Below are 56,386 nucleotides of genomic sequence, written 5' to 3'. Positions count from 1 at the left end.
GATGGTGTGCGCGATTATCGGTTCAGTCCTGCTGGTGGTCTTTGCGCTCTATTCGGTGCAGATCACCCGGGCAACACGCGATGATGTCAAAGACACCGCGCTCGGCATTGCCCGCACCCTCGCCGACAGCCCCGAGATACAGCGCGGCCTGATGCAGGCACCGCAGGAGAATATTATTCAACCCATCGCCCAGGCGGTGACGAAACGAAACGATCTGCTGTTCACCGTGGTCACCGATATGCGCGGGATCCGCTATTCACACCCGAACGAGGCGCTGCTGGGGCTGCATTTTATCGGCGATGATTTGAACCCGGCCCTGGAAGGCAAAGAGAACGTCTCCGTTAACCGTGGCGCCCTCGCCGAAGCGCTGCGCGTTTTTACGCCCGTCTATGATAGCCAGCACGAACAGATCGGTGTGGTCGTGGTCGGTATCTCCCTCAAAAAAGTGGAAGACCAGATTTCCCGTGGCCGACTCAACGCCGTCTGGACCATTTTGTTCAGTATTTTTATGAGTTCTATGGCGATTTGGGGCCTGGTGCGGGTCCTCAAACGCATCCTGTTCGGACTCGAACCTTACGAAATATCCGCCCTGTTTGAACAGCGCCAGGCGATGCTGCAGTCGCTGCGGGAAGGGGTGCTGGCGGTCGATATTCACGGGCGCGTGACGATGATCAACCACACCGCCAGAGAGATACTCCTCCTGCCCTCCGGCAAGCAGAGCGAAAACGCCAGCGCTCCCCTGCTGGCCAGCCTGCGGGACGTGTCAAAAACGGGCGTTGCGCGTCAGGATCAGGAGATCAGCTGCAACGGGCGGCTGCTGCTGTGCAACATGGTGCCGGTGAAAAGCCAGGATCGGGTGATAGGCGCCATCACCACCTTCCGCGATAAAACCGAGATCAGCCAGTTGATGCAGCGTATCGACGGCATGGTCAATTACGTCGACGCCCTGCGCGCCCATACGCACGAGTTTATGAACAAGCTGCATGTGATCCTGGGTCTGCTGAACATTAAGCGCTACGACAAGCTGGAAGAGTACATCCTGCAGACGGCGCATAATTATCAGACCGACATTGGCACCATTCAGAGCAAGGTGAAATCCCCGGTGATCGCCGGGTTCCTGCTGGGTAAAATCAACCGGGCGAAAGAGGCCGGGATCACCCTCACCCTCGCAGATGAATGCCAGATACCGGATACCGCCAGCGAAGAGCAGGTCGCGGTGCTGGTCACCGTGCTCGGCAACTTAATTGAAAACGCACTGGACGCGATGGAAGGCCAGCCGGAAGGTGAGATCACCCTGCTGCTGCACTATCAGAACGGCTGGCTCAGCTGCGAAGTCAGCGATGACGGTCCGGGTATTGATCCCGACCAGCTGGAGACTATTTTTACTAAAGGCTTCTCAACAAAAGGTGAAAACCGCGGCGTTGGGCTGTTCCTTGCCCGCCAGCAAATTCAGAACCTCGGCGGAGACATTACCGTCGAATCTGAACCTGGCGTATTTACCCAATTTTTTGTTCACATCCCCTGGGATAGCGAGAGGAATATCGCGTGATAAATGTATTAATTGTCGATGATGACGCCATGGTAGCCGACCTCAACCGTCTGTACGTCAACCGTGTTGAAGGCTTTAGCTGCTGCGGCGTCGCCTCCACGCTGAACCAGGCCGAGGCCGTGATTAACGACCCGAATCAGCCGGTGGATCTGGTGCTGCTGGATGTCTATATGCAGCAGGACAACGGGCTGGATCTGCTGCCGGTTATCCGCGCATCCGGCCGTCCGATTGATGTCATCATGATCTCCTCGGCTGCCGATGCCGCGACCATTCAGACCTCTATCCACTACGGCGTGGTGGATTATCTGATTAAACCGTTCCAGTTCCCGCGCTTTGAAGAGGCGCTGAACAGCTGGAAGGCAAAGCACAGCCTGATGGGCTCGCACCAGTATTATGAGCAGGCGGACGTTGACCGGCTGATCCACGGCGGGGCTCCGGAACTGGCGGATAACAAAAAGTTGCCGAAAGGGTTAACGCCGCAGACGCTGCGGACGATCTGCCAGTGGATTGACGCCCATCCGGAAACCGAATTTTCCACCGATGACCTGGCAAGCGCCGTGAATATCTCCCGCGTCTCCTGCCGTAAATACCTGATCTGGCTGGCGCAGATCAATATCCTGTTCACCAGCATTCACTACGGCGCCACCGGGCGTCCGGTGTATCGTTATCGTCTCCAGCCGGAGCAGACGGGCCTGCTCAAGCAGTACTGTCAGTAACGCGGTAGTCGTTATCCAGCAGGGTAAAACGGAAGTGGTGCGCTGAAGAGAGCACCACTTCTTTTGTTTTGGTGACAAAAATAGCTTCAATATCGGGGCGCGAGCGCAGGGCCGCACAGCCCTTCTCCACGCCCATGCCATACATCAGCGTGGTCCAGATATCGCCATCAATGGAATCTGTCGAAATGATGGTCACACTGTCCAGTTCGTTATCCAGCGGGTATCCGCTGCGCGGATCGAGGATATGGTGATAGCGTTTGCCGTTTTGTTCAAAGTAGCGTTCATAAGTACCGGACGTCACCACGGAGCGGTTCTCTACCGTCATGGCGCCGATCAGTTCATCACCGGCAAACGGTTTTTTAAGCCCTACGCTCCAGCCCCCTTCCGGCGAGCCTAACGTCTGGATATTCCCCCCGAGGTTGATCAGCCCAAGTTCAGCGCCCTCTTTGCGCAGGTAATCCCGCACCCTGTCGGCGATATAGCCTTTGGCGATGGCCCCGAGATCAATCTCCATGCCTGCCCGGGTCAGGAACACGCTGCTGCTGGCGTCATCCAGTACCACATCCTCAGGACGGGTAATCGCAAGCAGGGTCGCAATCTCATCGGCTGGCGGTACGCTGTCGCCGCGAAAACCGATTTTCCAGCGCTTCACCAGCGGGCCGATGGCCAGGTTAAACGCACTGTCTTTAAGGAGGCTTGCCGCTTTCGCGCAGCGAATCAGCTCAAACACCGGACGGCTGACGCTGACCGGATGCAGCCCCGCAGCATGGTTGATATCCATTACCTGCGAGTGGGCTCGGTTGACGGTGAGCAGATCTTCGTACTGTTTGATCAGGCGAAACACGCGGGACGCGAGGGCTTCGTCATGGGAGAAGAGTTTCAGGAGGATGGGCGAGCCCATCAGGACGGCGGAGTAACTGTAGACGCGGGTGTCATCAGGCATGGCATGTCTCCTCAGATATCGCCCCGGCCAGCACCGCGCCGCCGGGGAGAGTGCCGGATGCACGCATCCGGCTTACAGAACAGGAGCCTTACATTCTTTTCGAACGCATCGCCGCCTGATGTCCGGCAAGGGTACCAAAAATAATGATATCTGCCACCGCGTTACCGCCGATACGGTTACCGCCGTGGATCCCGCCAACCACTTCACCGGCGGCAAACGCCCCTGGCAGCACGTTGTGGTTGCTGTCCAGCACACAGGTATCGGTGTTGATGGTCACGCCACCCATGGTGTGGTGCACGCCCGGCGCAATCTGAATGGCGTAGAACGGCCCTTCGTTGATCGGCGCACGCAGCGCGGTGGTACGGCCAAAGTCGTCATCGTGCTGTTTTTCCACAAAGCCGTTGTAACGCTCCAGAGTGGCCAGGAACGCGTGGTAATCCATTCCCAGCGCCTCTGCCAGGGCTTTTGGCGAGCTGGCGCTGGTCACGAAACCTTTGGCAATGTACTCATCCGCGGCTTTATTTTTGGCACGAACATGCTCGTCAAAGACGATGTACGCGTATTTCTCCGGCAGCGCGATGATCTGCGCCGAGACTTTATCGCGGGTTTCCATCTCATTGAAGAAACGGTTCCCCTGCTGGTTCACCAGAATCGCCCCGCCCCCGCGGATGGATTCGGAAATCAGATACGAGGTTTTCTGCTCAACGGTCGGGTGGATCTGGATCTCGCCCATATCCACCGTGCCGGCACCGATACGCTCCAGCAGCGCGATACCGCCACCGGTCGCCCCTTTGTGGTTGGTGGTCACGAAACCTTCGAGGTCCGGACGGTATTTCACCACCATCTGGCTGTTGGCGCTGAAGCCGCCGGTGGCGACAATCACGCTTTTGGTGGCCACGGTGATCGTTTCGTTCTCTTCGGTGGTCAGACGCACGCCGGTCACTTCACCGTTCTCGAAGATGATGTCGCTGACGGAGGTATCGAGCATCACCTCAATGTTGCGTTTGTTGACGTTACGCACCAGACCGCTGATCAGATAGCCGCCGACCGCAGAACCGTCTTTTGGACGGTGGGTACGGTCAATGCTCATCCCGCCGGTGGTGGTGATGTCGTTCAGCATAATGCCGCGGGTAGCCAGCCACTCAATCGCCTGTGGCGCATTCTCCACGAAGCGGCGCAGCAGTTCAGGGTTGTTCTTGTTACCGCCCCCTTTCAGGCTCTCCTGGTAGAACAGCTCTTTGCTGTCCTGAATGCCTTTCACCCGCTGGAAGCGCGTCTCTGCGGCGTTCATCCCGGCAGAGGCTTTAATGGTATTCCCGCCGATGGTAGGCATTTTCTCGACGATCAGCACGCTCGCCCCTTCGTCATGCGCCTGAATCGCCGCGGCCAGACCGGCACCGCCGCTGCCGACCACTACCACATCCACGCTGCGGGTCTCATTCGGGTCGACACCCTCTTCTGCGGCCCGCGCTTTGCTGGATTTCAGCATCGCTTTAGAGACCGCTTTTTTCACCGCCTCGCTCTGGCTGGTGGCACCAGTGATGGCGTCCACGTGCGGGGTATTGGCATCCAGAATGCGGGAACGGATCTCTTCAAAGCTGGTGACAAACTCAACGTCGTCACCCGGGCCAGAGGCCAGCTCAATATCGGCGATGCGATCGGTTTCCAGGCTGACGTTTATCACCAGCTCGTTCGCCTCGTCCTGCACCTTCTCGGTGAACGTGCCCGGTTTGAATTTCGATTCGCCCATGCTCATGTCGCGGATCATTGCTTCCACCAGCGAGAAACGCCACAGCGGTTCAGGAATGCTCAGCGCCTCGCGTTTGGTGCTGTCCATAAACAGCTCCAGGGTTTCCCCGGCCGCGATGCGGTCAGTCCAGTCCGGGTATGCAATGGTGGCGCGGCCGACGGCGATCAGATCGTAACCGTGGTCCAGCGCCTCACAGGCATCGGCAGCATTCACCACGCCGCCCACGCCCATGACCGGGATCTGCGCCAGGGTTTCAGAACGCATGGCGCAGTATTTTTCGATAAGCGGCGTCGGGTCCTGGGTATCTACGATGGAAGGACGCAGGGTGGCGCCCACGGAGAAGTGCAGGTAGTCCACACCGCGCGCCGCCAGTTTTTCCAGCAGGTACATGGTGTCTTCAAAGCGGATCCCTGGGACTTCCAGCTCTTCAGGGGAGAAACGGTAACCAATAATGAACGCGTCGTCCGCGTACTGGCGCACCATTTTGTGGGTAATGTCCAGTACCGCCAGCGGGAATCTGGCGCGGTTGTCGCGGCTGCCGCCCCACTCATCGTCGCGCTGGTTAGAGTTTGGCGAGTAGAACTGCTGAATCAGATAAGTGTTTGCCCCATGAATTTCCACGCCGTCGAAACCGGCCTGGATGGCGCGGCGCACTGCTTCACCAAACTTGCCGATCATGCCTTCCACTTCTTCAGTGGTCAGCGCAACCGGTGTGGCCGCACCGTCACGCGGCGCAGCGACGGCGCTTGGGCCCACCGGCGTGCGGCCGCCGATCAGTTTCGGGTCAACCATACGGCCGCCGTGGTAGATCTGCAGCAGGGCTTTCGAACCTTTGGATTTAATCGCTTCGGCGATTTTCGCCAGCCCGGCGATTTTCTCGTCGTTATCGATGCCAATCGCGCCCGGGAAAGCGAGACCGAGATCGTCAACGAAGCAGCACTCCACAATGATGGTCCCAATGCTGCCGGAACGGGCCCGGTAGTACTCCACCAGCTCGCTGGTGACCGTGCCGTCGTAATAGCCGGTACAGGTGGTCATTGGTGCCATTAACAAACGGTTTTTCAGTTCAGTACCATTCGGTAATGTGAAGGGAGTCAGAATGCGTTCGTTAGTGCTCATAATAGAAACTCCAAACTTTTAAAAATTAAGAATTCGTTATCGGATTGGTTTTTTATTTCGTCGTTATTTGCCGATGTCATGATATTAATATAATGATTTTTTTAGTTTCTAAAGCTATTACGTTAGTTAATAAACTATTTAATCCCTTCGATAACATTAATAACACATTGGTGTTAGCGATTGTGATTCAGGTATTCACATTAATTTAAAATCCGTTAAATTTTTAAAGGTAAGACCCTTTCACCAGTAACAACAAAAATTCATATTTTTCAATTAAATACTAAATTACCCGCTACGCAATTGTTACAAGCTTGATAAAATCACTTAAGAAATTACCTAATACCCACATACGCCTGAGTGGTTATTAATAAAAGCACAAAAATAACGCTGCAATTCTCTTTTTTTGATCGCGATCAATAGTTATGGCATCCAAAAGCGCAATATAAAAACATCATCAATTTTTAATTTAGCGCAATCAAAAATGCGTTAAATCGCTATTACTGAAAATACAAAACCGCACCTTTAATAACTAAAAAAAGCAAAGAAACTTAAGAAAGCGAATTTGTCTTTTCACTGCGACCGAATTCTTGACAACTTAAGACGTGAAACTATGAATACAAAAACTGCTGTAACGCCCCCTGTGGCGAACCAGGCATCAAATGGAAAAGCAAAACGACTGCTGATGATGGCACTGCCCGTCATTGTCGCCGTACTGCTGCTGTTTGTTCCGGTACCGGAAGGTCTGCCGCCTTACGCGTGGCACTACTTCGCTATCTTTGTTGGCGTGATCGTCGGCCTGATCTTCGAACCCCTGCCGGGCGCGGTGATCGGCCTGACCGGCGTCGTGGCGATTGCGCTCTGCAGCCAGTGGGTGCTGTTCAGCCCCGATCAGCTGGCCGACCCGAAATTCAAGCTGGCTGGCGCCTCCTTTAAATGGGCGGTGAACGGGTTTGGTAACTCGACCGTCTGGCTGATTTTCGGTGCCTTTATGTTTGCCGCAGGCTACGACAAAACCCGCTTCGGTCGCCGTCTGGCGCTGATTCTGGTGAAGTATCTCGGCCGTCGCAGCCTTACGCTCGGTTACGCCATTACCTTCGCGGACCTGCTGCTGGCACCGTTTACCCCGTCCAACACCGCGCGCAGCGGCGGGACCATCTACCCGATCATCGCTAACCTGCCGCCGCTGTACGGTTCAAAACCGAACGACCCAAGCGCGCGTAAAATTGGTTCGTACCTGATGTGGGTGGCGATCACCGCGGCCTGTATCACCAGTTCAATGTTCCTCTCCGCCCTTGCGCCGAACCTGCTGGCGCTGGCGCTGGTGAAAAGCACAGTGGGGATTGATATCTCCTGGGGGACCTGGTTCCTGGCCTTCCTGCCGCTGGGCATCCTGCTGATTCTGACCATGCCGCTGCTGGCCTACTGGTTCTACCCACCTGAAGTCAAAGTGAATAACGAAGTGCCGCTGTGGGCGACCCGCGAGCTGGAAAAACTGGGCAAACTGTCCCGCAATGAAATTCTGCTGCTGGTGTTCGTGTGCTGTGCCCTGCTGATGTGGATCTTCGCTGCCGCGTGGATTGAACCGGCGATGGCCGCCCTGCTCATCGTGGGTCTGATGCTGTGGACCGGCGTGCTGGAGTGGAACGATATCACCGGTAATAAAGCCGCGTGGAACACCTTCGTCTGGTTCGCCACCCTGGTGGCGCTGGCGGACGGCCTCTCCTCTACCGGCTTTATCAGCTGGCTGGGTAAAGAAGGCGGTCTGCTGATGAGCGGTATCTCGCCGGGCGTTGCCACCATCGTGCTGCTGCTGGCGTTCTACCTGCTGCACTACCTGTTTGCCAGCACCACCGCGCACACCACGGCGCTGCTGCCAGCGATGCTGACCATCGCTTCCACCATTCCGGGGATGAATATGGAAGTCTTCGTTCTGCTGATGGTGACCTCGCTGGGTGTAATGGGGATCATCACCCCGTACGGTACTGGCCCAAGCCCGATTTACTACGGTAGCGGCTACCTGCCAACCAAAGACTACTGGCGCCTCGGCACGATCTTCGGTGCCATCTTCCTGGCGGCCCTGCTGCTGATTGGTTATCCGTGGATGTCCATGATGTTCTGATTCCTGACCGCCGGACGTTTTCTCCGGCGGTTTTATTTTTGTGGAGCAATACTATGTCGAATAAACCGTTTTTTTATCAGAACCCCTTCCCGCTTTCCCATGACGACACCGAATACTATCTGTTGACCAAAGAGCATGTCTCCGTTGCCGAATTCAACGGTCAGGAGGTCCTGAAGGTCGAGCCTGAAGCGCTGACCCTGCTGGCACAGCAGGCATTCCACGATGCGGCCTTTATGCTGCGCCCGTCGCACCAGAAACAGGTTGCCGCTATTCTCAACGACCCGGAAGCCAGCCAGAACGACAAATACGTTGCGCTGCAATTCCTGCGCAACTCTGAAATCGCGGCCAAAGGCGTGCTACCAACCTGTCAGGATACCGGCACGGCAATCATCATGGGTAAAAAAGGCCAGCGCGTCTGGACCGGCGGCGGGGATGAAGCCGCGCTGAGCCAGGGCGTGTACAACACCTACATCGAAGATAACCTGCGCTACTCCCAGAACGCCGCGCTGGATATGTATAAAGAGGTGAACACCGGCACCAACCTGCCGGCACAGATCGATCTCTACAGCGTCGACGGCGACGAATACAAATTCCTCTGCATGGCAAAAGGCGGCGGCTCGGCCAACAAAACCTACCTCTACCAGGAAACCAAAGCGCTGATCACCCCGGCGAAGCTGAAAAATTATCTGGTGGAAAAAATGCGTACCCTCGGTACCGCAGCCTGCCCGCCGTACCATATCGCGTTTGTAATCGGTGGTACCTCGGCGGAAGCGACGCTGAAAACCGTCAAGCTGGCCTCCACCCGCTATTACGACGCACTGCCCACCGAAGGGAACGAACACGGACAAGCATTCCGCGACGTTCAGCTTGAACAGGAACTGCTGCAGGAAGCGCAGAATCTCGGCCTCGGCGCGCAGTTTGGCGGTAAGTACTTCGCCCACGATATCCGCGTGATCCGCCTGCCGCGCCACGGTGCCTCCTGTCCTGTCGGCATGGGCGTCTCCTGCTCCGCAGACCGCAACATCAAAGCCAAAATCAACCGCGACGGGATCTGGATTGAAAAACTGGAACACAACCCGGGCCAGTATATTCCTGAATCGCTGCGCCAGCAGGGCGAAGGCGACGTGGTCAGCATCAACCTGAACAAGCCGATGAACGAGATCCTGGCGCAGCTTTCCGCGCACCCGGTCTCTACCCGCCTGTCGCTGAACGGCACCATCATCGTGGCGCGCGACATTGCACACGCGAAGCTGAAAGAGCTGCTCGACAACGGCGAAGAACTGCCGCAGTACGTCAAGGATCATCCGATTTACTACGCGGGCCCGGCCAAAACGCCGGAAGGTTATGCCTCCGGCTCACTCGGCCCGACCACTGCAGGGCGTATGGACTCGTATGTCGATTTGCTGCAGTCCCACGGAGCGAGCATGATCATGCTGGCGAAAGGTAACCGCAGCCAGCAGGTGACCGATGCCTGTCATCAACACGGCGGCTTCTACCTGGGCAGCATCGGTGGCCCGGCGGCGGTGCTGGCGCAAAACAGCATCAAGAGTCTGGAATGCGTCGCGTATCCGGAGCTGGGCATGGAAGCCATCTGGAAAATCGAAGTAGAAAACTTCCCGGCGTTTATCCTGGTGGATGACAAAGGCAACGATTTCTTCCAGCAGATCCAGAATAAACAGTGCCAGGGGTGTTCACAGCGCTGAGTGTTTCCAGAGTGCCGGCAGCCGCGACAACATGTGATTGATCCGCTCACGCTTGTCGCTGCCCGGCTTCCAGATAGTGACCATCGTCTGACTTATCCCCTGGCTGCCCACTTCGGTGGGCAGCCTTTTTACGTTTTTCCACTGCGTCGCATGAAGATGGGTCGGCAAAAAGCCCCAGCCACAGCCCTGCTCCAGCAGGCCGCGCAGCATCTCAATTTCATTAGTAAAAAGGGTATGCCCGGCAATTTGCAGACGACGGGCAACCGGTTCATCTGACGCGGCATGCATAACCACCTGCGGAACCAGAGAGAGATCGAGCAGCGAAACCGGCGTGGCAACCTTCGCAAAAAGCGCGTCTGCGGCGTAAAAATCCATGTCGATGGCACCCAAAGCCCGCCACTCCATCTCATTACCCACGCTGCGGTTACGCGCCTGGCAGATACCTAAATCCGCCTCTCCGCTCGCCAGCAGGGCTTCCGCCTCATCACGCGACGCGCTGGTCAGGCTCAGGCGTATTTTTTGTGCCGCCATATCTGCAATCAGCGCCTGCAGAAAAACCCGGGGAGTGAACGGATCATAAACAAGGGCAATGTCCTGCGTCGCGCTTTCCGGCACCGCTCTGGCAAAGGCCTCAAAGGCTTTCACCTGGCGCATCAGCAGGTGCGCCTGTCGCTGGAGCTGTTCCCCTTCAGGCGTTAAGCGCACGCTGCGTCCCTCGCGCAGGAACAGGGCATACCCCAGCCCGTCCTCAAGAAAATCGATCAGATCGCGCAGGGTCGTACGGTCTTTACCGAGCTTAATGGCCGCCTTCATCAGGCTGCCGTGCTCTGCCACTGCGGTAAACGCCTCCAGCTGGGCAAATGAATAGACTATCGCCACCTCTCCCTCCCGTCCCATTTTCGGGGGATTTTCCCCCATAACTCGTTTTTTATTATAGGTCGCGGCTTCTTAAACTGAAGCCCTTCCTGAACCAAACGAGATAAACATGAAAAACAAAACGTTAAACCGCACCCTGCTCGCCGCACTGGTGGTCAGCAGCCTCTTATCCCCTGCCGTTATGGCTGCCTGTCACGGCACCGATCTCAACCCCTGCCCTGCGCCGTTTGACGCACCCCTTCCCGACACGCACAGCATGCTGACCTGGAGTCAGGCGGATCGCGTGGTGGGTTTCGTAACGACTATCGCAACTACGCGGGCGATGTTTTCCGCCACGGTAACGCCACGCCGCTGCTGGCTGCCGGGAAACCGCTTACCGACGCCCGCTATCAGGTCAATGGCAAGACGTATAACCTGCAGGATTACCTGAAACGCCAGAACGTCAGCGGCATGCTGGTGCTGAAAGACGGCAAAATTGCGTGGAAGTATCTGGGTGAAGGCAATACCGACTCCACGCTCTGGACATCCCGTTCGGTGGGGAAATCCGTGGTCTCTGCGCTGGTCGGGGTCGCCCTTAAAGAGGGCAAAATCCACTCCCTCGACGACCTAATCACCCGTTACGAACCCGATTTAAAAGGCACGGCGTGGGATGGCGTGACGCTGAGACAGCTGATCACTCACACCTCTGGCGTGGCGTGGAACGAAGACTACACCAACCCACAGTCTGATTTCGCGCAGCTTACCGAATGCGAAGCGAAGCCGGGCACCTACGACTGCGTGCGTAAGCTGGTGAAGGGATTACACCGGGAACACCCGGCCGGAGAGAACTGGTCTTATTCATCGGGCGGGGCGTGGCTACTGGGTGACGTGCTGGAGCGCGCCACCGGTATGACGCTGGCGGCGTACCTGGAGAAAAGCATCTGGCAACCGTACGGGATGGCGAGCGATGGCGTATGGCATGCCTACCGTAAAGGCCAGCACGATGTCGGGGCGCACGGCTTTAACGCCACGCTGGAAGACTGGGGCCGCTTCGGCGAGTTTATCCTGCATAACGGTACGCTCCCTTCGGGCAAACAGATCCTGCCTGACGGCTGGGTGAAGGCGTCATCAGAGTGGACGCAGGCGAAAGGATCCGTGTCTGACGCGCATCCGAAAGGGTTGTACGGCTATCAGTGGTGGAATAACGAGGTGCCCGCCACGGCCACAGACGTCAAGCCCGCGCCAGAGGATTCCCTGACAGATTCACTCTGGGCGCTGGGGATTTTTGGCCAGATGATTATGGTGAATCAAAAGGAAAACCTGGTGATTGTCCAGTGGTCCACCTGGCCGCAGGCGGAGCCGTCATTCAGCGCCCAGCCGCTGGAAGCGTCGCTGATGTTTAGCGCGATTGCGCAGGCGCTGCGCTGAATACAGTACTCTGCCAGTTTCGCCCGGCGGCGCTACGCTTGCACAGGCCTACAAAATTCGTAGGTCGGGTAAGCGAAGCGCCACCCGACAAGAGCAGCAGCTATTCTGCCCTTCTGCGCGATATCACAAAATAGCGATATCAGCCACTTAGCAAATTATGGTGAATGAAATATCAATGAATTGTTAAGTTATTGTTGGATAGGTAAATCCTGGTCAACGTCCTGTCATTGATGCGCAGCACGCATCAGTTCATGCGTGATTTGCGCTTATTAATTTCCGTTTAATGCGCCAGTTTTCAAAAACAGACGGACAACACGTCAATAATAAACTGGAGACGACCATGATTTCCTCAACCCCACCTGCAACCGTTCGCGCAAGAGCGGGCGCGATACTTCGCGTCACCTCGGGCAATTTCCTTGAGCAATTCGACTTCTTCCTGTTCGGGTTCTATGCCACCTACATCGCGCATACCTTCTTCCCGGCGAGCAGTGAATTTGCGTCGCTGATGATGACCTTCGCCGTCTTTGGCGCAGGTTTCCTGATGCGCCCCATCGGCGCGATTGTCCTCGGGGCTTACATCGACAAGGTCGGTCGTCGTAAAGGGTTGATCACCACCCTGTCGATTATGGCGGCCGGCACCTTCCTGATTGTGCTGATCCCCTCTTATGAGAGCATCGGCCTGTGGGCACCGCTGCTGGTGCTGGCGGGACGCTTGCTGCAGGGCTTTTCCGCTGGGGCGGAGCTTGGCGGCGTGTCGGTCTATCTGGCTGAAATTGCCACGCCGGGCCGCAAAGGCTTCTTTACCAGCTGGCAATCCGGCAGTCAGCAGGTGGCGATTATGGTGGCCGCCGCAATGGGCTTTGCGCTGAACGCGATGCTGGAAGAGAGCGCCATTCGTGAATGGGGCTGGCGGATCCCGTTCCTGTTCGGCTGCCTGATTGTGCCGTTTATCTTCTTCCTGCGCCGCAAGCTGGAAGAGACCGAGGAGTTCCGCACCCGCCGTCACACGCTGGCGATGCGTCAGGTCTTTACCACCCTGCTGGCGAACTGGCCGGTTGTGGTCGCGGGCATGCTGATGGTGGCCATGACCACCACCGCGTTCTACCTGATCACCGTCTACGCGCCTACCTTCGGTAAAAAAGTGTTAATGCTCAGCGCCTCCGACAGTCTGCTGGTGACGCTGCTGGTGGCTATCTCTAACTTTATCTGGCTGCCGGTGGGCGGTGCCCTGTCGGACCGCTTTGGCCGTAAACCGGTGCTGATTGCCATGACGCTGCTGGCGCTGGCGACCAGCTATCCGGCCCTGACGCTGCTGGCACAGGCGCCGAGCTTCTCCATGATGCTGAGCGTATTGCTGTGGCTCTCCTTCCTCTATGGCCTTTATAACGGTGCGATGATCCCGGCCCTGACAGAAATCATGCCGGTTGAGGTGCGTGTCGCCGGTTTCTCACTGGCATATAGCCTTGCCACCGCGATCTTCGGCGGGTTTACGCCGGTCATTTCAACGGCCCTGATTGAGTACACCGGCGATAAAGCCTCGCCGGGTTACTGGATGAGCTTCGCGGCGGTCTGCGCATTGCTGGCAACGCTTTATCTCTATCGTCGCAGCGCGATGAATCTGCAGGTACAGAGAGGATAATATGCACACATTTGTACGTTCAGGACTGACCGGGCTGGTAATACTGGCGACCAGCGCAGGCGCGCTGGCCCAGGAGGTGACGGTCATGATTTCAGGCGGTTTCAAGGCCGCGCTGGAAAAACTCGCCCCCGAGTATGAAGCCCGGACGGGTGACCATATCGTGCTGATCCCGGGGCCGTCGATGGGACAGACGCCGCAGGCGATCCCCAACCGGCTGGCACGCGGTGAAAAAGCGGACGTGGTGATTATGGTGGGTGATGCGCTGACGCACCTGGCGAAGGACCGGATGGTCAAAGAAGGTTCGCGCGTTGAGCTGGCGGATTCCCCCATCGGCGTGGTGGTGAAAGCCGGCTCGCCGGTGCCGGATATCGCCACGGATAGCGCGCTAAAACAGACCCTGCTTAAGGCGAGCGCCATCGCCTACTCCGACAGCGCCAGCGGCCGGTATGTGCAAACGGAGCTCTTCAAAAAGCTGGGGATTGAAGCGCAGGTAGAGGGGAAAGCGCACAAGGTGGAGCGGATCCCGGTCGCCTCTGAGGTGGCGAAAGGGAAATACGCCGTGGGTTTCCAGCAGGTCAGCGAGCTGTTACCCGTGCCCGGCGTGACGTTTGTCGGCAAACTGCCGGATAACCTGCAGTACATCACCCGTTTTGCCGGCGCGGTCACCGCTCATGCGGAGCACCCTGCCGAGGGGAAAGCCCTGCTGGATTACCTCGCATCAGCAAACGCGCAGGAGACCATCACCGCCACCGGGATGATCCCCGTCACTCCGCGGCGCGATAACGCGCAGTAATGAGGGTTTCCAGCTCAGCGGCAATCCACGACTGAATACGCCCGCTGCGCCGGATCAGCCCGACAGTGCGTTTGACCTCGGGCTCGGTCAGCGGAATATGCGTCAGGAAGGAGTGCTCAGAGTGCGGCATTGACATGGCGGGGACGGCGGCAATGCCAATCCCCGCCTCGACCATTCCCAGCATCGTGGTGACGTGGCGCGTCTCGCAGATCCCCGGACGCTCCGGCTTAATGTGGCCGAGCATCTGATCGAGCAGATTCCGGTTCCCCGACGTAATGTCCAGGCTGATGTAATCCTGCTGATAAAAGGTCTGCCAGGTCAGACTTTTGCGTCCCGCCAGCGGATGATCGCGACGACACGCGGCGACATACACATCCTCCACCAGCGGAATAAAGGTGAGATCTGGCTGAAGGCTTCTGGCAAAACAGATGCCAAAATCCGCCTGCCCGCTAGCTACCGCGTCAATGACGTTGCCCGCACTGCTGTCGATAAGCTTGATGCGCACGCGCGGATAGCGGCGATGAAACTGGCGGATCACCTCCGGCATAAAATGGCAGGCCGCCGACGGCACGGTGGCGACGGTAATCAGCCCGGTGCGCTCCTCGCTCACCTTGTCGATATCCGCCAGCATCGATTCCACGTTTTCCAGAAGCTGCCCGCAGCGGTCGGCAAAGGTTTGCCCGAAGAGCGTCAGCGTCACACGCCGGGTGGTTCTGTCGAACAGTTTCGCGCCGACGGCGGTTTCCAGCTTTTCAATACGGCGGCTTAAGGCGGACTGGGAGATACAGATGGATTCCGCAGCGATACGGAAGTTACCGTACTCCACCAGCGCTCTGAAGGCATAAAGATCGTTGAGGTCGAAATTGACGGGCATATTTTCTGGCAATCCTTAGCGCTTTCTGGAAACTCGGACATTCATAATAGCGACTTATGAATCAGCGGCAACCTCCACCGCTGTTGTGTATTCAGAAAGCGCTATGCGCCTTAGTGGGAGTCGATGTATGACTCGGTCACCGAATCCACCAGCGCCATCTCTTCGCGACTCAGCAGCATCTCAATATTCACCAGAATAATCATTCGACTGTCGAGCACGCCCAGCCCAAGCAGGTAGCGGCCAGAGAGCACCGAAGCCACGTCCGGGGTCGGCTTGATGTTATCCACGTCAATCGACAGCACGTCCGCCACGCCGTCAACCACGATACCCACCACGCGATCGTTCAGATTGAGCACGATGACCACCGTTTTATCGTCCTGTGACGGGTCGGGTAGATCGAAGCGCACGCGCAGATCGACAATTGGCACAATCACGCCGCGCAGGTTGGTCACGCCGGTAATAAAATTCGGCGCGTTCGGGATCCGCGTCAGGCGATCGCAGCCGCGGATCTCCTGCACTTTGAGAATATCAATGCCGTACTCTTCATCGCCCAGGCGGAATACCAGGTACTCCTGGGCGATGGCGTCGGTTGCGGCGGGTTTACTGGCGGTTGCTACAGTCATGCGTTTACCCCCTCCCTCTGGGGTTGTGGCGCGTTGAGCGTTGAAAGCTCAACCACATCAAGGATCAGCGCCACGCTGCCATCCCCGAGGATGGTGGCAGCAGAGACGCCAGGCACTTTGCGATAGTTATGTTCAAGGTTCTTCACCACCACCTGCTGCTGGCCGATAAGCTGATCGACCCACAGCGCATAGCGGCAGCCCGCGCTTTGCACGATAACCACAATGCCGTCGTCGGCAGGGGCTTCACCCGCCACCGAGAGACGCTGGCGCAGCAGCACCAGCGGCAGATATTCGCCGCGCACCTGCAACAGGCGCTCTTCGCCGACAAAGCGGCACAGCATGTCGTCGGTCGGTCGCAGCGACTCCATCACCGCGCCCAGCGGCAGAACGTAAATCTCGTCCCCCACCTTCACCAGCATGCCGTCGAGGATCGCCAGCGTCAGCGGCAGAATAATGCGGATGGTGGTCCCGGCCCCTGGCGTCGAGAGCACGTCCACGTGGCCGCCCATCGCCAGAATGTTGCGTCGCACCACGTCCATGCCAACGCCACGTCCGGAGACGTCCGTTACGCTCTCGGCGGTGGAGAAACCGGCGGCGAAGATCAGCATCCACACATCGTCGTCACTCATGGTGTCGCTGATGGTCATCCCCTGAGAGCGGGCTTTGGCGAGGATCTTCTCCCGGTTCAGCCCCGCCCCATCGTCGCTGACCTCAATCACGATATTGCCGCCGTGGTGTTCGGCAGAGAGCGTCAGGTTCCCGGTTACCGGTTTGCCTTTTGCGGCGCGCACCTCTTTCTCTTCAATACCGTGGTCAAGGCTGTTACGCACCAGGTGGGTCAGCGGGTCGATAATGCGCTCGATCAGGCTCTTATCCAGCTCGGCGGAACCGCCTTTCAGGGTCAGTTCGACCTCTTTATTCAGGCGAGCGCCCAGGTCATGCACCAGACGCGGGAAGCGGCTGAAGACGTAGTCCATCGGCATCATACGAATGGACATTACCGACTCCTGCAGCTCGCGGGTGTTGCGCTCCATCTGCGCCACGCAGCCGGACAGCAGATCGTAACTGGCCGGATCGAGGGTTTTCGACAGCTGTGAAAGCATTGCCTGGGTGATAATCAGCTCCCCGACCTGGTTGATGATCTGGTCGACTTTACTCACCGCCACGCGAATGCTGCCGGACTCCTGATTTGCCGGACGAGGTGCAGGCGGTGTTTTTTTGACAACGGTTTCAGGCAGCGCAGCAGGCGTTTGTACCGGCGCGGGCAGCGGATCTGATTCGGCGGGCTGGATCTCAATCTGCTTGCTGTCGAGCACAAAGCAAAGCACGGCGGTAATATCGTCCGCCGAGGCCGTCGTCCGTAGCGCGACCGTCATACTGTCTGACGTTGCCTCAACGTCTTTCACCTCACCCATATTGGTCAGTTCGTCGCGCAGTGTCGCCTGTTCACGCGCCTCGACGTGACGCAGGGTCACCAGCAACGTGGTTTCTGTTTCCTGCGCCGTGCTGGTCGGCTTTGGCGCGGGCTCCGCTGGCGTCGAAGGCTGCTGGCCTTCAAGGGCAATCTCCCTCAGGGCTTCACAGATATAGCGATAACTTGCTTCATCAGGCTCCTGCGAAGACTGATAGGCTTCCAGCTGCGCTTGCATAATGTCCTTACATTCCAGAAAAAGGTTGATGATTGAGCGACTGAGCGTTCTCTCCCCTGCCCGCGCCTGGTCAAGGAGATTTTCCAGCAGGTGGGTCGTCTCCTGTAATGCGGTAAATCCAAAGGTGGCCGCGCCCCCTTTCAGCGAGTGTGCGGCACGAAAGATAGCGTTCAGTTGCTCCTGATCCGGTGCCGACAGGTCTAGCTGCAGCAGATGCTGTTCCATTTCGGCCAGCAATTCTTCCGCTTCGGTGAAGAAAATCTGCGAAAAATCATTCATGTCCATCGGTATAGCCCTGCACGTTTTGCAGATTGATATCACTCAGCACACTATCTGCACGCTGAGCCTGCGTATCTTCCAGACGGATCTCCTGCTCTTTTGAGCGACTGAGAACCAGGATGCTGATACGGCGATTCACAGCACTTTCCGGCGACGTATTCTCCAAAGGCATCCGGCTGGCTGTACCGATCACGCGTAAGAAGCGCTCATCGTTAAGACCGCTTCGGACCAACACCCGGCGGGCAGCATTCGCGCGTCCGGCAGAGAGTTCCCAGTTGCTGTAACCGCCTTCACCACCGGCGTACGGCAGCGAGTCGGTGTGCCCGGTCAGGCTCAAGGCGTTCGGTAGCTCCTGCAGCAGTGGCACCAGTGCCTGCAAAATGCCGTTCATGTAGGATTCTGGTAGTTCACTACCCACGCGGAACATCGGGCGGTCCTGCGAGTCGGTGATTTGAATCAGCAGACCATCGTTGGTGAGGTTAAGCAGGATGTTGGACTTAAAGTTATTGAGCCGGGGATCCGTCTCAATCATTCGCTGCAGTTTCTCTTTCGCCTGCTTCAGGCTTTCGACGCGCTTGTGCCGATCCAGGTTACCGATTTTTGCCTTAAACACCTCACCGTCCTGTTTAAGAATGTCATCCCCGCCGCCGGGAATGACGCTGTCGCTCAGGCTGGTTTTATTGCCGTTGGCCATCGAGGGCTTAAGCGGCATGCGGAAATAGTCCGCGATCAGCTCTCTTTCCATCTCCGTGGACTGCGACAGCAGCCACATCACCAGAAAGAACGCCATCATCGCGGTCATAAAATCGGCATAGGCAATCTTCCAGGTGCCGCCGTGATGCGCGTGTTTTTTCTTTTTACGCTTACGGGAAATGATGACAGGGGTAGCGTTCTTCATGCGGCGCTGTCCGTGGTTTTGGTTTTCAGCGTGGCGTTGGATTTCACCTCACGAACGTGCTCTTCCAGCTCTTCAAACGACGGGCGCTCGCTGGTAAAGATGGTTTTACGCCCGAACTCCACGGCAATCTGCGGCGCATAGCCGTTAAGGCTGGAAAGCAGCGTCACTTTGATGCACTGCAAAATTTTGACCTGATCAGAGCTCTTCTGACGCAGCAGCGTGGCCAGCGGCAGAACAAAGCCGTAGGCAATCAAAATACCGAGGAACGTCCCGACCAGCGCGTGGCCGATAAGCATACCCAGTTCTGCGGCTGGACGGTCTGCGGAACCAAGCGCATTCACAACCCCCATCACCGCCGCCACAATACCGAACGCCGGAAACGCATCGCCCACGGTGTTGAGGCTGTGGGCTGGAACCTCCAGTTCTTCTTCGCAGGTTTCAATCTCCTCATCCATCAGGGCTTCGATCTCATGGGAGTTCATGCTGCCGCCAATCATCAGACGGAAGTAGTCGAGGATAAAGTTGGCGAGCATCGGGTCGCTCATCAGACGGGGATAGGCGCTAAAAATGTCGCTGTTCTGCGGGTCTTCAATGTCCTTTTCCAGTGACATCAGCCCGTGAACCCGGCTCTGCGACAGCAGCAGGAACATCAGCGCCATCAGATCCATATACACCGCTTTGTTGTAGCGCTTGCCAAAAAAGACTTTGACCAGCGCTTTCCCGGTTGCTTTCAGGGATTTTATGTTGTTGCCGACGATAAATGCGCCCACCCCAGCCCCGCCGATAATCAGCAACTCCAGCGGCTGGAACAGCGCCATCAGGTTACCGCCGGAAAGGATAAAGCCGCCAAAAACGGTGAAAATGACAACAAGATAGCCAACAATAACTAACACGATCTCTCCTTCTACTTTTAGACCGATACCGGGAATTCCCGGCATCGGGTAAACGCCATCTTGCGCCTTGCCGCCCGGTGTTACGCCGTCATGATCTCTGGTGCGCTAAAATTCCCCAGCAGGCCGGAATTGCTCACCTGGGATTTTTTAAGCGCACGCGACGGTGGGTTGCACAAACTGCAGGTAAATGGGTTTTTAATAAATTCCGTGGTGACGATAAAACCGCCGCCGCAGACATTGCAGGCTTTACGGGAAATAATGCCGCAATCAATAAACCTTAATAATGTCCAGGCACGGGTCAGCCCTAACACCGGCTTCTCATCGGAACAGGTACTGCATTGTTCAAGATACAGGCGATAGGTTTTCATCAGCATTTCAATGGAGCGCCCCTGCTCGGTTTTTTTCAGATACAGGTAAATGTTGTAGAACATGGAAGAGTGAATATTCTGCTCCCATGACATAAACCAGTCTTCTGAAAACGGTAGCATGCCTTTCGGTGGCGGACACCCGCGTAATTCTTTATATAAACGAAGCAGACGGCGACGGCTGAGTGATGTTTCAGATTCGAGAACCTGCATTCTCGCCCCGAGAGAAATTAACCCCATCGCAATGTTCACTTCTTCAATTTCCTGCAGCAGGCTCTTTTCACCACACATATTATGCCTCCTCCACGGTCATAGTTTCTTCTTCGCTTAATGCATTAAGAAGATTGGTCGACAAAATAATACCCGTGTGGATCTGTTGCAGTGCTTCAATACGAGAATCTTTGGTCAGGTTTTCAATAACCACTTCGTCATCCACACGCAAACGGCAAATAAGCTGATTGGTGGTTGCCAGTTTCATCAATTGTGGCAACGAGAGTTCTTTAAGGTTATCAATTGTACCTTCAGATAATCCGAGGCGAAAACCAGCCGCAAATTTGTCCTGGCGGATCAGTTGCTGAGCCAGAAGCAGATAGGACAAATTAATATCATGGATATTTTGCAGATACTCGTCAAAATTAGACACAGGTGAAAACTCCCAATGTTATTCAGCCATTAGCTGGCATGTCAGTTTAGATACATAGCATGATCGAACTGATGCAGAGAGTCTTTTGGTATTGATATTCACCGACGTAATTATTTCATCATCAGTAAATGACATACTGCTCTTCAATGCCAAAGGAGGCTGCATCACAAAACTGGCAAAATCATAAACACTCAGGATTTTCCGAACAAGCGACAGAAATTTCCCTAAATCACCGAATTGCTGTTAATGCATTGATTTTTAAAGTTAAATAATCATTGTTAAATGTTATTAAACCTCTGAGTTAATGATTAAAACAGCTTTATTTCCCGTTAACAATCTTAATGTTAAACAATTGTAAGTATTAATAAGAGGTCTCCATGCGACTTCGTAACCTTTTTAACGCCAGACTGTGTAACTGGCTGACACGCGTCTCGGTGATCCCCAAAATCAATCCGATCTCTTTCATATTCAAATCCTGAAGATAATAGAGCTGGAGTAATACCTGCTCTCGCTCGGGAATGTATTGAATATGATCGGTGATCTGTTCCATCAGGTTCTGTTTAATGGTGCTGTGCAGGGGATTAAGTTGCTCATTCTCGTCACCATTATTTTCCCAGCTATCGGCGTAATTCTCCTGCAGCTCATCCATGGAGTACATCTGGCTACTGTTATTATCCGCCAGCATCTGCTGAAATTCTTTCAGCGACACACCCATGCGTTCTGCAATATCCGTTTCCGTAGCTTCGCCGCCTTTTTCCTGTTCGATTTGCTGAATGAGAGCGACAATTTCCCGTGTATGAGTTCTCACCCGTCTCGGAACCCAGTCACTCTCCCGCAGTTCATCTAATAAGGCCCACTTTACACGCTGAGTGATCCATGCGCTGAGCGTTACCCCTTTTTTCGGGTCAAAGGTTTCCACTGCATTTAAAAAACCAATGGCCCCGGCCTGTATTAAATCATCCAGCTCGACGCTGGCAGGAAGTCGCTTGATTAAACGCAGCGCTTCCTGCCGCACCAGATAGTGATACTTAGACCACACTACCGTTTTATCTTCCAGCCCTTCGGCCGTATAAATACCGTCCACGATCGTATTCCACCTGATATTCTCTTTGAGAATTATCCGGTGAACCATCGTATTCAAATAGTGCAATAAGCCTTTATAATAATGCGCATACTGCTACTTCATTTTATATCACGCGCTATTTAACAAATAACGGTTATCAATGTCGGCATTTATCGGAATTAAAAAGTTTCCCACTGAGCGAGCGTATTCTCCTGCTGGCGCTGGGGCTTAACAGGCTCGACCGCCGCCCTTTCCACGCTGCTCTCCTGATTCAGCCTGAACTGCGCCACCAATTTCTCCAGCGCGTCGGACTGCGCTTCCAGCTCCCCGGCAGCCATTGCCGCCTCTTCGACCATGGCCGCATTCTGCTGGGTCACCAGATCCATCTCATTAACCGCCAGTGAAATCTGGTTAATGCCCGCGCTCTGCTCATCAGACGCCGAGGTGATCTCGCCCATAATCTGCGTGACCTGTGCCACAGAGGTGACAATGTCCTGCATCACGGTGCTGGCCTGCCCGACCTGGCGTGAACCAATATCAATATTGTTAACGCTGGTGTTAATGAGCTGATTAATCTCTTTCGCCGCATCCGCGCTGCGCTTCGCCAGGTTACGCACCTCTTCGGCGACCACGGCGAAGCCGCGTCCCTGCTCACCTGCACGCGCGGCTTCCACCGCGGCATTCAGCGCCAGGATGTTGGTCTGGTTGGCAATGCTGTCGATCACGCCGTTAATATCTGCAATCTGGCGCGAGCTGGTGGTGATTTCCGCCATGATCTGCTCCAGGCTCTGCATCACCTCGCCGCCGTTATGCGCATTGCTGCTTGCGCTCTCGGCCAGTTCGCGCGCCGCATGGGCGTTATCCGCATTCTGACGCACGGTGGTTTTGATCTGCTCCATGCTGGCCGCCGTCTCCTGCAGCGCTGCCGCCTGCTCTTCGGTACGGGAAGAGAGATCGTTATTGCCGTGGGCAATTTCCTGCGCATTGGTGTGAATGCGCTGAACGCTGTCGCGGATCCCCAGAATAGTGCTGGTCAGGGAGGTACGCATGGTTTCCAGTTCGGCGAGCATATGGCCGATTTCGTTCTGGCTGCCGCTGTCAATGGCCTGGCTCAGGTCGCCAGCCGCCACGCGGCGCAGCGTCTCAACAGTGGTCTCCATTCGGCGAACGAGGGTATGACGCAGCCAGTAGCGAATGGCAAACAGCAGCGCAATCGACATCAGCACCACAACAAGCCCTACGCCCATCATGATCTGATAGCCGCGTTCGGCTTCATAGATATAGGTTTCATTCAGGCGGGCGCTGGCGTCCGTGTACTGCTCAACTTTATTCCTCAGCTGAGTGCGCAGTTCCATATCATGCTCAAGTGAACCGGTATACCCCGCCGGGTTTTGCAGGTAGCCGAACTTGGCTTCAGCGACTTTATAGACGTCATTGAAGGCGGCATTCACTTCGGCAGCGAAACGGCTCTCTTCCTGCGTATTGAAGGGAGAGGCCATAAAGTCGTCCATGTTGCGGCGCGCCGTCTTCAGCACGTTTTGCGTATGTGTTGCCACGTTTGCCGATATCGGGTTGCCGAGTGCCGCCTGCAGCATCAGGCCGTTGGTGTTCGCCATCACCGCGCTGATGTTATAGGCCGCGTCGCGCATCTGATCGTTATTTTCAGAAGCCACCACAACACGTTTAAAATTGCTGTTGTTGGACACCGCGTTGTATACCGACCAGGCGGTTACGCCGAGCAGCATGACGGCCATCAGGCCAATAAGCAGGCTGATGGCGGTATAAATTTTCAGTTTTGTGAGCATCGTTTTTCACCTGCCCGCACGGTATACGCCATACGCAGCAGGTGCCTGTTAAGTGAGAGAGGTTTATCGATTAAACAGACTCATCGCCTGCATTCTTTGGTAGACATACATGGAGGCGTTAAACGCCAGCTCGGACATTTGCGACTCCGAAGCGAGGGTGATCAGCATGCTGGTGTCGGCCCCAATGGCGTTCTGCACTTTAACAATGGTGTCGTTGATCAGCACATCCCCGGAGAGATCCAGCGCGTCAAGCTGCTGCATATTGGTGCCCAGTTCAGCCTGTGCCTTACCCAGGCGGTCGATCCCCGCATCGATCTCGATACTGGCAAAGCTGAGCGCGAGTTTGAGTGTCGTTTCATTGATGGGATCTCGCGTCAGTTCGTTAACCGCAGCGTTCAATACGGGGACGATAGCGCCAAAGATTTCATCCCCCAGATGACTGACCTGCATTTCAGTCCCATCTGCCACGGTCTGTCTGCGTGCTTCATTTCCCCCCTGATAATTGCCATTAGCATCAAACGCCGGGGTATCCGTATTAAAGCCGGCGAAAATATAACGCCCGTTGCTGTCTCGCGTATTGCCAATATCCAGCAGGTTGGCGGTAATGCCTCTGATCTCTTCCCCCAGCGCGCGGCGGTCTTCAGGAGAATAGGTGTCGCTTTTCGCCGCAATAATTTTCTCTTTCAGCGAGGTGGTCAGCAGATTGCCCACGCCGTTGAGAATATTGTCCTGAAACTCCAGTCCCCCGCGCACGCGTGAACGGACGTTGCTGTAAAGCTCGAGCTTCGCCAGCGCATCCTGATGTTTCACCGCGTCCGTCGCAGCAGCCGGGTCGTCCGAGGCCTTTAACAGCGTTTTGCCTGCCGACATGCGTAAATAGACGTCGTTACTTTGCGCCATGCGTTTCGTCATGCTCTCAGCGCTTTTCTGATACATATAAAGCGTACTTATTCGCATCATCGGTTCCTTATCTGATAGAGAGAAGCGCGTCGAACATATCGGTCGCGGTTTTCAGCAATTGTGCGTTAGCCTGGTAATAGCCCAAAAACATGTCGATGTTGATACGCTCGTTATCCATGTTCACGCCCGAAATGCTCTGTTTCGTTTCGTATTTGGTGGTGAAGTCGATTTCCGCACTGGTGGCTTCGGATCTGACGCTGCGCGCCCGGTCACCGATGGTTCCCACCAGGCTGGCATACGCTTCGCTCAGGGTGTTTTTGCCAATCAGTTTTTCATCCTGGATTTTCAGCATCGCTTCCAGGTTGGTGTTATCCCCGGGACCTCCAGTTGCTGAGCCTGCAGCGGCGAAATCTTGCCCGCTCGTGATCTTGCGGCTGATCCCTTCTGCGGCTCCCGCCATTGGGTTTAGGGTGAAGCTGTCTCCGTCGTTGATGCCCCCCCCCAGTACATCGATAACAACACCTTCAAACCTTATTTCTCCTGGACCGGCAGTTTCCAACGGAACATTGCGCCCATCGGCCCCAGTGACAACCCAGTTACCGCCGCTAAACGTGATAGTATAATTTTCCGATTTAACAGCTTTAGGGTCAGCGGCAACGATAGATCCCAGTTTGCCTGTACCGGTATTCTTCGCGTTAGCAATCGCTTTAATATCAGGTAGCGAGAAAAGAGCTTCCCCCGGCTTGCCATTCGCATCATACCCCGCCGCATTCTGCTCATTCATGCGATGCGCCATCGTAAAGGCCATCTGATCCAACTCCTGGCGAGCAATCGTCAGATCTTCATTGCGGAATTTAAACAGCCCGCCGAGACGCCCTTTGGTAATGCTGTCCTCATCCAGCGGCGTGGCTTTGCCGCTCGCGTCCACATACGAGACGATGGTTTTATTCGGGTCGCTGTCCGACGGTGACGTTTGCAGCTTGTAGGCCGTGTCGCCGGAAACCAGTGGACGTCCGTCGGAGAGCGTCACGTCAACCCGTCCGGTAGTCTGGTTCTCAGTTACGGTGATGCCAATATGCTCACTCATCTTCTCCAGCAGAGCGTCGCGCTGGTCGAGCAGATCGGCAGGTGGCGTACCGCTCCCCTGCGCGCGCTCGAGCTGTTTGTTCAGTTCGGCCAGCTGCTCGGTATAGCTGTTGATGTCTTTAGCGCTTTGTTCGATCTGCGTATTGGTGCTTTTTTCCAGTGCGGTGAGGCGCTTAGCGCTGGCGTTATAACGGTTGCTGAGCGTGCCAAGGGAGTTAAACACCGCCGCGCGTGCCGGGCCGTCCGCCGCATCGCCGCTCAGCGTTGCCATGGCCTTAAACATGTCGTTCAGCGCAACGGAGACGTTATCGGACTCGTCGGCCAGCATGTTGTCGATATCGCTCAGCTGCTCCATACGCCCGCTCAGGGAGGCGTAATGGGAGAGCGATCCGCGCAGCTGGTTATTGGCGAAGGCGTCATAGGCGCGTTCGATGCCGCTAACCTGGGCACCGAAACCGTAAAAGCCCTGCGTGGTCGATCTTCCACCGAGCTCGCCAATAATAATATTGCGGCGGCTGTACGTCTGGGACATCCCGTTGGTCAGGTTATCCCCTGTCACCCGAAGCGCCGACTGCGCCACGCTAAGGCCGCCTCTTGCGAGGTTAAAAAGATTATTCATTGTCTCTGGATATCCCTTTTTTTGCTGCCCCGGACGTGATGTTCGGGGCAGAAAGTTCATGGTTCTGCTTTATTCATCGGTGATTACAGAATTCTCTAAAAAATTTTGTCGAGATCGTTTCGGTAAGCATTAACACCCTGATGAATGTCGCCTTTTACCTTCTGAATAATGGCGATCAGTTTTTTGGCGTAGGCCGGGTCGGTCGCGTAGCCGCCCGCCTGCAACGCTTTTGCGCCCTGCTCTGGCGAGTCGGAGTGCACCACCCCGCGGTAGCGCGGGTTTTTGGTTAGTAATTTCGCGTAGTCTGAAAGGGCATGTTCGTAGGAGTCATAGACGCGGAACGCGGCTTTCACCTTCTGCTTCACGCCGTTGATGTATTCGGTGGTGGTGATTTCGGTGGTTTTTCCGCGCCAGTCGCCGGTCGCTTTAATGCCGAACAGGTTGTGGCTCGGGCTGCCGTCGGCCGCAGGAATTTCACGTTTACCCCAGCCGGATTCCAGCGCCGCCTGAGCCAGAATCAGGTGCGGATGCAGCCCGCTCTGCTGTGCGGCCTCCTGCGCCGGACGCAGCAGGCGCGAAATAAACGGATGCGCCCCTTCCGCCGCTCTGGCAAACGACACCGGCGCGGGCAGGCGCAGCGGCCCGGTTGCCGGGGCAGAAGCGAGCCCCGGACGTAGCAGATCGCGCCCCGGCGTCGATACTACTGGCGCATCGCTCTCGCCACCGAGCTGGCGGACGATAAGATCGGCAAAGCCGAGCTGACCACTCCCGGCAATTTCCTGCGCGACCTGCTGATCGTGCATGGCGGTGTACATCTCGGCCGACTGGCTGTGGAGCAGATCGTCCTTGAAGGTGGCATCGCGCATGCTTTTCATCATCATCTGCACGAATACCCCCTCCAGCTGCTTCGCCGCCGCCTTCAGCGCGCCGGGCGATTGCCGCCCGGCCTCCCGTTTTAACGTATCCAGCGATCGGACATCAAAGGCGGGTTGATCGAGCTTGTCGAAGGCGTTCATCAGTTCACCTCCAGCTTCGCTCGCAGACAGCCGGCGTTTTTCATCGCCTGCAGGACGGACATCAGCTCGTTCGGCGTCGCGCCCAGGCTGTTCAGCGCCCGGATGACGGCGTTCAGGTCGGTGCTGCTGCGCACGTGCTGCAGCGAACCGCCGCTGTCGCGCACGGAAATATCGGTCTGCGGCACCACCACCGTCTCCCCGCCGGCAAATGGCGTATCGGGCTGGCTGATGACGTTGTTCTGCATCACCTCCACGGTCAGTGAACCGTGCGCCACCGCGCAGGAATCCAGCGACACGTGGCGGTTCATCACCACCGAGCCGGTGCGGGAGTTGACAATCACCTTCGCGTCCTGGACGTTCACCCGCAGAGGAATGTCCTGGATATTCGCGAGGAAGCGGACGCGGGACGGGCCGTCCGGCGGCGCAAAGAGGCGCACGGTACGGGCATCTTCCGGAATGGCCGCCCCGCCGCTGTAGCGCTGGTTAATGGCATCGCTGATCTGCTGCGCCAGGGAGAAATCACTCTCGTTGAGCTGCAGGCGCACAATGTTCTGGGTAGCGAAATCGTTCGGCACTTCGCGCTCGACGGTGGCCCCGCCGCTGATGCGTCCCCCGTTCAGCTGGTTGACCTGCACGCGGCTGCCGCCCGCCTGCGCGCCTGCGCCGGAAATCAGGATGTTGCCCTGGGCGATGGCGTAGATCTGATTATCCGCTCCTTTCAGCGGGGTCATCAGCAGCGTACCGCCGCGCAGGCTTTTGGCGTTCCCCACAGAGGAGACCACAATGTCCAGCTTGTCGCCGGGACGGGCAAACGGCGGCAACTCGGCGGTGACCATCACCGCCGCGATATTTTTCAGCTGCATATTGGTGCCCGCCGGAACGGTGATCCCCAGCTGCGAGAGCATGTTATTCAGGCTCTGGCCGGTGAACGGCGCCTGCATGGTCTGGTCGCCGGTACCGTCAAGGCCGACAATCAGGCCGTAGCCCATCAGGGAGTTGGAACGCACGCCCTGCACTGTCGCCAGATCGCGGATACGTTCCGCGTGTACCACTTTGGGTACCGCCAGCGTCATGCCATAGAGCACAAGGCTGAGAAACAACAGGATAGATTCTTTTTTCATGGTCATATCAGAAAGGAGAAAGATTCAGGAACAGACGCTGCAGCCAGCCCATGTTCTGCGCTTCGTTGATGTAGCCGTTGCCGACGTATTCGATGCGGGCATCGGCCACCTGGGTGGACGGCACGGTGTTGCTACCGCTGATAAAGCGTGGATTCACCACACCAGAAAAGCGGATGAACTCCGTCCCCTGGTTGATGGCGATCTGCTTTTCCCCCACCACACGCAGGTTGCCATTTGGTAAAAGCTCATTGACGGTCACGGTGATCGTTCCGGTAAAGGTATTGCGCGCCGCCGCGCCGCCCTTGCCGGAAAAATCATTTTTGCCTTCGGCTTTAAAATCCGCTTTTCCGTCGCCGAGCCAGCTCCCGGCTGCCGTCGGGACGGCCAGCAACTCCATTCCGGCCGATCCATTACGGTTGGCACTGGCGGAGGAACTTTTACTGGCGCTCACGTTCTCCTGCAGCAGGATCGTCAGCGTATCGCCCACGTTACGCGGGCGGCGATCTTCGAACATCGGCTGATAGCCGTAGTTCATTCCCTGCCCTGCCTGAAACAGTGAGCCGCCGGTCGCTGCCGGTGCCATCGGTAATGGTGTTGCCGTCGTAGGCCCCTCGACGAGAGGTTTTTGCAGAATGTGCGCGCAGCCGCTCAGCAGCAGCGTGCCTGCCAGCAGCGCCGCTGCCGGGATGTGCATTGAGAGTTTATTCATTTCAGTGTCGATAAAATGTCTGGCCGCGCGAGCGGCCAGAGAAGGACATTACAGCTGGGAGAGGCGCTGCAGCATCTGATCGGATGCCGAGACCGCCTTACTGTTGATTTCGTAGGCGCGCTGCACCTGAATCATGGTCACCAGCTCTTCCGCCACGTTAACGTTGGAGATCTCCACGTAGCCCTGCTTCAGCGTGCCCGCGCTCTCCATGCCGGGGTTCAGCTCGTTGGGCGCGCCGGAAGACTGCGTCTCCCGGTAGAGATTGCCGCCGATGCTTTCCAGCCCCGCGTTGTTAACGAAGGTCGTCAGCGTCAACTGGCCAATCTGCTGCTCTTCCGCCTGGCCCGGCACCTTCACGCTGACAATGCCGTCGCTGCCGATATTCACTTTGGTAGCGTCCTGCGGGATAACGATGCCCGGCTGGATCGGATAGCCGTCGGCATTGGTCAACTGACCATCCTGGGTTTTTCCGAAATGGCCGTCCCGGGTGTAGGCGGTGCTGCCATCCGGCATCTGCACCTGGAAAAAGCCCTCGCCTTCAATGGCAACGTCATACTCATCACCACTGGAGTTCATCCCCCCCTGAGTGTGGATGCGCTGAGTGGAGACAGGACGTACGCCGGTGCCGAGCTGCAGACCCGACGGCAGGTTATTCTGCTCCGTGGCCTGCGCGCCAGGCTGGCGCATGTTCTGGTACAGCAGATCCTGAAAAACGGCGCGCTGACGCTTAAAGCCGTTGGTATTGACGTTCGCCAGGTTGTTGGAGATGACGTCCATATTGAGCTGCTGTGCTTCCAGCCCGGTTTTTGCGATCCATAAAGAACGAATCATGTTGTAACTCCTTGCGCGCGATTAGCTCACGCTGAGTAGCTGGTTGGCCTTCTGGGCGTTTTCGTCGGCGGTGCGGATCACCTTCATGTTCATGTCGAAGCCGCGGGAGTTGGCGATCATCTGGGTCATCATCTGCACCGGGCTAACGTTGCTGCCCTCGATGGCCTCCGGCGTCAGGCGCAGGGTTTCGTCCTGCGCCAGCGGCTGACCGCCCGCAGTGCGGAACAGCCCGTCGTCGCCGTGCACCAGGGTATTCATCTCTGCGTTAACCAGCCTGATACGGCCGACCGGCACCAGCGCGGTGGGGTCATCGCCCATGCCCAGCGCCGAGACGGTACCGTCGCTGCCAATGGTGATATGAGATTGCGGTGGCACTTCCAGCGGCCCGCCGTCGCCCATCAGCGGACGGCCGTTGACGCTCAGCGCCCCGTCCTGATCGACTTCAATGGCGCCGTTACGGGTATACCCTTCGCCGCCATCCTCGGTGGCAACAGCCAGCCAGCCGTTCTGCGGCAGCGCCACGTCCAGGCTGCGCCCGGTATGGGTGATCGGCCCCATGGTAGTGTCATGAAACGGGGTAGACTCCGCCACCAGCGCACGGGTGCGCAGACTGTCCCCTTCGATGGGTACCGAACGGAAGGCCGCCAGCTGGGCGCGAAAGCCTGCCGTGGAGCTGTTCGCCAGATTATTGGAGGTAACCGCCTGGCGGTTGAGCGCCGCATTCGCGGCACTCATGGCGGTATAGATAGCGCGATCCATCACTCAGCCTTAACGCATATTAACCAGGGTCTGCAGCAGCTCAGACTGGGTTTTAATGGTTTGCGAGTTGGACTGGTAGTTGCGCTGGTAGACAATCATGTTGACCATCTCATCGCCCAGCTCGACGTTCGAAGCTTCAAGACTCTGCCCGTTAATGCTGCCAAAGCTGCCCACACCGGAGGTACCCAGGAAAGCCTGACCCGACTGCGGCGTCTCTGCCCAGACATTGTTCCCCTTCGCTTCCAGACCGCCGCTGTTCGCGAAATCGGCGAGGATGATTTGCGCCACGACCAGCTTCTTACCATTGCTGTACGTCGCCACCACTTCGCCATTATCGCCAATGGTAAAGTTCTGGTACTGGCCCGGTGGGTGGCCGTTAATATTCTCTCCTTTTACCAGACTTTCACCCGCCTGTTTGGTCATGCCGGCGAGATCCAGTTCTACGGTTATGTCAGAGGAGCCATTCACCGCAGCGCCAAATACTTTCAGCTTCGGGTTACCCTGAATTGTACCGTCCGGGTTAAACATTAAATCCACTACGCTGTAATTAGTACCATCTCCAGGTTCACCAGCAGGAGGTGGTTTTGGCGCTGTTTCATCATAGCTATACGCACTCCAGCGACCTGGAGCAGTCTGAACAAAGTACACCTTCATAGCGTGTTTGTTGCCGAGGCTGTCTGTTGCTTCGATATGGCTGACGTAGTTATAAGTTTCAGGATCGGTGTGGTCAAAAGTCGCCGTAATGACTTTCTTATCCCCGGCATCCAGGTTACCGGTCAGGGAACCCGTGGTGGAGGCTTCAGGCGCCATGTTCCCGGTAGGGATAGTGATGGGTCCAATCGGTGAGCCGGGGACAATCTGCCCGTTCACCGCCTGATAGCCCGTCAAAAACAGGTTATTGACTTTATTGTAAATATTGCCGTTTTTATCTTGCTCGAACTGGCCGTTTCGCCCGTAAAAAATGCTGCCATCTTCACTTGCCATACGGAAGAACCCGCGGCCGTTGATGCCGATATCCATATTACGGCCGGTATAGTTAAGGTTACCCTGACCAAAATCCTGGGTAACGCCAGCAAGCTGCACCCCCAGGCCGACGGCACCGGCGAAAATATCGGCGAAAGCGGCAGTACCCGCTTTAAAACCGATCGTCTGTGAGTTGGCGATATTGTTACCGACAACATCGAGCGCTTTAGAGGCGGCTTTGAGGCCGCTAAGACCTTGTGAAAAACCCATAATTACATTCCAGAAAGTAAGTAATGTTTATTTTTGGATGACAACCACATCACCCATGCCAATTGGATCGTGGTTACGCAGATGCAGAATTGGCCCGTTCGCTTCGATGGTGACGCCTTCTACCTGCTCCTGTATCAAGCCAACAATGACCGGCTTCTCCCCTTCAGGATTGCTGGCCTCAAAACTCAGGGTGTATTCGCGATCCTGCGGTGGACCAGGCTCTGGCTTGAAGTTTTCGAGATCGTCAAGGCTGTAAGTCTTGACGCCCGCCTTCACATTTTTCAGCTCTGCGGTATAGCCGTTGCCTTGATCGTCCGTCAGGGTGACGGTGACCGTCTCCGCGTCGCCGCCGAGGACAAAGCTAAATTCATCCGCGGCAGGTCGCTCTACCCCTTCCTGATCGATACCGATACCGCCGAAGGAGGCTTTTGGATCTCCCTCAATCAGCACGCTGCGCCCCACCCAGGCGGAGGCGCTCATACTGCCAAGCTGAACCATCAGCGCCTGCACCCCTGTCACTGAGGTGTTGAGCTTCTCTACACCCGCCGCCATATTGAATTGCGCCAGCTGTGAGGTGAGCTGGTTGTTATCCATCGGGTTGGTGGGGTCCTGATTTTGCATCTGCGCCACCAGCAGTTTCATAAACTGGTCCGACAGATCGGCCGCGCTGTTGCCCGTTCCAGTGCCGCCGTTGCCGCTGTTGTTATTGACTGAAGAAACCGCCATATCGCCTCCTTACTGGCCAAGGGTTAAAGTTTTCAGCATCAGGCTTTTAGCGGAGTTCATCACTTCCACGTTGGCCTGATAGCTGCGAGAGGCAGAGATGGTGTTGACCATCTCGTTCATGACGTTAACGTTGGGCATGCGCACGTAGCCCTGCTCGTCGGCGAGCGGATTGCCCGGCTCATAGACCAGACGGTCCGGAGCGCTGCTCTCCACCACCTCGCTGACCTGCACGCCGCCAATGTCCTGACCCACGGCGTTATCGACGCTAAACACCACCTGACGGGCGCGATAGGGCTGACCGTCCGGCCCCGCCACGCTGTCGGCGTTGGCCATATTGCTGGCGCTGACGTTCAGGCGCTGGGACTGGGCCGCCATCGCCGACCCCGAAATATCAAATACGCTGAAAAGCGACATGGTTTATTACCCCTGGCTTAACACTGTCATCATTTTCTTAATATCCGCGCCCAGGAAAGTCAGTCCTGACTGGTATTTCACGGCGTTATCCGCAAAATTGACGCGCTCACGATCCATATCCACGGTATTTCCATCAGCACTCGGTTGATCCGGAATGCGATAGAGCAACTGACTGTCGTCAAATGGCTTCGCTTTACCTTCAATATGCCGGTTTGACGTTAATGACAGTGATACGGGAGATTTGGCCATGGTGTTATTTTCCATGGCGCTTTTTAACTGTTGCGTAAAATCTATATCTCGCGCCTTGTAGCCTGGCGTATCGGCATTCGCTATATTCGAAGCCAGTATGTCCTGACGGCGTGAAAGCAAACCTAACGCCTGTTGCTGAAAGCGAAAGGCATCATCGAGTTTATTCATGACAATAAGGCTCCGGCCTCGCAAAATGAAAACTGCGATAGTGTAGTCAGCGCGGGTGAAATATCACACCGTGAAGACCCGACACAAATAAGCCTATTTAGGGGAATAAAAATAAACCGGAAAAAATTAAAACGTCGATGAATTTAAAAGCCAACAAAAGTGTCACTATTTAAAACAATAAAAGCATCGTCCTCACGTATATAATTTAGCCACATTCATTCATATTAAGGCCCTAAGATGACCTCCCGACTCGCCGGTGCGGCGCTCGCCGCACTGTTCTGCGCCGCGAGCGCCGCAGCCAGCGTTCCGTCTGAGCAAACGGCAAAGCAGCGCCTGCTGCTGAAGCTGGATGCGCTAATCAAACAGCCCGAGAACGGCCAGGATATCGTGCGTACGGCAACGTTGCTCGCCACGCCTGCGCAACTGTCCGCTGTCTGCGATAACCCGGAACTGAGCCTGGTGGGCCGCGACAGCCGTCTGACGGGCAAGCGCACGGTGCTTGCCCAATGCGGTGCCCGGCGGCATTTTCTACCGATACGCATCAGCGCCCAGGGTACCTGGTGGGTGGCCAGCCAGAGTCTGCCGGGCGGCGCTATCGTCCAGCGTAGCGACATCGAACCGGTCACCGGCAGCCTCGACGGCCAGCCCGGCGGCCTGATCTTTAACGCCGACGCGATTATCGGCCAGCGCCTGACCCGTGCGATCAACGCCGGTAAACCGCTGCTGGAAAATCAGCTGCGACAGCAGTGGCGGCTGCGCACCGGGCAGACGGTAGACCTGGTCACCACCGGAGACGGCTTTCGTATTCGCAGCCAGGGCAAGGCGCTGAACAACGCCGCCGTGAATGACACGCTCAACGTCAAAACCTCTGGCGGGCGCACCGTCAGCGGAAAAGTTGGCCAGGACGGCCAGGTAATGATTTTTTCACAACAATAAATTTTAGCTTTTTTGTGAACCTCCGATGAAAGGGGTATAGGTCACACACATTTTTCTCTGCGAGGACAACTTATGAGTATCACCAGCAGCCAGCACGCCGCCCCGATTGCGAAAATCGCGCCGACTCAGGAACTGCGTCACCGCACGCAGGCCCAGGAGCAGGAGGCTTCCACCCAGGTGGTGAAAAGCGACAAAACCGACGTCACGCTCAGCTCACTGACGCATACAATTCAAACCGACGACAGCCGCGACATTGACTACGCACGCGTAGAGGCGATCCGCGCTGAACTGGCGGCAGGTACGCTGCGCATTGACCCTGAGAAAATTGCTCAGGCTCTGGTGCAGGAAATGTTTCCGTTTTAACCGTTAGCAGGACCGTTATGGACAAGCTCTACCCTATTCTCACGCAGATGAAAACGTCTCTGGATGAACTGGAGGCGATCATGATTGAAGAGGTTAATCAGCTCAACCGCGCGCAGATCAACCCGGTTTCGCTGCAGGTGCTGGCCGATAATAAGAGCCAGCTCCTCTCAACCATTCAGTATTACGACGATATGCGTCGCCAGCAGGAGCAGCAGTGCCGGGCGGAAGCCCCCTACCCGGGCCAGGGTAAGCTGTTCGCCAGCTGGCAGCAGGTGACGGAAAAAGTGCGTCACTCTAAAGCGCTGAATCAGCAGGTAGAATCTCTCCTGCAGAGCCATATGAAGAAAAATCAGCATATTCAGAAAGCGATCGAAGAAGTGGGCCACGCCGGTTCGCTGTATGGCCCGGCGGGTGAATCCAGCCACGTCCCTTCTGGTCGAAAATACAACATCAGTATCTGACCGAATCTGTCTGCGTTGTCCTCTTTTGCCCGCCTCTGGCGGGCCTTTTTTTGTCTGTTGGAAGAGCCCACTCACCCCAGCCCTCTCCCTCAAGGGAGAGAGGGCCGTCCGTGCGCGCATTAAGTGGTGTGGGAGAGAGATTAGACAGCGGTATACGCTTTCGCGGAGGCGTTAGATTTGCGCAGCGTGGAGAGTTCGCTGCTGATGGTAGATAACCGCGCCTGAATCGCCCGCGTCAGTAACGCATCCTGATCCAGCAGTTGGGCGAGCAGCGCGCTCACCTGCGCTTTTGTCTCCTGTCCCAGTTGGGTTAAATCCACTTCACACAGCGTGCGCATCCCCATCGCGTACGCTTCGGATTCATCAATAAACGCCGTCCACTCGCCGTTATCGGCCTGCTGCAGCAGCGTCGCGTTGCTTATCAGCATCTGTTCAAGGAGTTCCATAATGCTGTTATCCATGCTTCACCTGCTTCTGCTGTGGGGCAATGGCCTGCCAGGTTTCGGACATCTCGGTCATCAGCGCGATCAGGTGTGGCAGCTTTTCTCCCGATTTGTTCAGGTTCGCCTCCAGCAGCGTGCGGGAAATGTATTCGTAGAGGCTCTCCAGCTCGGTTGCGATCTGTCCGCCTTTTTCGTGGTTAAGCCCGGCGCGCAGGCCGTTGTCGATGATGTTAATCGCTCGCGAGAGCATCTCGCCCCGACGGGCGATATTGCCGGACTGGAAGTAAATTTCTGCGCGCTTCATGGCGTTAATCGCCCCGTCGTAAAGCAGGACGATAAGCTGGTGTGGTGTCGCACCCGTAATCTGGCTCTCCAGCGAGATATCAGAGTAGGCGCTGTTACCTGTTTTGGTGTACATCGTTAAATCCTGCCGGGCGGGGTTGCCACCCGGTCATTTGTAAGTGAAAAATAATGCGTTTAAAGGCTTTTTGACAATTCCAGCAGCGACTGCTGCAGCCGGTTACTGATACTCGTCATATCGCTCATGGCTTTATCGAGACGCTGATACTCTTTTTCCCGGCGCAGCATGGTCTCTTCGATACGGCGTTCCATGGCGGTGATCTGTTTTCCGATACGCTTCTCCTGCTCCCGCAGTGACTCCAGCGTGGTTTCAATCACGCCGTCTTCCTTTTTGATCGCGTCTTTATCACCGAGGTAGGTATCGAAGATGGCTTCCATACGATCTTTGATGCCCTCTTTGCCCCCTTTCCCCAGGAACAGGGCTTCCACCTCTTTCGGGTTATCCTTCAGGGCCGCATCCAGCTTTTTGGAATCAATGGAGAGTTCACCCAGAATCCCGCCACGTTCGTCGCCGATCTTGCCGTCAAACTTCACGGTAATACCGATACTGCCCAGCGTCTGGATAACGTCCCCCGCATCGGGATAGGTACCGCCGACGGCGGCCTTGAGCTGGCTTGTAAGACGACGCAGGGAGCCGTCGCTGAACAGTGCGCCGTTGCTCGGGTCCGGCTGTGGGAGAGCGTCAGAATTGGTGTTGCGGTCCGGCGCGGTGTATTTCGTGAGGCTGGCCGTGGTACTGAGGTAGCTATTGTAGTTCTTGACGAACTCCTCAATCAGCGTTTTGACCTTTGAGGTATCCCGGGCGATGGTGAGGGACTCGGTTTTGTATTCGCTTGCGTCAGGATCACTCGGATAGTCAGGATTTTTCTCCGAGACCTCACGCAATTCCAGCGTCACGCCGGTCATTAAATCGCTGATGGTGTTCGAGCTACGCTCTATTTCTTCGCCATTCAGATGAATGATTGCGTTTTTGGGTTTGGTTTCTGGGTCAGGTTTTTCCATTATTTTATTAAAGGCTGGGTCGCCCGACACCGTCATCTCAATCTCGCCGTCCGTACCCGTTTTTTTCGACGTAAGAACCAGCTTATGTTCACCCTCTTTGACCGTTACCACTTCTGCGACAACATCACTATTTTGCGCATTGATTTTTTTAGCCATTTGGTCAAGGGAGGTCTCATTTTTTTCGAGTGACACCTCAATGGGCTTACCGCTATCCCCTACGGTTAGGGTGATTTTCGCACTGCTGTTAGAAATGGGTTTATCGCGTTCGGTATGCTTGAAGTTCATCTGGTGTGCCGATGCCAGCTGCTCAACAGCAATGGAGTAGCTGTTAGGCATAGCCCCACTTCCGGCCGTCGCTTTAAAGGTTTTGTTGTCACTGACGCTAACGCCGTTGAACCCTTCATCACTTAGCTTGCTGAGATTATCTTTCAGCGTGCTTAATGAACTGGAAATCGAACCCCAACCAGAAATCTGTCCTTTATAGGTACTCTGTTTTTGCAGATACGGGTTCAGTTTTTGGGAAATACCTTTACGCTCGTCCGCCAGCCACTGGTCAAATGGCAGGCCGGAGCCCACGCCTAAAAAATTGGTTGCTGCCATAATAATGGTTCCTGTGATAAAGAGATAATACGTCACTCTTTCTATCGGGGATTAAAGCAGCAAGTTTAATTTTTCTTGCACAAAAACAACACGACTAACCGACATGAAATACAACCTTATACGCTTATTGCGTAATTGAACCCGGCCATTTAATGAATTACCGCCAAAACTAACGCCATTTCCATCTTTAATAAAAAAAAGCGAAAAAATAATTTAGTCCTTTTTAAATTCCCCCGATGAATGAGGTATGCGCAGCAACGAACGCATATCTCATACTATCGTTATCACTTAAAAGGATATAAAAATGGCACAGGTCATTAATACCAACGCGTTGAGCCTGATGGCTCAGAACAACCTGAACAAATCCCAGGGTCAACTGGGTACTGCAATTCAGCGTCTCTCTTCCGGTATGCGTATCAACAGCGCAAAAGACGATGCAGCAGGTCTGGCAATTTCTAACCGCTTCACCTCCTCTATCCGCGGTATGACCCAGGCAGCGCGTAACGCCAACGACGGTATCTCCCTGGCGCAGACCACCGAAGGCGCGCTGGAAGAAGTGACCGAAAACATGCAGCGTATCCGCGAGCTGACCGTACAGGCGAAAAACGGCACCAACTCCGCAAGCGACCTGGACTCTATCAAAAAAGAAATCGGTACCCGTCTGGAAGAAATTCAGCGTGTGGCCGATGTAACCAACTTCAACGGCGTGAAAGTGTTTGACGGTTCCAAGTCTGAAATCACCATCCAGATTGGTGACAAAGACGGGGATACCATTGATATCAAACTGAATAAGCTGGATATGCAGACCCTGGGGCTGGACAAATTCATGGACGACTTCGCCGATATCGGAATCACTATGAATGGTGTGGGTACTACGAGCAGCCAGTTTACAGACAAAGCAACTGTAATCAATAACGGTGACATTGATGTTGGGGAAGCTGAAGATTGGGTATTGGATGATGCAGAAAGGGGCAAACTGCAAACCAAACTGGGAGCGGCTGCTTTAGCTGACGTTACGGTATTAAGCTACGATGATAATGGTACCAAACGCCTTTTCGCTTATGATGACAAGAATGATAAGATGCTTGAGATTACCACTCCAGACTGGACGGCAATTGGTGGTGGTAATAACAAGTTAAATCTGGGAACGAATTTTGATACAACTGAAATCACCGAAGCAGCCGATAAAGATATGCTCCTGAATGGCCCGTCTGACCTCACAGAAGGCTCGTCTACCGCGCTTAAAAAGGGTGATAAGGTTAAACAGCCTGGTGCTGGTGGCGTTGAATTTGATCTTAATGAAGCCAAACTCGACGAAATTGCTGCAGCCGCATTTGGTGCAGGCGAGACTGCTGAATCTTCGGGCATGAAGATGATCATGATGAATGATGGCACAGACGAGCGTTACTTCGTTTACGGCGGCGATGATGGTGCTGGTGGTAAAGTATTGAAAGAGGTCACCTTTAATGCTACAGGTGTACCAACTGCTGATGATGTGCGTCATGCCGATTCCGAAGTTGTGTTGAAGGAATTTGGTATTGGTACAGCAGATAACCTGCTGGAAAAACTGGATGATGCAATCACTCAGATTGCCGACTTCCGTGCCGACCTGGGTGCCGTTCAGAACCGTTTCAGCTCCATCATTGCGAACCTGAACACCAACATCATCAACACCACCGAAGCGCGCTCCCGTATCCAGGACGCTGACTTCTCCGTTGAAGTGTCCGCCATGAGCCGCGCCAACATCCTGCAGCAGGCAGGTGTGTCCGTACTGGCCCAGGCGAACCAGGTTCCGCAGAACGTCCTGTCCCTGCTGCGTTAATCTGTGTAACCATCTCAATGTTATTACGCGCGTGTTTCACGCGCGATTTGCCCTCCTCCCCGGAGGGCTTTTTTATGCCTTGAGCGTAACTTTAGCATTGCCCGGCGGCGCTGCGCTTGCACGGGCCTACAGGTTCCGTAGGCCGGGTCAGGCAAAGCCGCCACCCGGCATGTTTTTTAAGGCTCCAGGTAAGGTTCCTTCACGAAGTCCGCCAGCAGATACACCATATCGTGCAGCAATCCCGTCAACGCATTATTCACGCTCTGCGGCAGGGTGTTCCCCTGTATCGCCTGCGCCAGAGCCTGCGCGTACTTCACAGGTGTGATTGTGTCCTGCCAGCTATCCGGCATACAGGACGGTTCGGCGTCACCGGCAATGAGCTGTTCAATCAAATGCTGCGGTAAATCGTCATCGCAAAGCCGTTCCAGCGCCGCCAGGGCATGCAGCAAACGTCCGCAGAGGGCATGACGCTCGCTGACGTTATCCGTTTCGACCAGGACGCTGGCGAAGGCGGCACAGAGGTCAACCACCTCAAAGAGATCGGCAGTTGCCGGAAGGGGTAACGCGATGAGCTGCTGAGTGAAGTTAGCGTTGAAAGGGGAATTAGAGAGGGTGGAGAGAATAGTCATACGAAAGTTACCTCTGAGATGAGAACCAATGAATAAAGGAGACAACCGGACAGAGGGTTACTCTGTACCCGGTATGACACAACAATGCATCGCCTTGTATTTCAGGTTCTCACGCCCGGTTGCGGATGTTGCCGCAACGCAGGCACTTTACGTTCTGATGCAGGCAAAAAACAGCCTAAATCCAGAGTTTCATCAGGTTACTTGCTGGATTGCGAGTCGTCTTCCAGATCTGCGCTGAGTGGCACGATCTCCCTGCTCTCATTTCTGCGTGTTCTGGCACTTAAATGCCTGCTGCTGCCCGGCGTGGATCCGCAGTAGCGGTGTGTATCCCAGCTTGCTCATGTCGAACTGCAGTTGCTCCCCGGCCTCATTGCGAAACGTCATTTTCGACGTGTCCATCGTTTCCCCCGACGGTGCCACAAAGCGATACGTTTTCCCGTCAAAAGTCACGGTTTCGCTTTTAGTGTACATTTTCGCCATACGGTCTGTGCCGCTGCCGTCACTGCAGACCATCGTCAGCGCGGAAAAATCCGGCTCTGGTGAGGGGGGAACCGGGTCCGTGGTTACCGTTGAACGTTCGGCGCAGCCTCCCAGCGCTAGCGCCACAAACAGCCCGTACACAGGTTTCATCTTCATTTTTCTCTCCTTCGCGTTAACGGGATAAGCCTGGCAAAACTTTCCGCATTCTGCCTTATAAAAATAAAAAACCCTCCATAAGGGAGGGCTGAGAGAGTAAATTATGCTGCGTTACGCACGGCGCGCGGTATCAGACCTTAAACCGCTGCACCACGCTGTCCAGCTCGACGGACTGCTCTTCCATCGCCTTCGCAGCCATCGACACTTCCGCCACCAGCGCGGCGTTCTGCTGGGTGGCGCCTTCCAGCTGGCAGACGGCCACGTTGACCTGCTCAATGCCGACGCTCTGTTCGCGGCTGGCGGTTTTAACCTCTTCCATCAGGGTCGAGACTTCATGCACGGAAGTAACCAGCGCGTTCATGGTTTCCCCGGCGTCCTGCACCAGCGTGCTACCCTCCTGGATGCCCGTCACCGCGTCGTTGATCAGCGTGCGGATCTCTTTCGCCGAACTTGAGGAGCGCAGCGCCAGGTTGCGTACCTCGGTAGCCACCACCGCGAAGCCCCGCCCCTGCTCACCCGCGCGGGCGGCTTCCACCGCCGCGTTCAGCGCCAGAATATTGGTCTGATAGGCAATGCCGTCAATAACACCCACGATATCCGTCACCCGTCGCGAAGAAGATTCGATATGCCCCATCTTCTCGACCGCCGCACGCATCAGTTCCGCCCCGCGCCCGGCCACGGCCGCCGCCTCGGTCGCCAGCTTGTCCGCATGCTCAGCGTTATCCGCGTTGTTCGCCACAATGCCGGCAATCTGTTCCATTGAAGCCGCCGTCTGCGTCAGCGAGGCGGACTGCTCCTCGGTGCGGGACGAGAGCGATTGGTTACCGTCGGCAATCTGGTGTGAAGCTTCCGCGATGGTGCGTGTGCTGGTGCGCACCTGTTGCAACAACCCCTGCAGATAGGCCATAAACGCATTCACGTTCTGGGCAATGGCATTCAGCTCCTGGCTACGGCTCTCCGGCAAGCGCTGCGTCAGATCGGCCCCGCCAGCGGACAAGGTGGCAAGCCGATCGCTGACGGTGCGCAGATTACCCATCACCAGGCGTACCGTCAGGAGCAGCACCGCCGCCAGCAACAGCAGCAGCGGGATCTGCACCGCCCCCAGGCGCCACACGATATTGTCCGTTTGCTTGCTCAGCAGGCCGGTCCGGGTATCCGTTGCCACAAACCACGGACTGCCCGCAATAGGGTAGACAAAAATGGTGTGCTCCCCGTCATCGGCGCGGTAAGTCCGCTCCTGCGCGCCGCGGTGCGCCTGGGTTAACATCTCCTGCAGAATGGCGATTTCATGCCCCGGCAGCTCGCGGATGTTTTTCAGCAACGGCGCGTTTTCCGTGGTGCGGCTGTAGCCGACAATATTGCCGTTGGCCTCGACAATCAGCACACCCCCTTCCAGCGGCTCGGCGATTTTGCGCGCGAGCTGACCGAAAAAGCCGAGCGTGACGTCCAGCGTTGCCACGCCCCAAAGCTCCCCGTTACGCCAGATGGGCATCGCGCAGTTGGTTCGGGGCTGCGGACTGGCGGCATCCACGTAGGCAGCAGCCCAGGCGCACTGCCCTTTCTCCGCCTTCAGTCCGGCCTTAAACCATGGTTGCTGCCAGTACTCTGGCGCTTCAGGCGTATTCCAGGTGGTGTTCAGGCGCAGCTGGTGCTGGTCGTCACGGGCAAAGAAGGTGCTGAATTTCGCCAGCCCCGGTTCACGCTTTCCCGGCAGCGGCCATACGCCGCCGCCAAACAGATTCAGGTCGCCGTACTGGTTCACCAGCGCGGGTAACAGACGGTCGATATCGGCGCTGTCCAGTTGCGCGACGGTTTCAGTCAGCCCGCGCTGCTGGGCCTGCACGCGGGACATCATCTGCGAGATAGCGGCGGCCTGCTCACCAATCTGCAGGTGCACCCGCCGGTACTCATCTTTCAGCAGCGGCGGCGCAACAAAGGACATGACAACCCAGAGGGTAAGCGAGATAAGCAATAAAAAGAACGCGGAGACCAGCAAGAGGGCTCTGCTTTGAAGGGTTTTAAACATCATTATTGGCTCTGAAATAAAAAAGATCCCCGCCCGCAGACGAGGAACGAAATTGGCTCAGGTGTGTAACCGCTGCGTCAGCGTATTGGCCACGGTATAGACCTCTTCGATCAGGACGCTGTTATTGTGCGCCACGGACGGAGCGCCGCTCTGGGCCTGCATCATCGCGTCCTCCACCAGCGCCCGAAGCTCTTTCGAGGAGCGCGCGCAGCGGCTGGCGAGGTTGCGCGACTCAACGGCAAACACACCCTCTTCGTTATGCAGCGAATAGCTGTAGGCCCGGCTGGCAAGCTGCACCAGCGCGCCGCTGCTGTCGGCAATGTTCAGCGCGGCACCGTGCAGGGTATGCATGGCCAGCACCACGTTCGTGGCGCTGTCAGCAAGCGTCGCCAGCTGGTTGGCGCTCGCCTCCGGTACGCGCAGCAGACGTTCATTGGCCTCCGCAATGGCGATGGCCGCCCGGGCCACCGCGCTGACCTGTTCGCCCAGCTCCTGCATCAGCGGGGGCAGATGCGCACCCTGCTCGTTTTGTAACTGTGACGGCAGCTCTTCATTGAGGCGGGAAAGATGCAGGTTGAGGCTGCGCAACAAGGTCAGCGTGGAGACCAGCAGCAGCGCTGCCAGCGGCCAGGGTTTGTGCAGCAGAATGCCGGGACGTTCCCCCATGCGGCGGGTGGGCACGTCGAGGGCGATTAACCACGGCATTTCCGCCAGCGGCTGCACCACCAGCGTATGCTCGCCGCTGGCGCTGCGAAAACGGGTATGGCGCAGCCCTTCACCCGACTGCGACAGCAGCGAACGCAGCGGTACCGCCATCGGCAGATCGGTATCATTCAGAGACTGCACGTTCGGCGCACCGGCGGCATCGCCAATGATGCGGCCGGTCTCCTCAACGATCCAGACGCGACCGCCGAGGCGCTCCCCCATCTCCTTGACCAACGCATTAAAAAACTGACGGCTGTTGCCTGACTCTTCGGTGATATCGGTGTCGCCCGGCGCGCTCTTGTCCAGCGCGAAGCTTTTCAGGGTCACCACGCTTTCGGTCATCGAGCGCTGCTGCGCTTCAACGCGATCCAGTTGCTCGCGTAATTCAGAGGCCAGCGCATCCACCTGCGAGCGCAGCCGATCCCCTTCCGTGCGAATAAACCACGGTATCACCCCGGACTGCACCAGGATCAGTAACGTAATAAAAATAACGACCAGTGTGACTGCAAATATCATGACATCAGCGCCCGTAAATACACGGCAGCACAGCGCTGCCTCCTGGCGCTATTTTATTATGTGCAGGGCAGGAAATATGCTCTTCAAACCGTTGATAACCGCGCATTCCTGTCATCCCTCGACAAAAACTATTTGGCGCATACCCTGCCAGCGCTTCACCAGCCAGCCATCAAGGCTGTAGAGCGTGCCACCCCAGATGATGAACAACAGGCTCAGCACCATGTAGAGCGTCTCCGGCAGATAAAACAGCCAGCTTAACCATGCCATCAGCGTCAGTCCCTGAGGAATGGTGTAGATACCGATGGTGACCAGCGCCACGCCGCTGATGATAAAAATCGTCAGGGCACTTAAGCGGCTGAACAGCCCCAGCGCGAGCAGCATTCCCATGCTGCACTCCAGAAACGCCACCACCACAGCCATTACGGCCGGGTAAGGGATCCCTGCATCGTGCAGGGTATCCACCATCAGCTGCTGGTTTTCAGGCACAAATAATTTATTGAAGCCCGTTGTAAAGAAAAATATCCCCAGAACCAGCCGGGCGATAAGCGCGGGTAACATTGCCGGGGTATCGGACGTTTGCATAAAACGTTTTAAAGTTAACATCTGCCATCCTTGAAAAAATGTGAATTAATAAATTCAACAACATGCGATAAGTCAGTATAAATTCCATGGCTTCCTGCGCAACCACTCGCACGCTATTCCTCCTACAATTAATAATTGTATAGACATTAAAATTTATTAATTACAGGGTTATTTTCCCCACAGCAATAACCCCACCCATGATATGGCCTTTGTTATTTAGTGGTTGCAAAAAGGCGAGCTAAGACATAAAAAGCATGTCGCTTTAGCTTACGGGCTAGCAATAAATTGTATTGATTACTATTAATTACATTAAGCAGTCGCCTTACCCATTACACCAGAAGAATCAAATAACTATGCTCAATCATATTGCGATTGGATCGTTAATAACGCTGGATCTCCAGACGCGCATCCTCACCCGCACGGACCGTGGAGAAAGCGTTACCCTGCCGCAAAGCGCCTGTTTGTGCCTTGCCGCACTGGTGGAAGCCAGCGGAGAGGTGCTCTCACAGGAACAGCTGATGGAGATCGGCTGGCGAAGCGCCGGGGTTGAAGTCACCGACAACAGCGTTAGGGTCATGATCACCAAACTTCGGCGCGCGTTCACGCAGCTGGAGATGCAGGACGTTATCACCCTCATGGCGGTGACGCGCACGGGCTATCGCCTGGTTGTTCGCAGCGACAGCAGCGAACATCAGCCCTTTACCGATGCGGAACCGATAGCAACATCTGAGGTCACCGAAGCATCTGCCGCCCCTGAAGCGGTCATACCCTCTTCTCCCCCTCCGACCCGTAACCTGTTACTCCCCCGGCTGCTCATCACCCTGAGTGGGCTGGTGGCGGGCATTGCGATAGTCCTGATCCTGCGCAGCCTGTTCGATTTTAACCCGCAGCCCATCCACTTTGTGCGCTGGGACGGGCCGGGTATCCCGCCCGGTACGGTCGTGATGGTCCAGCAGGACAAGCAAAATCAACGCGATCTGATCGAGTCCACGCTGCAAACCTACACCCGCCACGTGCTGGACAGACGCCCTGCCGAAAAGCCCGCTGGCGTGCTGTACGTCACGACCGGCTCAGAAAAAATGAGTAAATTCCAGGGGCTTATTGCCTGCCAACAACCCTTTAAGGATTCAGGGAATGACTGCGAATCGTTCTATTTTCGCCACTATTAAATCGCCACGCGTCCTGCTGTTTCTTGGCGGGCTGGTCGCCGGATTAGGCGGGATGGCGTTCTATGCTTTCTCAACCTCGCCGTACAAGGCCGTCTGCATCGCGCCCATGTCCTATTACACCATTCAGGACGATAACAACGCGACGCTGGCGCGCGGTATTTACCGTTCCTACCGTGATGGTCTGTTTAGCGGGCATACCACCTATATCGGCAGCATCAGCCATTTCAAAGATGGCAAACGCGACGGGTTGCCTAAAGCCGTGAACCGTGAAGTTCGTTACGATGTCGGTATGTCAGGCAAACGGGTTCATCTGACCGTCACCAGCCAGCACCGTAAGCTCGGCGGTCAGACCACGGATGAAGATGTGGCTGAATATATCTTCCCACAAATTAAGCCGGGTGAAATCGCCACCAGCACCGTCTACCTGCTGGACGACAAAGTGCTGGCCTCCGGGTCGGAAACCGTCGCGCGTATTGCCTGTATGAACTGACGGCTACACCAGCGCCTGAAGCAGCCCGGCCAGGTTATCAAACCCAAGGGCCATCAGGCGCTCAAAGAAAGGAGCCAGCGTCTGCGCAATCAGGAAGAGCGCCAGCATGCCGAAGGTGAGCGTGAGCGGGAAACCGATGACAAAGACCGAAAGCTGCGGCGTCAGACGGTTTAACAACCCGAGAATGAAGTTGATGCACAGCAGCAGCGCAATAATGGGCATTCCGAGCATCAGCCCCTGACTGAAAATCAGCCCCGCGTGGGTCACCAGATACATAAAGCCCCCCGCATGCAGCGGCGTGGCGTTTACCGGCAGAACCTGGAATGACTCTGCCAGCAGCGCCAGCAGCCAGAGATGGCCGTTAAAGACCAAAAACAGCAGCATCACCAGCAGGTTAAGGAAACGGGATATCACCGGGCTGTTACCGGCGCCGGGGTCAAAGAAGGTCGCGAACGACAGCCCCATCTGCATGCCGATGATCTCACCCGCCATCCTCACGGCGGCAAAGAGTAACTGCAGCGTCAGCCCCATCGCGGCACCGATAATGACCTGCTTCGCCATCACCCAGACGCCTTCCCACGAGTAAAGACCCACCTGCGCGTCCGGCAACGTGCCGCCGATCAGGATCGCCGTCAGCAGCGCAAGACATGCCCGAAGCCGGGGACTGATGCTTTTCTCACCGAAGATCGGGGCGACATGCAGCAGTGCCCCCAGGCGCACCATGATAAAGAAGTAGTGACTGATCAGCGCGTAGAGCTGATCGAGGGGAAGTCCAAAGGCCATTAGCCGATCACATAAGGAATGCTGGCGAACACCGCGCGGGTATACTCAATAAAGATCTTCATCATCCACGGTCCCAGCGCCACCGCGATACCGACAATCATCAGGATTTTTGGGATGAAAGTCATGGTCATTTCGTTAACCTGCGTCGCGGCCTGTAGGATACTGATAATCAGACCGGTGACCAGCGCGGCCAGCAGCAGCGGGGCCGATATCATCAGCCCTACCTTAATGGCCTGCATACCAATGACCATCACGCTTTCTGGTGTCATCAGTCTCTCCTAACTGTAAAAGCTCTGGGCCAGCGACCCGACGAGCAGTTGCCAGCCATCCACCAGCACAAACAGCATCAGCTTAAACGGCAGCGCAATGGTGGTAGGTGGCACCATCATCATCCCCAGCGCCATCAGAATGCTCGCCACCACCAGATCGATGATCAGGAACGGAATAAAGATGGTAAAACCGATCTGGAAAGCCGTTTTCAGCTCGCTGGTGATAAACGCCGGTACCAGAATGCTGAGCGGTACCTCCTCCGGCGAAGCGATATCCGGCGTTTTCGCGATTCGGGCAAACATCGCCAGGTCGCTTTCACGGGTCTGGTCGAGCATAAAGGCACGCAGCGGTTTCACCCCTTCCGTCAGGGCGACTTCCATAGTGATTTTGTTCTCCTGCAGCGGCTGCCAGGCTTTTTCGTAGATTTGACTGAAGACCGGTGACATCACAAAGAAGGTCAAAAATAGCGACAACCCCACCAGCACCTGGTTTGGCGGTGCCGTGGGCGTGCCCAGCGCGTTACGCAGTAAGCCCAGCACAATGATAATGCGAGTGAACCCGGTCATCATCAGCAGCACAGCAGGAATAAAGGTAAACCCACTGAGCAGCAGCAGGGTTTGCACCGGCAGCGTCCAGCCACCGTCCCCCGAGGCCTGTCCGAGCGTGATGTCAGCATTGGCCGCCAGTCCACTGGCGGCAGGCAACATCAGGCTAAGACCGACCACCAGGTGCAGCATCCGGCGGCTCACTGTTCACCTCCCGGGCGGTATCTCTGGCGCAGCTTGTCCAGCATCTGCGGAAACGCCGCCGGCGCGGTGTCCTGGGAGGCGTTCTCCGGACGAACCTGTGTGGCCAGGCAGGTGATCTGCGAAGCCGTGACGCCCAGAACCAGTCGCTGCTCGCCGACGTCAACCAGCACCAGACGCTCGCGCGGCCCCAGCGACTGGGTGGCGACCAGCGTCATACTTCCCTGGGCCCCCTGCAGACGACGGGCCAGACCGCTGCGGCGGGCGGCCCATGCCAGCACCACCAGCAGCAGGACGATCAACGCCAGCGCGCCGCTGATGGTCATCAGAACCGACCCCGTAGCCGGGAGTGAATCAGTGGCGTTCATTAGCGGCTCAGACGATGCATACGCTCGGACGGGGTAATAATGTCCGTAATGCGGATGCCAAATTTATCGGAGACCACCACCACTTCACCCTGGGCGATCAGATAACCGTTGATCAGAATATCCAGCGGTTCCCCCGCCAGCCCGTCCAGCGACACCACCGATCCCTGGCTTAAGCGCAGCAGTTCTTTAATGGTCATCTTGGTACGTCCCAGTTCCACGGTCATTTTGACCGGAATATCCAGGATCAGATTCATCTCGTCAGAAAATTGTGGTGCAGCCATTGAGTCGGTAATTCCCGCAGCGTGCTGTTCGGTCATTGCATCACCCCAAAGATTATCAATGGACTGATCGTCAGAACCCGATGAGGTGTTCTTATCGCTCATGGGGAAATTACTCCTTGTTTAATGATAGTAATGAAGGTTGAATCATCTGCTCGACCTTCAGGGCATATTGATTATTGACGGCACCATACCTGGCCGTGAAGACCGGTACGCCGCCTACGCTGGCTTCGATAAACTCCTGCTTATCCAGCGTGATGACGTCACCTTTTTTCATCTGCATTACGTTCGACAGTCGGGTGCCGATATCCGCAAAGCGCGCCGTCAGCTCCAGTTCCGTTTCACGCATCTGGCTGGCAAGCATGCCGCGCCACTGGGAATCCTCCTGCCGGGAGTTGTCCATCGGCGGGTTACTCAGCAGCTCGCGCAGCGGCTCGATGGTGCTGAAAGGAATACAGATATTGAACTCCCCCCGGTGCGATCCGATCTCCACCGAAAACGGTGTGGTTACCACCACATCATTCGGGGATGAGGTGATATTGGTAAATTTCACCTGGATTTCTGAACGGATATATTCCGTTTTGATTTTGTAGATCGAACTCCAGGCAAATTCATACGCTTCGCGGGCCATCGACAGCATGCGGTGGATCACGCGCTGCTCGGTTGGCGTAAATTCGCGGCCATCGGCTTTGGTCGGAAAACGACCGTCACCGCCAAACAGGTTATCCACGGCCATAAACACCAACCCCGGTGAAAAGGCCATCAGCGAGGTACCGCGCAGCGGGTTAAGGTGCAGCAGGTTCAGGTTTGTCGGCACCGGCAGGTTACGGGCAAACTCGTGATACGGCTGGATCTTAATATTTCCCGCCGTAATATCCGGGCTACGGCGCAGCAAATTAAAGAGCCCCATACGGAACTGACGGGCAAATCGTTCGTTAATAATTTCCAGCGAATGGAGACGTTCGCGAATAACCCGACGCTGCGTATGCGGATCGTAAGGTTTTATTCCCGCATCGCTGCGGTTGTTCTGGAGATCGCTGCTGCTGTCGGCATCTGCGTTAAGCAGACGGTCGATCTCATCCTGTGATAAGAAGCTGTCAGCCATAATAATTACCGCAGAATAAATTCGTTAATAAGAACATCAGTGATGCGAATAGACTGGTTAAATGCCAGCGGTTTATCCAGCTCACCCTGAATGGCATTAATCAGCCGACGTTTTCCTTCATCCGTTGCTAACTCTTCATACGTCTGGTGGGTCAGCAACATAAATATGCGGCTGCGGTATTCCGGTAAATATTTTTCCAGCACCGTCAGCGACTGTGGCTCAGCGACCCGAATAGATAACCCCAGATATAACACCCGATCGGACTCGTTCTCGGTAGGCTTCAGGCTGACGGTAAAGGTATTCATCGAGGCGTACAGTGGCTCGACCTGCACTGGTGCGGGGGCCGTTTTGTCCTCACCCTCTGCAGTCACCACTTCCGGTTTGGCAAATTTCATTTCCCAGAACAGGTAACCCGAAACTCCGCACGCCGCAACCGCAGTCAAAAACATGAATGCCATCAGAAGCGAACGAGAGCCTCCGCCGCTGGCGACTTTTTTATTTTTATTACTCATTGAACGTACACCTGATAAATAAGTGAGGGCAGCTGGCTACCCTCTTGTCAATATGGCGGACATTGTAGTCCATATAATCATCCTGATAATCAGGCGATAAAATTTCATTCCTGAAGGTAATTCCACGCTTCAGGCAAAGGTATTAATTCCGTATATATTTCCAGGTGTGGTGGTTAATAATGTTGGCACGCTTTCCTCATTCAACGGCTGTTCTTCACCCTCACCGGACGCCTGCTGCTCAGAAGAGGGGTTATCGCCCCGCTCACCTGCTGCCCCGTACTGAGCATCCGCGCTGACGTTGGCCTGACCGAGCTGAATACCCGATTCCGCCATGGCGGCCCGCAGTTGCGGCATGGCCTGCTCCATGGCGTGCCGCACGTGAGCATGTTCGCTGACGATATGGATCTGCGCCTGCTCCTGCTGTACGCGCAGGGTGATCTGGAGTGCCCCCAGCTCTTCCGGATGCAGACGGATCTCGGCGCTGTGCAACCCGTTCCGACTAAAAATAGCGATATGCTGGCTCACCGACTGTTTCCACTCCGGCGTCTCCGGCGGGTGGTTCACGGTGACGACCTGCTGCGGTGCGTGGGCCATGCTGGTGCGTACCGCTGCCGGAAGCGCCACCGCGCTCACGGTTGGGGCAGAGATGACCTCCACCGTCGTAACCGCCTCACTGGAGACGGGTGCAGGTGGCGCCGTCAGCACGCCTGGCGCGGCTACGGGCGTTTTATCGGCAGCCGTCATTGGCGCGGCCAGTTTGCCGGATGGTACACCGGGTTTTTCAGGGGTAATGCCGTCGGCGATTTTACCTGTATTCGCCCGAACGCCGGGCTCAGCCCCTGCAACGTTGCGGGTGACCAGCTGCTGCAGTTGCCACTGCGGGCTCTCTTCCCCTTCACCGTCGCTCAGCACGATCTCTTTTAGCGTTTCCGCCAGCCCTGGCGCTGCCGTAAGCAGTAAGCCCTCGGCTTCAACCTCATCATCAATGGCCGCTGCATCGGTCAGTTTCGATGGCAGCAAACTCGCCGATAAGCTTGCGCCCACCAGCGCCGTCTCTGGCAGCGCCACCAACGTCTGCAGATCCAGCCCTGGAAAGCGCTCGGCCAGCGAGGCCAGCTTCTCATCCAGCGTCTGGCTGAAACCCTCGTCTGAGAGCAATCCCACTTTCGGTTTGCCCTGTGTTCCACCCAGTAACAGGGTGGCAAGATCAATATTCATAGCCTTTCTCTCTTCTGTCCGGCGCGCTGGGCAAATTCATCCATCAGCTTTTGTTCATGCCTGCTTTGAATCAGCGCCTGTGCCGTCGCGCGGCGCTCGATTAACGTTTCAAACGCGTTCAGGCGCTGCTTTTTTTGCATCCAGTTCTGTTTCACGTCATCTACCGCTTTTTCACAGGCGTTTACATGCCCTTCCTGCTGCTTCACAACCTGCTTTAGCGATAAAATAAATGACTGGTGATTAACCAGATCTGCCACCGACATCCCGCTATCCATCATTCCCTGACGCAGCGACTGCTGGTACTCCTGTTCGTAGTGCTGAAGCTGTTCGTGCTGCACCACCGCCTGCTGGAGTTGTTGCTGTACGCCCCCCAGCGCGCGGGTGGTTTCCGTCAGTTGCTCCTGCGCCATATCACGCAGGAGCGTCATGGGGTTATTGACCTTCATTCCGTTACGCCTTTATGTCCGGGAACAGCCCGTCAAGCGCGCGAATGCCTTCGTCATAGCCGCTGCGCTCGTGGATCGCCTGGTGAAGAAACGCCTCCAGCGACGGGTATTTTTCGATGGCCAGGTCCAGCATCGCGTCGCTGCCTTTGACATATGCCCCGACGCTCACCAGATCGCGGTTACGCTGGTAGGCAGCCAGCAGCTGTTTAAACCGCTGAACCTTGCGGTACTGCGCATGCGGAATCAGTTCGGTCATGGCGCGGCTGATGGAGGCTTCAATGTCGATCGCCGGATAATGACCCGCTTCAGCAAGGCGGCGTGACAGAACAATGTGCCCGTCGAGGATCGCGCGCGCTGAATCGGCAATCGGATCCTGCTGATCGTCCCCCTCCGTCAGAACGGTATAAAACGCGGTGATCGAACCACCTCCCTGCACACCGTTACCGGTACGCTCCACGAGCGCCGGCAGGCGGGCAAATACGGAAGGCGGATAACCTTTGGTGGCAGGCGGTTCACCGATCGCCAGCGCCACTTCACGCTGCGCCATCGCGTAACGGGTCAGGGAATCCATAATCAGCAATACGTTCAGGCCACGCTCGCGAAAATCTTCCGCGATGCGGGTGGCATAGACCGCCCCCTGCATACGCAGGATCGGCGAGACGTCAGCAGGGGCCGCCACCACCACCGCCCGGGCCAGCCCCTCTTCGCCGAGGATGTTCTCAATAAAATCTTTAACCTCGCGCCCACGCTCGCCGATTAATCCCACCACGATCACATCCGCCGTGGTGAAGCGTGCCATCATGCCGAGCAGCACGCTTTTGCCAACACCGGATCCGGCGAACAGACCCATACGTTGCCCGCGCCCCACCGTCAGCAGCCCATTGATCGCCCGGACACCCACGTCGAGTACCGATTTGATCGGGTCACGGTGAAGGGGGTTTAATGTCGGCGTAAACAGCCCGGCAACCGGTTTTCCCGGCGCGGGTCGGCCATCCAGCGGACGCCCCTGGGCATCCAGTACGCGCCCCAGCAGATGTGGCCCGACCGGGAGCTGCTTGCCGCTATGACTGTCCGTCTGCAGCGCGTAAATACGTGCTCCTGGCAGGATCCCGTCGACATGTTCCAGCGGCATCAGGAACAGCGTCTGGCCATTGAATCCCACCACTTCGCTCTCGACCGGAATGATCCCGGCGTCGGTCTGGCGTTCAACGATACACAGCGAGCCAATGGGTAGTCTGAGCCCCACGGCTTCCATCACCAGCCCCGTTGCCCGGGTCAACTTGCCGTACTGGCGGAAATCAGGCACCTGCGAGAGTCGCGCTTCCACGCGGTCAATCGCCGACAGCCAGTTTTTTAACTGCTGGCTCATTGCGAGAGCTCCTCGCGCGCCAGTTGACACAGCGCCTGCCAGCGTGTGTCCATGCTGGCATCAACCTCAACATCCGGTGAAACCGCGCGACAGCCGCCTGCGGCCAGCTGCGGATCTGCGTGCAGCTCCCAGCCCATTGACCGGAGCGTGTCGCCCAGCGCCTGCTCAACCGTGGCAAGCTCAGCGGGACTGACGTACAGCGTAAAGGTGCCATGCAACAGGACGTCTTGTTTCATCAGGGAGCGGATCTGGCTCACCAGCGCCTGGTTGTCTGCCATGCCGGCGTTACCATAGAGCTGCTGCACGGCCGTCAATGCAAACTGCACCAGACGGCCGGGAACCAGGCTTTCGAGGTTTTCCAGCGCCAGCGTAAAGTTGTTCACCCACAGCTCAGCCTGGCGCAGCAGCGACTGTTGCTCCTGGCGCGCCTGCTCCATGCCCTGGGTAAACCCGGCCTCCCGGCCCTCTTTGAGGCCCGCCTCGTAGCCCTGCTTTCGTCCTTCTTCCTGGCCCTGCTGTTGGCCCTGTGCAAATCCCTGCTGCTCCGCCTGCTTGCGCAGACGTGCCAGCTCGGCCTTGAGCTGTGCCTCCGACTGAGTGTTATCCATCGTCGGCAGCGGCGTTTCTACGGTTTCACCCAGCAGATTATCAGGCTGCCAGCTTTGCCATTGCTGGTGGTTGTTATCAAACGTAGGCATCGTCGCTGCCTCCAATCAGGATTTCGCCGGACTCGGCCAGACGACGCACCACGTTGAGGATGGTTTTCTGTTCGGCCTCAACCTGCGACAAACGCACCGGCCCACGGGAAGCCAGATCGTCGGTCATCAGTTCGGCCTGGCGGCGGGACATGTTGCGGAAGAACTTCATCCGCAGCGGTTCGTCGGCCCCTTTCAGCGCCACAATCAGTGTTTCGCTCTCGATCTCCTGCAGCAGACGTTGAATACTGCGGTCTTCGACATCCACCAGGTTTTCGAACAGGAACATCTCGTCGATGATCTTCTGCGCCAGCTCGCCGTCGAAGTCGCGTACCGCCTCGATGGCGGCCTCTTCCTGGTGCGATTTCATCAGGTTGAGGATCTCGGCCGCAGGACGCACCCCGCCCATCTTGCTGCGCTTCAGGTTCTGACCATGCAGCAGGTTGTTCAGTACCTCGGTCAGCTCCTGAAGTGCGGCCGGCTGTACGCCGCCGAAAGTTGCGATACGCAACATGATGTCGTTACGTTCGCGATCGTCAAATTTGCCCAGTACGTCCGCCGCCTGGTTACGCTTAAGGTGCACCAGAATGGTGGCAATGATCTGCGGATGCTCCTCGCGGATGAGATCGAACACCGCCTGCGGATCCATAAAGTTAAGCGTTTCAATGCCGTTGGTACCCTGGTGAGTATCCAGCAGATCTTCCAGCAGCGACGAGGCGCGCTCTTCGCCCAGCGCCTTCACCAGCACGCTGCGCAGATAATCGTTGGTGTTCAGGCTCAGCGCCGCGTACTCGCTGGAATCTTTCTTAAACTCCTCCAGCACGCTCGCCATCTGGTCGTGAGTGAAGCCCGCCATATTGACCATGGAGGCGCTGATCTGTTTGACCTCGTGGGCATTGAGGTGCTTAAACACCTCGGCAGCCAGCACATCTCCCAGCGTCAGCATGACGATGGCGCTTTTTTCTGAAGCATTCATTATTTTGGCTCCTTACTCATCCACTGGCGGATCACCAGGGCGATAACGCGCGGTTCCTGCTCAGCCAGTTCTCGCAGCTGTTGACTATTGAGTTCCGTATCCACCTTCTGCTGCGCACGATCGCGATTGTTTTTCTCGGCCGCACGTTTTTTCGCGGCAATCTGCTCTTCACGCGCCTCTTTTTCCATCTCCAGGCGACGGATGGTGGTCTCCTGATGACGCTGCCAGGCGGGCTGAACCAGCTTGCGCCACATCACCCAGGCGATGATTGCGATCACCAGATAGCGGGCAATCGACATTAACAACGCATAGAAACGATCCTGCTCCCAGAACGGCGGCACGGCCTCTTCCACAACGCCATTAAACGCCGAGTTAAGAATGTTGACGCTGTCCCCGCGCGCGGCGTTGTAGCCAATGGCCTCTTTTACCAGGGCATTGATGCGGGTGAGTTCCGCCTCGCTAATCGGCCCAGGCTTCCCCTCTTCTCCCTGCGGAAGATGGTTGATCACCACAGCGACGGACAGACGCTGGATGCGACCGGTGTTGGATTTGGTGTGCGTCAGAGTACGATCCAGCTCAAAGTTGGTGGTTTCGTCACTGCGGTTGTTGTAAGGCTGCGCAGGCTCACGGCTGGTGTTGCTTGCAGCGTTTGTCTCTTTTTTCTCATCCGCGGCGGTATTTAACGGCTGGGTGATCGGCGCGGTGGCTGGAGCGGGCGGCGTATTGCTCAGTGCCCCCGGCACACCGCTGGCCCCACGGCGGTTACCCTGCTCTGCCAGACTGGCCTGACGGCTGCGGATCGCCATTTTTTGCGGGTCAGCGTTTGGCTGGTATTGCTCTTGCGTCTGCTCCTGTTCAGTGAAATCAATCTGTGCCGTCACCTGCGCCCGAATATTTTCATCACCCACTAACGGCGCGAGGATGCGCTGGATACGCTGCTGGTAATCGGTTTCGATCTCATTGGTGTATTTCAGATGCGCCGTTTGCAGGCCACGGACGCCGCTCTGGGTCAGCAGGTTACCCCGCTGGTCGACAATAGTGACGCTCTCTGCCGCCAGCCCGGTTACCGCACTGGAGATTAGATGGGTGATCGCAACCACCTGCGCGTCGTCCAGCGTACGTCCCTGGATCAGATTCACGGTCACTGACGCAGTGGGCTTTTTCTGTTCACGCACGAACATTGACGGTTTTGGTGTCGCAAGATGCACTCGTGCGCTCTGAATGGGACCCAGATTTTCAATGGTGCGCGCCAGCTCGCCTTCCAGCGCGCGCTGGTAGTTAACCTGCTCGGTAAATTGACTGATGCCAAACTTTTCCTGATCCAGCAGCTCAAAACCTACCGA

56 protein-coding genes and 1 pseudogene (2 of these 57 only partly in view) are annotated in these 56,386 nt (G+C 56.3%); 13 read left to right on the top strand and 44 right to left on the bottom strand.

Going from position 1 to position 56,386, the window contains the following annotated elements:
* Positions 1 to 1,549: the 3' portion of a sensor histidine kinase gene (locus tag EKN83_RS09880; RefSeq protein WP_059385103.1), read on the top strand. The gene continues 68 nt to the left of window position 1, outside the view; the window shows 1,549 of its 1,617 coding nt (coding positions 69-1,617); its start codon lies beyond the left edge, outside the window; the stop codon is at positions 1,547 to 1,549.
* Positions 1,546 to 2,265, top strand: a complete 720-nt coding sequence (gene dcuR / locus EKN83_RS09875; protein WP_025759484.1) for a two-component system response regulator DcuR — start codon at positions 1,546 to 1,548, stop codon at positions 2,263 to 2,265. Before EKN83_RS09880 ends, dcuR begins: the two co-directional genes overlap by 4 nt.
* Here the strand turns inward: dcuR and EKN83_RS09870 are convergent.
* A complete protein-coding gene (locus tag EKN83_RS09870; protein ID WP_126800849.1) occupies positions 2,246 to 3,208 on the bottom strand; it encodes an FAD:protein FMN transferase in 963 nt (320 codons plus the stop codon). The genes dcuR and EKN83_RS09870 overlap by 20 nt on opposite strands.
* An 88-nt stretch (positions 3,209 to 3,296) precedes the next feature.
* Entirely contained in the window at positions 3,297 to 6,077 is a 2,781-nt protein-coding gene (locus EKN83_RS09865; RefSeq protein WP_095450326.1) for a flavocytochrome c, read from the bottom strand.
* A gap of 610 nt (positions 6,078 to 6,687) precedes the next feature.
* Here EKN83_RS09865 and EKN83_RS09860 point away from each other — a divergent pair.
* Positions 6,688 to 8,196, top strand: a complete 1,509-nt coding sequence (locus tag EKN83_RS09860; RefSeq protein WP_126800848.1) for an anion permease — start codon at positions 6,688 to 6,690, stop codon at positions 8,194 to 8,196.
* Positions 8,197 to 8,249: 53 nt separating this feature from the next.
* Complete coding sequence (gene fumA / locus EKN83_RS09855) at positions 8,250 to 9,899, top strand: class I fumarate hydratase FumA (RefSeq protein ID WP_126800847.1); 1,650 nt, start codon at positions 8,250 to 8,252, stop codon at positions 9,897 to 9,899.
* Here the strand turns inward: fumA and EKN83_RS09850 are convergent.
* Positions 9,888 to 10,796 (bottom strand): LysR family transcriptional regulator, encoded by a 909-nt coding sequence (locus EKN83_RS09850; protein ID WP_126800846.1) that lies wholly within the window; start codon positions 10,794 to 10,796, stop codon positions 9,888 to 9,890. The two genes, fumA and EKN83_RS09850, sit on opposite strands and share 12 nt — an antisense overlap.
* A gap of 88 nt (positions 10,797 to 10,884) precedes the next feature.
* Here EKN83_RS09850 and EKN83_RS09845 point away from each other — a divergent pair.
* From EKN83_RS09845 to EKN83_RS09835, 3 genes and pseudogenes are all read left to right on the top strand, one after another.
* Positions 10,885 to 12,182 (top strand): annotated as a pseudogene (locus EKN83_RS09845) (serine hydrolase domain-containing protein).
* A 340-nt stretch (positions 12,183 to 12,522) separates the two neighbouring features.
* On the top strand, positions 12,523 to 13,821 hold the full coding sequence (locus tag EKN83_RS09840) for an MFS transporter (RefSeq protein WP_083021061.1): 1,299 nt from the start codon (positions 12,523 to 12,525) through the stop codon (positions 13,819 to 13,821).
* Between the two features lies 1 nt (position 13,822).
* Positions 13,823 to 14,614, top strand: coding sequence for a substrate-binding domain-containing protein (locus EKN83_RS09835; protein ID WP_126800845.1), 792 nt, complete (start codon positions 13,823 to 13,825; stop codon positions 14,612 to 14,614).
* Here the strand turns inward: EKN83_RS09835 and EKN83_RS09830 are convergent.
* From EKN83_RS09830 to flgB, 20 genes are all read right to left on the bottom strand, one after another.
* A complete protein-coding gene (locus EKN83_RS09830; protein WP_014832505.1) occupies positions 14,586 to 15,488 on the bottom strand; it encodes a LysR family transcriptional regulator in 903 nt (300 codons plus the stop codon). The two genes, EKN83_RS09835 and EKN83_RS09830, sit on opposite strands and share 29 nt — an antisense overlap.
* A gap of 110 nt (positions 15,489 to 15,598) precedes the next feature.
* A complete protein-coding gene (locus EKN83_RS09825) occupies positions 15,599 to 16,111 on the bottom strand; it encodes a chemotaxis protein CheW (protein ID WP_013097765.1) in 513 nt (170 codons plus the stop codon).
* The gene (cheA, locus tag EKN83_RS09820; RefSeq protein ID WP_126800844.1) at positions 16,108 to 18,045 is read right to left on the bottom strand and encodes a chemotaxis protein CheA; all 1,938 of its coding nucleotides are present in this window, start codon (positions 18,043 to 18,045) and stop codon (positions 16,108 to 16,110) included. The genes EKN83_RS09825 and cheA overlap by 4 nt, the downstream gene beginning before the upstream one ends.
* Positions 18,032 to 18,937 (bottom strand): flagellar motor protein MotB, encoded by a 906-nt coding sequence (gene motB / locus EKN83_RS09815; protein ID WP_126800843.1) that lies wholly within the window; start codon positions 18,935 to 18,937, stop codon positions 18,032 to 18,034. The genes cheA and motB overlap by 14 nt, the downstream gene beginning before the upstream one ends.
* Positions 18,934 to 19,830, bottom strand: coding sequence for a flagellar motor stator protein MotA (gene motA, locus EKN83_RS09810; protein WP_126800842.1), 897 nt, complete (start codon positions 19,828 to 19,830; stop codon positions 18,934 to 18,936). Before motA ends, motB begins: the two co-directional genes overlap by 4 nt.
* An 80-nt stretch (positions 19,831 to 19,910) precedes the next feature.
* Positions 19,911 to 20,486, bottom strand: a complete 576-nt coding sequence (gene flhC / locus EKN83_RS09805; RefSeq protein WP_126800841.1) for a flagellar transcriptional regulator FlhC — start codon at positions 20,484 to 20,486, stop codon at positions 19,911 to 19,913.
* A gap of 1 nt (position 20,487) precedes the next feature.
* Positions 20,488 to 20,838: a flagellar transcriptional regulator FlhD gene (gene flhD / locus EKN83_RS09800; RefSeq protein WP_126800840.1), complete on the bottom strand. Its 351-nt coding sequence runs from the start codon at positions 20,836 to 20,838 to the stop codon at positions 20,488 to 20,490.
* Between the two features lie 361 nt (positions 20,839 to 21,199).
* Positions 21,200 to 21,922: an RNA polymerase sigma factor FliA gene (fliA, locus tag EKN83_RS09795; RefSeq protein ID WP_126800839.1), complete on the bottom strand. Its 723-nt coding sequence runs from the start codon at positions 21,920 to 21,922 to the stop codon at positions 21,200 to 21,202.
* A 158-nt stretch (positions 21,923 to 22,080) separates the two neighbouring features.
* Entirely contained in the window at positions 22,081 to 23,706 is a 1,626-nt protein-coding gene (locus tag EKN83_RS09790; RefSeq protein ID WP_126800838.1) for a methyl-accepting chemotaxis protein, read from the bottom strand.
* 63 nt (positions 23,707 to 23,769) lie between these two features.
* Entirely contained in the window at positions 23,770 to 24,663 is an 894-nt protein-coding gene (gene flgL / locus EKN83_RS09785; RefSeq protein WP_126800876.1) for a flagellar hook-associated protein FlgL, read from the bottom strand.
* A 10-nt stretch (positions 24,664 to 24,673) separates the two neighbouring features.
* Positions 24,674 to 26,311, bottom strand: a complete 1,638-nt coding sequence (flgK, locus tag EKN83_RS09780; RefSeq protein WP_126800837.1) for a flagellar hook-associated protein FlgK — start codon at positions 26,309 to 26,311, stop codon at positions 24,674 to 24,676.
* A 95-nt stretch (positions 26,312 to 26,406) separates the two neighbouring features.
* Positions 26,407 to 27,327 (bottom strand): flagellar assembly peptidoglycan hydrolase FlgJ, encoded by a 921-nt coding sequence (gene flgJ / locus EKN83_RS09775; RefSeq protein ID WP_126800836.1) that lies wholly within the window; start codon positions 27,325 to 27,327, stop codon positions 26,407 to 26,409.
* The gene (locus tag EKN83_RS09770; RefSeq protein WP_126800835.1) at positions 27,327 to 28,454 is read right to left on the bottom strand and encodes a flagellar basal body P-ring protein FlgI; all 1,128 of its coding nucleotides are present in this window, start codon (positions 28,452 to 28,454) and stop codon (positions 27,327 to 27,329) included. Before EKN83_RS09770 ends, flgJ begins: the two co-directional genes overlap by 1 nt.
* Position 28,455: 1 nt before the next feature.
* Positions 28,456 to 29,142: a flagellar basal body L-ring protein FlgH gene (locus EKN83_RS09765; protein WP_126800875.1), complete on the bottom strand. Its 687-nt coding sequence runs from the start codon at positions 29,140 to 29,142 to the stop codon at positions 28,456 to 28,458.
* Between the two features lie 63 nt (positions 29,143 to 29,205).
* Positions 29,206 to 29,988, bottom strand: a complete 783-nt coding sequence (gene flgG, locus EKN83_RS09760; protein WP_126800834.1) for a flagellar basal-body rod protein FlgG — start codon at positions 29,986 to 29,988, stop codon at positions 29,206 to 29,208.
* A 21-nt stretch (positions 29,989 to 30,009) separates the two neighbouring features.
* Complete coding sequence (locus EKN83_RS09755; RefSeq protein WP_126800833.1) at positions 30,010 to 30,747, bottom strand: flagellar basal body rod protein FlgF; 738 nt, start codon at positions 30,745 to 30,747, stop codon at positions 30,010 to 30,012.
* Between the two features lie 9 nt (positions 30,748 to 30,756).
* Positions 30,757 to 31,980 carry a flagellar hook protein FlgE gene (gene flgE / locus EKN83_RS09750; protein WP_126800832.1) on the bottom strand — a complete coding sequence of 408 codons (1,224 nt, stop codon included), beginning with the start codon at positions 31,978 to 31,980 and terminating at the stop codon, positions 30,757 to 30,759.
* A 27-nt stretch (positions 31,981 to 32,007) separates the two neighbouring features.
* Positions 32,008 to 32,706 (bottom strand): flagellar hook assembly protein FlgD, encoded by a 699-nt coding sequence (locus EKN83_RS09745; RefSeq protein ID WP_126800831.1) that lies wholly within the window; start codon positions 32,704 to 32,706, stop codon positions 32,008 to 32,010.
* 9 nt (positions 32,707 to 32,715) lie between these two features.
* A complete protein-coding gene (gene flgC / locus EKN83_RS09740) occupies positions 32,716 to 33,120 on the bottom strand; it encodes a flagellar basal body rod protein FlgC (RefSeq protein WP_049022920.1) in 405 nt (134 codons plus the stop codon).
* A 6-nt stretch (positions 33,121 to 33,126) separates the two neighbouring features.
* Complete coding sequence (gene flgB / locus EKN83_RS09735) at positions 33,127 to 33,537, bottom strand: flagellar basal body rod protein FlgB (protein ID WP_126800830.1); 411 nt, start codon at positions 33,535 to 33,537, stop codon at positions 33,127 to 33,129.
* Between the two features lie 237 nt (positions 33,538 to 33,774).
* Between flgB and flgA the strand changes: the two genes are divergently transcribed.
* The 3 genes from flgA (at position 33,775) to EKN83_RS09720 (ending at position 35,297) form a co-directional block, all read left to right on the top strand.
* The gene (gene flgA / locus EKN83_RS09730; RefSeq protein WP_126800829.1) at positions 33,775 to 34,473 is read left to right on the top strand and encodes a flagellar basal body P-ring formation chaperone FlgA; all 699 of its coding nucleotides are present in this window, start codon (positions 33,775 to 33,777) and stop codon (positions 34,471 to 34,473) included.
* Positions 34,474 to 34,545: 72 nt separating this feature from the next.
* Positions 34,546 to 34,836, top strand: coding sequence for a flagellar biosynthesis anti-sigma factor FlgM (gene flgM / locus EKN83_RS09725; protein ID WP_126800828.1), 291 nt, complete (start codon positions 34,546 to 34,548; stop codon positions 34,834 to 34,836).
* A 17-nt stretch (positions 34,837 to 34,853) separates the two neighbouring features.
* Positions 34,854 to 35,297 (top strand): flagella synthesis protein FlgN, encoded by a 444-nt coding sequence (locus EKN83_RS09720; protein WP_126800827.1) that lies wholly within the window; start codon positions 34,854 to 34,856, stop codon positions 35,295 to 35,297.
* A 140-nt stretch (positions 35,298 to 35,437) separates the two neighbouring features.
* Here EKN83_RS09720 and EKN83_RS09715 read toward each other — a convergent pair whose 3' ends face one another.
* Genes EKN83_RS09715 through fliD form a run of 3 tightly spaced genes read right to left on the bottom strand, consistent with a single transcriptional unit; the run spans position 35,438 to position 37,702 of the window.
* Positions 35,438 to 35,758, bottom strand: a complete 321-nt coding sequence (locus tag EKN83_RS09715; protein WP_049022404.1) for a flagellar protein FliT — start codon at positions 35,756 to 35,758, stop codon at positions 35,438 to 35,440.
* Positions 35,751 to 36,158 carry a flagellar export chaperone FliS gene (gene fliS, locus EKN83_RS09710; protein ID WP_126800826.1) on the bottom strand — a complete coding sequence of 136 codons (408 nt, stop codon included), beginning with the start codon at positions 36,156 to 36,158 and terminating at the stop codon, positions 35,751 to 35,753. Before fliS ends, EKN83_RS09715 begins: the two co-directional genes overlap by 8 nt.
* A gap of 59 nt (positions 36,159 to 36,217) precedes the next feature.
* The gene (fliD, locus tag EKN83_RS09705; RefSeq protein WP_126800825.1) at positions 36,218 to 37,702 is read right to left on the bottom strand and encodes a flagellar filament capping protein FliD; all 1,485 of its coding nucleotides are present in this window, start codon (positions 37,700 to 37,702) and stop codon (positions 36,218 to 36,220) included.
* A gap of 304 nt (positions 37,703 to 38,006) precedes the next feature.
* On the opposite strand from fliD, the gene EKN83_RS09700 reads away from it, so the two are divergent.
* Positions 38,007 to 39,524 (top strand): flagellin, encoded by a 1,518-nt coding sequence (locus EKN83_RS09700; RefSeq protein WP_126800824.1) that lies wholly within the window; start codon positions 38,007 to 38,009, stop codon positions 39,522 to 39,524.
* A 176-nt stretch (positions 39,525 to 39,700) separates the two neighbouring features.
* Here the strand turns inward: EKN83_RS09700 and EKN83_RS09695 are convergent, their stop codons facing one another.
* The 5 genes from EKN83_RS09695 to EKN83_RS09675 form a co-directional block, all read right to left on the bottom strand.
* Positions 39,701 to 40,153 (bottom strand): hypothetical protein, encoded by a 453-nt coding sequence (locus tag EKN83_RS09695; RefSeq protein WP_126800823.1) that lies wholly within the window; start codon positions 40,151 to 40,153, stop codon positions 39,701 to 39,703.
* A 258-nt stretch (positions 40,154 to 40,411) separates the two neighbouring features.
* On the bottom strand, positions 40,412 to 40,789 hold the full coding sequence (locus EKN83_RS09690; RefSeq protein ID WP_126800822.1) for a hypothetical protein: 378 nt from the start codon (positions 40,787 to 40,789) through the stop codon (positions 40,412 to 40,414).
* Between the two features lie 130 nt (positions 40,790 to 40,919).
* The gene (locus tag EKN83_RS09685) at positions 40,920 to 42,815 is read right to left on the bottom strand and encodes a methyl-accepting chemotaxis protein (protein ID WP_126800874.1); all 1,896 of its coding nucleotides are present in this window, start codon (positions 42,813 to 42,815) and stop codon (positions 40,920 to 40,922) included.
* 57 nt (positions 42,816 to 42,872) lie between these two features.
* Complete coding sequence (locus EKN83_RS09680) at positions 42,873 to 44,036, bottom strand: methyl-accepting chemotaxis protein (RefSeq protein ID WP_126800821.1); 1,164 nt, start codon at positions 44,034 to 44,036, stop codon at positions 42,873 to 42,875.
* 111 nt (positions 44,037 to 44,147) lie between these two features.
* Entirely contained in the window at positions 44,148 to 44,639 is a 492-nt protein-coding gene (locus EKN83_RS09675; RefSeq protein WP_126800820.1) for a DoxX family protein, read from the bottom strand.
* Positions 44,640 to 44,971: 332 nt separating this feature from the next.
* On the opposite strand from EKN83_RS09675, the gene EKN83_RS09670 reads away from it, so the two are divergent.
* Both EKN83_RS09670 and EKN83_RS09665 read left to right on the top strand, forming a co-directional pair.
* The gene (locus tag EKN83_RS09670; RefSeq protein ID WP_126800819.1) at positions 44,972 to 45,787 is read left to right on the top strand and encodes a transcriptional regulator; all 816 of its coding nucleotides are present in this window, start codon (positions 44,972 to 44,974) and stop codon (positions 45,785 to 45,787) included.
* Positions 45,753 to 46,277 (top strand): hypothetical protein, encoded by a 525-nt coding sequence (locus EKN83_RS09665; RefSeq protein WP_126800818.1) that lies wholly within the window; start codon positions 45,753 to 45,755, stop codon positions 46,275 to 46,277. Before EKN83_RS09670 ends, EKN83_RS09665 begins: the two co-directional genes overlap by 35 nt.
* Before the next feature lie 3 nt (positions 46,278 to 46,280).
* Here the strand turns inward: EKN83_RS09665 and fliR are convergent, their stop codons facing one another.
* The 13 genes from fliR to fliF all read right to left on the bottom strand — a co-directional run.
* Positions 46,281 to 47,060 carry a flagellar biosynthetic protein FliR gene (gene fliR / locus EKN83_RS09660; RefSeq protein WP_126800817.1) on the bottom strand — a complete coding sequence of 260 codons (780 nt, stop codon included), beginning with the start codon at positions 47,058 to 47,060 and terminating at the stop codon, positions 46,281 to 46,283.
* Entirely contained in the window at positions 47,060 to 47,329 is a 270-nt protein-coding gene (gene fliQ, locus EKN83_RS09655; RefSeq protein WP_126800816.1) for a flagellar biosynthesis protein FliQ, read from the bottom strand. The genes fliR and fliQ overlap by 1 nt, the downstream gene beginning before the upstream one ends.
* 9 nt (positions 47,330 to 47,338) lie before the next feature.
* A complete protein-coding gene (gene fliP, locus EKN83_RS09650) occupies positions 47,339 to 48,067 on the bottom strand; it encodes a flagellar type III secretion system pore protein FliP (protein ID WP_126800873.1) in 729 nt (242 codons plus the stop codon).
* Positions 48,068 to 48,075: 8 nt separating this feature from the next.
* A complete protein-coding gene (gene fliO, locus EKN83_RS09645) occupies positions 48,076 to 48,444 on the bottom strand; it encodes a flagellar biosynthetic protein FliO (RefSeq protein WP_126800815.1) in 369 nt (122 codons plus the stop codon).
* Positions 48,444 to 48,827: a flagellar motor switch protein FliN gene (gene fliN / locus EKN83_RS09640; protein WP_126800814.1), complete on the bottom strand. Its 384-nt coding sequence runs from the start codon at positions 48,825 to 48,827 to the stop codon at positions 48,444 to 48,446. Before fliN ends, fliO begins: the two co-directional genes overlap by 1 nt.
* A gap of 7 nt (positions 48,828 to 48,834) precedes the next feature.
* Positions 48,835 to 49,827, bottom strand: a complete 993-nt coding sequence (fliM, locus tag EKN83_RS09635) for a flagellar motor switch protein FliM (protein ID WP_126800813.1) — start codon at positions 49,825 to 49,827, stop codon at positions 48,835 to 48,837.
* Between the two features lie 5 nt (positions 49,828 to 49,832).
* Positions 49,833 to 50,339: a flagellar basal body-associated FliL family protein gene (locus tag EKN83_RS09630; RefSeq protein WP_126800812.1), complete on the bottom strand. Its 507-nt coding sequence runs from the start codon at positions 50,337 to 50,339 to the stop codon at positions 49,833 to 49,835.
* A 129-nt stretch (positions 50,340 to 50,468) separates the two neighbouring features.
* Positions 50,469 to 51,557: a flagellar hook-length control protein FliK gene (locus EKN83_RS09625; RefSeq protein ID WP_126800811.1), complete on the bottom strand. Its 1,089-nt coding sequence runs from the start codon at positions 51,555 to 51,557 to the stop codon at positions 50,469 to 50,471.
* Entirely contained in the window at positions 51,554 to 52,003 is a 450-nt protein-coding gene (gene fliJ / locus EKN83_RS09620) for a flagellar export protein FliJ (RefSeq protein ID WP_126800810.1), read from the bottom strand. Before fliJ ends, EKN83_RS09625 begins: the two co-directional genes overlap by 4 nt.
* A 4-nt stretch (positions 52,004 to 52,007) precedes the next feature.
* Complete coding sequence (gene fliI, locus EKN83_RS09615) at positions 52,008 to 53,372, bottom strand: flagellar protein export ATPase FliI (RefSeq protein WP_126800809.1); 1,365 nt, start codon at positions 53,370 to 53,372, stop codon at positions 52,008 to 52,010.
* The gene (locus EKN83_RS09610; RefSeq protein ID WP_126800808.1) at positions 53,369 to 54,070 is read right to left on the bottom strand and encodes a flagellar assembly protein FliH; all 702 of its coding nucleotides are present in this window, start codon (positions 54,068 to 54,070) and stop codon (positions 53,369 to 53,371) included. The genes fliI and EKN83_RS09610 overlap by 4 nt, the downstream gene beginning before the upstream one ends.
* Positions 54,057 to 55,043 carry a flagellar motor switch protein FliG gene (gene fliG / locus EKN83_RS09605; RefSeq protein WP_049023224.1) on the bottom strand — a complete coding sequence of 329 codons (987 nt, stop codon included), beginning with the start codon at positions 55,041 to 55,043 and terminating at the stop codon, positions 54,057 to 54,059. The genes EKN83_RS09610 and fliG overlap by 14 nt, the downstream gene beginning before the upstream one ends.
* A protein-coding gene (gene fliF, locus EKN83_RS09600; protein ID WP_126800807.1) for a flagellar basal-body MS-ring/collar protein FliF crosses the window boundary here: on the bottom strand, positions 55,043 to 56,386 show its 3' portion. The gene runs 336 nt beyond the window's last position; the window shows 1,344 of its 1,680 coding nt (coding positions 337-1,680); its start codon lies beyond the right edge, outside the window; the stop codon is at positions 55,043 to 55,045. The genes fliG and fliF overlap by 1 nt, the downstream gene beginning before the upstream one ends.

It is taken from the genome of Enterobacter sp. WCHEn090032 (assembly GCF_003986875.1).
Classification (GTDB): Bacteria; Pseudomonadota; Gammaproteobacteria; order Enterobacterales; family Enterobacteriaceae; genus Enterobacter; species Enterobacter sichuanensis.
The sequence above is the reverse complement of the archived record's forward strand: the minus strand, read 5'-3'. Positions and strand labels throughout refer to the sequence as shown.

Excerpts from the sequence above, each read along its gene's own strand:
- EKN83_RS09870 (WP_126800849.1), bottom strand. The coding sequence starts at position 3,208 with ATGCCTGATGACACCCGCGTCTACAGTTACTCCGCCGTCCTGATGGGC.
- EKN83_RS09865 (WP_095450326.1), bottom strand. The coding sequence starts at position 6,077 with ATGAGCACTAACGAACGCATTCTGACTCCCTTCACATTACCGAATGGT.
- EKN83_RS09860 (WP_126800848.1), top strand. The coding sequence starts at position 6,688 with ATGAATACAAAAACTGCTGTAACGCCCCCTGTGGCGAACCAGGCATCA.
- fumA (WP_126800847.1), top strand. The coding sequence starts at position 8,250 with ATGTCGAATAAACCGTTTTTTTATCAGAACCCCTTCCCGCTTTCCCAT.
- EKN83_RS09850 (WP_126800846.1), bottom strand. The coding sequence starts at position 10,796 with ATGGGACGGGAGGGAGAGGTGGCGATAGTCTATTCATTTGCCCAGCTG.
- EKN83_RS09840 (WP_083021061.1), top strand. The coding sequence starts at position 12,523 with ATGATTTCCTCAACCCCACCTGCAACCGTTCGCGCAAGAGCGGGCGCG.
- EKN83_RS09835 (WP_126800845.1), top strand. The coding sequence starts at position 13,823 with ATGCACACATTTGTACGTTCAGGACTGACCGGGCTGGTAATACTGGCG.
- EKN83_RS09830 (WP_014832505.1), bottom strand. The coding sequence starts at position 15,488 with ATGCCCGTCAATTTCGACCTCAACGATCTTTATGCCTTCAGAGCGCTG.
- EKN83_RS09825 (WP_013097765.1), bottom strand. The coding sequence starts at position 16,111 with ATGACTGTAGCAACCGCCAGTAAACCCGCCGCAACCGACGCCATCGCC.
- cheA (WP_126800844.1), bottom strand. The coding sequence starts at position 18,045 with ATGGACATGAATGATTTTTCGCAGATTTTCTTCACCGAAGCGGAAGAA.
- motB (WP_126800843.1), bottom strand. The coding sequence starts at position 18,937 with ATGAAGAACGCTACCCCTGTCATCATTTCCCGTAAGCGTAAAAAGAAA.
- flhC (WP_126800841.1), bottom strand. The coding sequence starts at position 20,486 with ATGTGTGGTGAAAAGAGCCTGCTGCAGGAAATTGAAGAAGTGAACATT.
- EKN83_RS09790 (WP_126800838.1), bottom strand. The coding sequence starts at position 23,706 with ATGCTCACAAAACTGAAAATTTATACCGCCATCAGCCTGCTTATTGGC.
- flgL (WP_126800876.1), bottom strand. The coding sequence starts at position 24,663 with ATGCGAATAAGTACGCTTTATATGTATCAGAAAAGCGCTGAGAGCATG.
- flgK (WP_126800837.1), bottom strand. The coding sequence starts at position 26,311 with ATGAATAATCTTTTTAACCTCGCAAGAGGCGGCCTTAGCGTGGCGCAG.
- flgJ (WP_126800836.1), bottom strand. The coding sequence starts at position 27,327 with ATGAACGCCTTCGACAAGCTCGATCAACCCGCCTTTGATGTCCGATCG.
- EKN83_RS09770 (WP_126800835.1), bottom strand. The coding sequence starts at position 28,454 with ATGACCATGAAAAAAGAATCTATCCTGTTGTTTCTCAGCCTTGTGCTC.
- EKN83_RS09765 (WP_126800875.1), bottom strand. The coding sequence starts at position 29,142 with ATGCACATCCCGGCAGCGGCGCTGCTGGCAGGCACGCTGCTGCTGAGC.
- flgG (WP_126800834.1), bottom strand. The coding sequence starts at position 29,988 with ATGATTCGTTCTTTATGGATCGCAAAAACCGGGCTGGAAGCACAGCAG.
- EKN83_RS09755 (WP_126800833.1), bottom strand. The coding sequence starts at position 30,747 with ATGGATCGCGCTATCTATACCGCCATGAGTGCCGCGAATGCGGCGCTC.
- flgE (WP_126800832.1), bottom strand. The coding sequence starts at position 31,980 with ATGGGTTTTTCACAAGGTCTTAGCGGCCTCAAAGCCGCCTCTAAAGCG.
- EKN83_RS09745 (WP_126800831.1), bottom strand. The coding sequence starts at position 32,706 with ATGGCGGTTTCTTCAGTCAATAACAACAGCGGCAACGGCGGCACTGGA.
- flgC (WP_049022920.1), bottom strand. The coding sequence starts at position 33,120 with ATGTCGCTTTTCAGCGTATTTGATATTTCGGGGTCGGCGATGGCGGCC.
- flgB (WP_126800830.1), bottom strand. The coding sequence starts at position 33,537 with ATGAATAAACTCGATGATGCCTTTCGCTTTCAGCAACAGGCGTTAGGT.
- flgA (WP_126800829.1), top strand. The coding sequence starts at position 33,775 with ATGACCTCCCGACTCGCCGGTGCGGCGCTCGCCGCACTGTTCTGCGCC.
- flgM (WP_126800828.1), top strand. The coding sequence starts at position 34,546 with ATGAGTATCACCAGCAGCCAGCACGCCGCCCCGATTGCGAAAATCGCG.
- EKN83_RS09720 (WP_126800827.1), top strand. The coding sequence starts at position 34,854 with ATGGACAAGCTCTACCCTATTCTCACGCAGATGAAAACGTCTCTGGAT.
- EKN83_RS09715 (WP_049022404.1), bottom strand. The coding sequence starts at position 35,758 with ATGGATAACAGCATTATGGAACTCCTTGAACAGATGCTGATAAGCAAC.
- fliS (WP_126800826.1), bottom strand. The coding sequence starts at position 36,158 with ATGTACACCAAAACAGGTAACAGCGCCTACTCTGATATCTCGCTGGAG.
- fliD (WP_126800825.1), bottom strand. The coding sequence starts at position 37,702 with ATGGCAGCAACCAATTTTTTAGGCGTGGGCTCCGGCCTGCCATTTGAC.
- EKN83_RS09700 (WP_126800824.1), top strand. The coding sequence starts at position 38,007 with ATGGCACAGGTCATTAATACCAACGCGTTGAGCCTGATGGCTCAGAAC.
- EKN83_RS09695 (WP_126800823.1), bottom strand. The coding sequence starts at position 40,153 with ATGACTATTCTCTCCACCCTCTCTAATTCCCCTTTCAACGCTAACTTC.
- EKN83_RS09690 (WP_126800822.1), bottom strand. The coding sequence starts at position 40,789 with ATGAAGATGAAACCTGTGTACGGGCTGTTTGTGGCGCTAGCGCTGGGA.
- EKN83_RS09685 (WP_126800874.1), bottom strand. The coding sequence starts at position 42,815 with ATGTTTAAAACCCTTCAAAGCAGAGCCCTCTTGCTGGTCTCCGCGTTC.
- EKN83_RS09680 (WP_126800821.1), bottom strand. The coding sequence starts at position 44,036 with ATGATATTTGCAGTCACACTGGTCGTTATTTTTATTACGTTACTGATC.
- EKN83_RS09675 (WP_126800820.1), bottom strand. The coding sequence starts at position 44,639 with ATGTTAACTTTAAAACGTTTTATGCAAACGTCCGATACCCCGGCAATG.
- EKN83_RS09670 (WP_126800819.1), top strand. The coding sequence starts at position 44,972 with ATGCTCAATCATATTGCGATTGGATCGTTAATAACGCTGGATCTCCAG.
- EKN83_RS09665 (WP_126800818.1), top strand. The coding sequence starts at position 45,753 with ATGACTGCGAATCGTTCTATTTTCGCCACTATTAAATCGCCACGCGTC.
- fliR (WP_126800817.1), bottom strand. The coding sequence starts at position 47,060 with ATGGCCTTTGGACTTCCCCTCGATCAGCTCTACGCGCTGATCAGTCAC.
- fliQ (WP_126800816.1), bottom strand. The coding sequence starts at position 47,329 with ATGACACCAGAAAGCGTGATGGTCATTGGTATGCAGGCCATTAAGGTA.
- fliP (WP_126800873.1), bottom strand. The coding sequence starts at position 48,067 with ATGCTGCACCTGGTGGTCGGTCTTAGCCTGATGTTGCCTGCCGCCAGT.
- fliO (WP_126800815.1), bottom strand. The coding sequence starts at position 48,444 with ATGAACGCCACTGATTCACTCCCGGCTACGGGGTCGGTTCTGATGACC.
- fliN (WP_126800814.1), bottom strand. The coding sequence starts at position 48,827 with ATGAGCGATAAGAACACCTCATCGGGTTCTGACGATCAGTCCATTGAT.
- fliM (WP_126800813.1), bottom strand. The coding sequence starts at position 49,827 with ATGGCTGACAGCTTCTTATCACAGGATGAGATCGACCGTCTGCTTAAC.
- EKN83_RS09630 (WP_126800812.1), bottom strand. The coding sequence starts at position 50,339 with ATGAGTAATAAAAATAAAAAAGTCGCCAGCGGCGGAGGCTCTCGTTCG.
- EKN83_RS09625 (WP_126800811.1), bottom strand. The coding sequence starts at position 51,557 with ATGAATATTGATCTTGCCACCCTGTTACTGGGTGGAACACAGGGCAAA.
- fliJ (WP_126800810.1), bottom strand. The coding sequence starts at position 52,003 with ATGAAGGTCAATAACCCCATGACGCTCCTGCGTGATATGGCGCAGGAG.
- fliI (WP_126800809.1), bottom strand. The coding sequence starts at position 53,372 with ATGAGCCAGCAGTTAAAAAACTGGCTGTCGGCGATTGACCGCGTGGAA.
- EKN83_RS09610 (WP_126800808.1), bottom strand. The coding sequence starts at position 54,070 with ATGCCTACGTTTGATAACAACCACCAGCAATGGCAAAGCTGGCAGCCT.
- fliG (WP_049023224.1), bottom strand. The coding sequence starts at position 55,043 with ATGAATGCTTCAGAAAAAAGCGCCATCGTCATGCTGACGCTGGGAGAT.